Source organism: Bradyrhizobium sp. 149 (assembly GCF_023073915.1).
Classification (GTDB): Bacteria; Pseudomonadota; Alphaproteobacteria; order Rhizobiales; family Xanthobacteraceae; genus Bradyrhizobium.
Map to the genome: position 1 here is coordinate 853,511 of NZ_JADPKK010000023.1, position 56,202 is coordinate 909,712.

The 56,202-nt window shown below is 64.2% G+C and carries 57 protein-coding genes (2 of these 57 only partly in view); 13 read left to right on the forward strand and 44 right to left on the reverse strand.

What is annotated here, in order from left to right; all coding sequences use genetic code 11:
• Window positions 1-611, forward strand: partial view of a CoA ester lyase gene (locus IVA88_RS31830; protein ID WP_247501127.1) — the 3' portion only. Its footprint begins 241 nt before the window's first position; only the last 611 of its 852 coding nucleotides appear in the window; its start codon lies beyond the left edge, outside the window; the stop codon is at window positions 609-611.
• A 136-nt stretch (window positions 612-747) separates the two neighbouring features.
• On the opposite strand, the gene IVA88_RS31835 is transcribed toward IVA88_RS31830, so the two are convergent.
• Together IVA88_RS31835 and IVA88_RS31840 are read right to left on the reverse strand one after the other, a co-directional pair.
• Window positions 748-1,164: a hypothetical protein gene (locus tag IVA88_RS31835; protein WP_247501128.1), complete on the reverse strand. Its 417-nt coding sequence runs from the start codon at window positions 1,162-1,164 to the stop codon at window positions 748-750.
• Between the two features lie 163 nt (window positions 1,165-1,327).
• Window positions 1,328-2,125 (reverse strand): fumarylacetoacetate hydrolase family protein, encoded by a 798-nt coding sequence (locus IVA88_RS31840; protein WP_247501129.1) that lies wholly within the window; start codon window positions 2,123-2,125, stop codon window positions 1,328-1,330.
• A 198-nt stretch (window positions 2,126-2,323) separates the two neighbouring features.
• Here IVA88_RS31840 and IVA88_RS31845 point away from each other — a divergent pair, with 198 nt between their 5' ends.
• Entirely contained in the window at window positions 2,324-3,223 is a 900-nt protein-coding gene (locus IVA88_RS31845) for a LysR substrate-binding domain-containing protein (RefSeq protein ID WP_247501130.1), read from the forward strand.
• 10 nt (window positions 3,224-3,233) lie between these two features.
• Here the strand turns inward: IVA88_RS31845 and IVA88_RS31850 are convergent, their stop codons facing one another.
• From IVA88_RS31850 to IVA88_RS31890, 9 genes are all read right to left on the reverse strand, one after another.
• Window positions 3,234-4,697, reverse strand: coding sequence for an amidase family protein (locus IVA88_RS31850; RefSeq protein ID WP_247501131.1), 1,464 nt, complete (start codon window positions 4,695-4,697; stop codon window positions 3,234-3,236).
• A gap of 16 nt (window positions 4,698-4,713) precedes the next feature.
• Window positions 4,714-5,511, reverse strand: a complete 798-nt coding sequence (locus tag IVA88_RS31855) for a xanthine dehydrogenase family protein subunit M (RefSeq protein ID WP_247501132.1) — start codon at window positions 5,509-5,511, stop codon at window positions 4,714-4,716.
• A gap of 11 nt (window positions 5,512-5,522) precedes the next feature.
• Window positions 5,523-7,910 (reverse strand): xanthine dehydrogenase family protein molybdopterin-binding subunit, encoded by a 2,388-nt coding sequence (locus IVA88_RS31860; protein ID WP_247501133.1) that lies wholly within the window; start codon window positions 7,908-7,910, stop codon window positions 5,523-5,525.
• 2 nt (window positions 7,911-7,912) lie between these two features.
• On the reverse strand, window positions 7,913-8,404 hold the full coding sequence (locus tag IVA88_RS31865) for a (2Fe-2S)-binding protein (protein ID WP_247501134.1): 492 nt from the start codon (window positions 8,402-8,404) through the stop codon (window positions 7,913-7,915).
• Window positions 8,405-8,425: 21 nt separating this feature from the next.
• Window positions 8,426-9,532 carry an ABC transporter ATP-binding protein gene (locus IVA88_RS31870; protein ID WP_247501135.1) on the reverse strand — a complete coding sequence of 369 codons (1,107 nt, stop codon included), beginning with the start codon at window positions 9,530-9,532 and terminating at the stop codon, window positions 8,426-8,428.
• A gap of 7 nt (window positions 9,533-9,539) precedes the next feature.
• Window positions 9,540-10,430 (reverse strand): ABC transporter permease, encoded by an 891-nt coding sequence (locus IVA88_RS31875; protein ID WP_247501136.1) that lies wholly within the window; start codon window positions 10,428-10,430, stop codon window positions 9,540-9,542.
• Entirely contained in the window at window positions 10,427-11,305 is an 879-nt protein-coding gene (locus IVA88_RS31880) for an ABC transporter permease (RefSeq protein WP_247501137.1), read from the reverse strand. Before IVA88_RS31880 ends, IVA88_RS31875 begins: the two co-directional genes overlap by 4 nt.
• 81 nt (window positions 11,306-11,386) lie before the next feature.
• Window positions 11,387-12,736, reverse strand: coding sequence for an extracellular solute-binding protein (locus IVA88_RS31885; protein WP_247501138.1), 1,350 nt, complete (start codon window positions 12,734-12,736; stop codon window positions 11,387-11,389).
• 264 nt (window positions 12,737-13,000) lie between these two features.
• Window positions 13,001-14,302 carry an MFS transporter gene (locus IVA88_RS31890; protein ID WP_247501139.1) on the reverse strand — a complete coding sequence of 434 codons (1,302 nt, stop codon included), beginning with the start codon at window positions 14,300-14,302 and terminating at the stop codon, window positions 13,001-13,003.
• A 369-nt stretch (window positions 14,303-14,671) separates the two neighbouring features.
• Between IVA88_RS31890 and IVA88_RS31895 the strand changes: the two genes are divergently transcribed.
• From IVA88_RS31895 to IVA88_RS31905, 3 genes are read left to right on the forward strand one after another with little or no spacing between them, the layout of a single operon-like run.
• Complete coding sequence (locus IVA88_RS31895; RefSeq protein ID WP_247501140.1) at window positions 14,672-15,886, forward strand: ABC transporter substrate-binding protein; 1,215 nt, start codon at window positions 14,672-14,674, stop codon at window positions 15,884-15,886.
• Between the two features lie 7 nt (window positions 15,887-15,893).
• Window positions 15,894-17,627, forward strand: coding sequence for an FAD-dependent oxidoreductase (locus IVA88_RS31900; RefSeq protein ID WP_247501141.1), 1,734 nt, complete (start codon window positions 15,894-15,896; stop codon window positions 17,625-17,627).
• A 23-nt stretch (window positions 17,628-17,650) separates the two neighbouring features.
• On the forward strand, window positions 17,651-18,445 hold the full coding sequence (locus tag IVA88_RS31905) for an IclR family transcriptional regulator (RefSeq protein WP_247501142.1): 795 nt from the start codon (window positions 17,651-17,653) through the stop codon (window positions 18,443-18,445).
• 1 nt (window position 18,446) lies between these two features.
• Here IVA88_RS31905 and IVA88_RS31910 read toward each other — a convergent pair whose 3' ends face one another.
• The 12 genes from IVA88_RS31910 to IVA88_RS31965 all read right to left on the reverse strand — a co-directional run bounded on the left by IVA88_RS31910 (window position 18,447) and on the right by IVA88_RS31965 (window position 30,603).
• Window positions 18,447-19,226, reverse strand: coding sequence for an SDR family oxidoreductase (locus tag IVA88_RS31910; protein ID WP_247501143.1), 780 nt, complete (start codon window positions 19,224-19,226; stop codon window positions 18,447-18,449).
• 57 nt (window positions 19,227-19,283) lie between these two features.
• Window positions 19,284-19,874, reverse strand: a complete 591-nt coding sequence (locus IVA88_RS31915; protein WP_247501144.1) for a thiamine pyrophosphate-dependent enzyme — start codon at window positions 19,872-19,874, stop codon at window positions 19,284-19,286.
• Window positions 19,874-20,416, reverse strand: a complete 543-nt coding sequence (locus tag IVA88_RS31920; RefSeq protein ID WP_247501145.1) for a thiamine pyrophosphate-binding protein — start codon at window positions 20,414-20,416, stop codon at window positions 19,874-19,876. The genes IVA88_RS31915 and IVA88_RS31920 overlap by 1 nt, the downstream gene beginning before the upstream one ends.
• Before the next feature lie 393 nt (window positions 20,417-20,809).
• Window positions 20,810-21,553 carry an aspartate/glutamate racemase family protein gene (locus IVA88_RS31925; RefSeq protein ID WP_247501146.1) on the reverse strand — a complete coding sequence of 248 codons (744 nt, stop codon included), beginning with the start codon at window positions 21,551-21,553 and terminating at the stop codon, window positions 20,810-20,812.
• Between the two features lie 9 nt (window positions 21,554-21,562).
• Window positions 21,563-22,828, reverse strand: coding sequence for an FAD-binding oxidoreductase (locus tag IVA88_RS31930; protein WP_247501147.1), 1,266 nt, complete (start codon window positions 22,826-22,828; stop codon window positions 21,563-21,565).
• A 3-nt stretch (window positions 22,829-22,831) separates the two neighbouring features.
• Window positions 22,832-24,493 carry a thiamine pyrophosphate-binding protein gene (locus IVA88_RS31935; protein WP_247501148.1) on the reverse strand — a complete coding sequence of 554 codons (1,662 nt, stop codon included), beginning with the start codon at window positions 24,491-24,493 and terminating at the stop codon, window positions 22,832-22,834.
• A 202-nt stretch (window positions 24,494-24,695) separates the two neighbouring features.
• Window positions 24,696-25,481 carry an ABC transporter permease gene (locus IVA88_RS31940; RefSeq protein ID WP_247501149.1) on the reverse strand — a complete coding sequence of 262 codons (786 nt, stop codon included), beginning with the start codon at window positions 25,479-25,481 and terminating at the stop codon, window positions 24,696-24,698.
• A complete protein-coding gene (locus IVA88_RS31945; RefSeq protein WP_247501150.1) occupies window positions 25,478-26,344 on the reverse strand; it encodes an ABC transporter permease in 867 nt (288 codons plus the stop codon). The genes IVA88_RS31940 and IVA88_RS31945 overlap by 4 nt, the downstream gene beginning before the upstream one ends.
• A 19-nt stretch (window positions 26,345-26,363) precedes the next feature.
• Complete coding sequence (locus IVA88_RS31950) at window positions 26,364-27,425, reverse strand: ABC transporter substrate-binding protein (protein ID WP_247501151.1); 1,062 nt, start codon at window positions 27,423-27,425, stop codon at window positions 26,364-26,366.
• 20 nt (window positions 27,426-27,445) lie between these two features.
• Window positions 27,446-28,753: an FAD-binding oxidoreductase gene (locus IVA88_RS31955; RefSeq protein WP_247501152.1), complete on the reverse strand. Its 1,308-nt coding sequence runs from the start codon at window positions 28,751-28,753 to the stop codon at window positions 27,446-27,448.
• A 15-nt stretch (window positions 28,754-28,768) separates the two neighbouring features.
• Window positions 28,769-29,485 carry an HAD family hydrolase gene (locus tag IVA88_RS31960; protein WP_247501153.1) on the reverse strand — a complete coding sequence of 239 codons (717 nt, stop codon included), beginning with the start codon at window positions 29,483-29,485 and terminating at the stop codon, window positions 28,769-28,771.
• A gap of 35 nt (window positions 29,486-29,520) precedes the next feature.
• Window positions 29,521-30,603, reverse strand: coding sequence for an ABC transporter ATP-binding protein (locus tag IVA88_RS31965; RefSeq protein WP_247501154.1), 1,083 nt, complete (start codon window positions 30,601-30,603; stop codon window positions 29,521-29,523).
• Window positions 30,604-30,813: 210 nt separating this feature from the next.
• Between IVA88_RS31965 and IVA88_RS31970 the strand changes: the two genes are divergently transcribed.
• A complete protein-coding gene (locus IVA88_RS31970) occupies window positions 30,814-31,752 on the forward strand; it encodes a LysR family transcriptional regulator (RefSeq protein ID WP_247501155.1) in 939 nt (312 codons plus the stop codon).
• A 129-nt stretch (window positions 31,753-31,881) separates the two neighbouring features.
• Here IVA88_RS31970 and uxuA read toward each other — a convergent pair whose 3' ends face one another.
• The 6 genes from uxuA to IVA88_RS32000 all read right to left on the reverse strand — a co-directional run bounded on the left by uxuA (window position 31,882) and on the right by IVA88_RS32000 (window position 38,089).
• On the reverse strand, window positions 31,882-33,072 hold the full coding sequence (uxuA, locus tag IVA88_RS31975) for a mannonate dehydratase (RefSeq protein ID WP_247501156.1): 1,191 nt from the start codon (window positions 33,070-33,072) through the stop codon (window positions 31,882-31,884).
• A 13-nt stretch (window positions 33,073-33,085) separates the two neighbouring features.
• Window positions 33,086-34,135, reverse strand: a complete 1,050-nt coding sequence (locus tag IVA88_RS31980; protein WP_247501157.1) for an L-idonate 5-dehydrogenase — start codon at window positions 34,133-34,135, stop codon at window positions 33,086-33,088.
• Window positions 34,132-35,538 carry a TRAP transporter large permease gene (locus IVA88_RS31985; RefSeq protein ID WP_247501158.1) on the reverse strand — a complete coding sequence of 469 codons (1,407 nt, stop codon included), beginning with the start codon at window positions 35,536-35,538 and terminating at the stop codon, window positions 34,132-34,134. Before IVA88_RS31985 ends, IVA88_RS31980 begins: the two co-directional genes overlap by 4 nt.
• Before the next feature lie 4 nt (window positions 35,539-35,542).
• Window positions 35,543-36,121 (reverse strand): TRAP transporter small permease, encoded by a 579-nt coding sequence (locus IVA88_RS31990; RefSeq protein WP_247501159.1) that lies wholly within the window; start codon window positions 36,119-36,121, stop codon window positions 35,543-35,545.
• 110 nt (window positions 36,122-36,231) lie between these two features.
• Window positions 36,232-37,191, reverse strand: coding sequence for a sialic acid TRAP transporter substrate-binding protein SiaP (locus IVA88_RS31995; protein WP_247501241.1), 960 nt, complete (start codon window positions 37,189-37,191; stop codon window positions 36,232-36,234).
• 88 nt (window positions 37,192-37,279) lie between these two features.
• Window positions 37,280-38,089, reverse strand: a complete 810-nt coding sequence (locus IVA88_RS32000; protein WP_247501160.1) for a FadR/GntR family transcriptional regulator — start codon at window positions 38,087-38,089, stop codon at window positions 37,280-37,282.
• A 140-nt stretch (window positions 38,090-38,229) separates the two neighbouring features.
• Between IVA88_RS32000 and IVA88_RS32005 the strand changes: the two genes are divergently transcribed.
• Both IVA88_RS32005 and IVA88_RS32010 read left to right on the forward strand, forming a co-directional pair.
• Entirely contained in the window at window positions 38,230-39,714 is a 1,485-nt protein-coding gene (locus tag IVA88_RS32005; RefSeq protein ID WP_247501161.1) for a mannitol dehydrogenase family protein, read from the forward strand.
• An 88-nt stretch (window positions 39,715-39,802) separates the two neighbouring features.
• The gene (locus tag IVA88_RS32010; protein WP_247501242.1) at window positions 39,803-40,210 is read left to right on the forward strand and encodes a nuclear transport factor 2 family protein; all 408 of its coding nucleotides are present in this window, start codon (window positions 39,803-39,805) and stop codon (window positions 40,208-40,210) included.
• A 66-nt stretch (window positions 40,211-40,276) separates the two neighbouring features.
• On the opposite strand, the gene IVA88_RS32015 is transcribed toward IVA88_RS32010, so the two are convergent.
• Window positions 40,277-40,993, reverse strand: a complete 717-nt coding sequence (locus IVA88_RS32015) for an HAD family hydrolase (RefSeq protein ID WP_247501243.1) — start codon at window positions 40,991-40,993, stop codon at window positions 40,277-40,279.
• 146 nt (window positions 40,994-41,139) lie between these two features.
• On the opposite strand from IVA88_RS32015, the gene IVA88_RS32020 reads away from it, so the two are divergent.
• Both IVA88_RS32020 and IVA88_RS32025 read left to right on the forward strand, forming a co-directional pair.
• On the forward strand, window positions 41,140-41,991 hold the full coding sequence (locus IVA88_RS32020; protein WP_247501162.1) for an SDR family oxidoreductase: 852 nt from the start codon (window positions 41,140-41,142) through the stop codon (window positions 41,989-41,991).
• A gap of 119 nt (window positions 41,992-42,110) precedes the next feature.
• A complete protein-coding gene (locus IVA88_RS32025) occupies window positions 42,111-43,376 on the forward strand; it encodes a serine hydrolase domain-containing protein (RefSeq protein ID WP_247501163.1) in 1,266 nt (421 codons plus the stop codon).
• 112 nt (window positions 43,377-43,488) lie between these two features.
• Here IVA88_RS32025 and IVA88_RS32030 read toward each other — a convergent pair whose 3' ends face one another.
• Window positions 43,489-44,376: a dienelactone hydrolase family protein gene (locus tag IVA88_RS32030; RefSeq protein ID WP_247501164.1), complete on the reverse strand. Its 888-nt coding sequence runs from the start codon at window positions 44,374-44,376 to the stop codon at window positions 43,489-43,491.
• Window positions 44,377-44,475: 99 nt separating this feature from the next.
• Window positions 44,476-45,765: an MFS transporter gene (locus IVA88_RS32035; protein WP_247501244.1), complete on the reverse strand. Its 1,290-nt coding sequence runs from the start codon at window positions 45,763-45,765 to the stop codon at window positions 44,476-44,478.
• Here IVA88_RS32035 and IVA88_RS32040 point away from each other — a divergent pair.
• Both IVA88_RS32040 and IVA88_RS32045 read left to right on the forward strand, forming a co-directional pair.
• Window positions 45,646-46,029, forward strand: coding sequence for a hypothetical protein (locus IVA88_RS32040; protein ID WP_247501246.1), 384 nt, complete (start codon window positions 45,646-45,648; stop codon window positions 46,027-46,029). The genes IVA88_RS32035 and IVA88_RS32040 overlap by 120 nt on opposite strands.
• A 164-nt stretch (window positions 46,030-46,193) precedes the next feature.
• Entirely contained in the window at window positions 46,194-46,772 is a 579-nt protein-coding gene (locus IVA88_RS32045; RefSeq protein ID WP_247501165.1) for a MarR family transcriptional regulator, read from the forward strand.
• Window positions 46,773-46,786: 14 nt separating this feature from the next.
• Here IVA88_RS32045 and IVA88_RS32050 read toward each other — a convergent pair whose 3' ends face one another.
• Complete coding sequence (locus IVA88_RS32050) at window positions 46,787-47,737, reverse strand: hypothetical protein (RefSeq protein ID WP_247501166.1); 951 nt, start codon at window positions 47,735-47,737, stop codon at window positions 46,787-46,789.
• Between the two features lie 818 nt (window positions 47,738-48,555).
• Between IVA88_RS32050 and IVA88_RS32055 the strand changes: the two genes are divergently transcribed.
• Entirely contained in the window at window positions 48,556-49,326 is a 771-nt protein-coding gene (locus IVA88_RS32055; protein ID WP_247501167.1) for a response regulator transcription factor, read from the forward strand.
• Window positions 49,327-49,500: 174 nt separating this feature from the next.
• Here the strand turns inward: IVA88_RS32055 and IVA88_RS32060 are convergent, their stop codons facing one another.
• From IVA88_RS32060 to IVA88_RS32110, 11 genes are all read right to left on the reverse strand, one after another.
• Window positions 49,501-49,959: a hypothetical protein gene (locus IVA88_RS32060; RefSeq protein WP_247501168.1), complete on the reverse strand. Its 459-nt coding sequence runs from the start codon at window positions 49,957-49,959 to the stop codon at window positions 49,501-49,503.
• Window positions 49,956-50,468 (reverse strand): flagellar biosynthesis protein FlgN, encoded by a 513-nt coding sequence (locus tag IVA88_RS32065; protein WP_247501169.1) that lies wholly within the window; start codon window positions 50,466-50,468, stop codon window positions 49,956-49,958. The genes IVA88_RS32060 and IVA88_RS32065 overlap by 4 nt, the downstream gene beginning before the upstream one ends.
• A gap of 42 nt (window positions 50,469-50,510) precedes the next feature.
• On the reverse strand, window positions 50,511-50,990 hold the full coding sequence (locus tag IVA88_RS32070; RefSeq protein ID WP_247501170.1) for a rod-binding protein: 480 nt from the start codon (window positions 50,988-50,990) through the stop codon (window positions 50,511-50,513).
• The gene (locus tag IVA88_RS32075; protein WP_247501171.1) at window positions 50,987-51,406 is read right to left on the reverse strand and encodes a hypothetical protein; all 420 of its coding nucleotides are present in this window, start codon (window positions 51,404-51,406) and stop codon (window positions 50,987-50,989) included. Before IVA88_RS32075 ends, IVA88_RS32070 begins: the two co-directional genes overlap by 4 nt.
• A gap of 6 nt (window positions 51,407-51,412) precedes the next feature.
• The gene (fliR, locus tag IVA88_RS32080; protein WP_247501172.1) at window positions 51,413-52,165 is read right to left on the reverse strand and encodes a flagellar biosynthesis protein FliR; all 753 of its coding nucleotides are present in this window, start codon (window positions 52,163-52,165) and stop codon (window positions 51,413-51,415) included.
• On the reverse strand, window positions 52,162-54,243 hold the full coding sequence (gene flhA / locus IVA88_RS32085; protein ID WP_247501173.1) for a flagellar biosynthesis protein FlhA: 2,082 nt from the start codon (window positions 54,241-54,243) through the stop codon (window positions 52,162-52,164). The genes fliR and flhA overlap by 4 nt, the downstream gene beginning before the upstream one ends.
• Before the next feature lie 96 nt (window positions 54,244-54,339).
• Complete coding sequence (fliQ, locus tag IVA88_RS32090; protein WP_018453982.1) at window positions 54,340-54,606, reverse strand: flagellar biosynthesis protein FliQ; 267 nt, start codon at window positions 54,604-54,606, stop codon at window positions 54,340-54,342.
• Window positions 54,603-55,025: a flagellar hook assembly protein FlgD gene (flgD, locus tag IVA88_RS32095; RefSeq protein ID WP_247501174.1), complete on the reverse strand. Its 423-nt coding sequence runs from the start codon at window positions 55,023-55,025 to the stop codon at window positions 54,603-54,605. The genes fliQ and flgD overlap by 4 nt, the downstream gene beginning before the upstream one ends.
• Before the next feature lie 14 nt (window positions 55,026-55,039).
• Window positions 55,040-55,450, reverse strand: coding sequence for a flagellar biosynthesis repressor FlbT (gene flbT / locus IVA88_RS32100; protein WP_247501175.1), 411 nt, complete (start codon window positions 55,448-55,450; stop codon window positions 55,040-55,042).
• Entirely contained in the window at window positions 55,450-55,794 is a 345-nt protein-coding gene (gene flaF, locus IVA88_RS32105) for a flagellar biosynthesis regulator FlaF (protein WP_247501176.1), read from the reverse strand. Before flaF ends, flbT begins: the two co-directional genes overlap by 1 nt.
• 68 nt (window positions 55,795-55,862) lie before the next feature.
• Window positions 55,863-56,202, reverse strand: partial view of a flagellar hook-associated family protein gene (locus IVA88_RS32110; protein ID WP_247501177.1) — the 3' portion only. 707 nt of this gene lie beyond the right edge of the window; only the last 340 of its 1,047 coding nucleotides appear in the window; the start codon falls outside the window, past its right edge; the stop codon is at window positions 55,863-55,865.

Below are 56,202 nucleotides of genomic sequence, written 5' to 3' on the forward strand. Positions count from 1 at the left end.
GCAAGCCCGACGGCATTGTGCTGCCGAAATCGCAAGGCGGCGACGACGTGCGGCAGATCGCGAGCTGGCTCGAAGCTTTGGAAGTTGCGGCTGGTCTCGCAATCGGCTCAACGCGCATCGTCTGCGTGGCGACGGAAACCGCAGGATCGATCTTCGGGCTCGGCAGCTACAAGGGCTGCTCCCCTCGCCTCGCGGGCCTGATGTGGGGCGCGGAAGATCTTTCGGCCTCGCTCGGCGCCACTGAAAAGGCGTCAGGCGGCGTGTTCCACAGCCCTTATCGTCTGGCCCGCGATCTCTGCCTCATGGCGGCCGCTGCGGCCGAGGTCGCGCCGATCGACACCGTCTATACCGACATCGACAATCTGGCTGGGCTGGAGCAGGAAACGCGCGCCGCGCGGCGCGATGGATTCTCGGCGAAGGCGCTGATCCATCCCAAGCACGTCGACGTGGTCAATGCGGCATTCGAGCCGACCGAAGCCGAGCGCAATTGGGCGGAGAAGGTGATCGCGACGTTCGCGAACAATCCGAATTCCGGTACGCTGCGCCTCGACGGTCAGATGATCGACAAGCCGCATCTTCGCGCCGCGAGGAAAATCCTCGGCCAGCCCTAGATCAGGTTGCAAGCCTCACCACGATCGTTCGCCAAGCCGCAAACGTCCTGGAGATCATGGAAGGTGCCGGAGGTGGCCGCGCTGATCGCTCGGACTGTCGACCGATTGCGGCCGAAGGCAGCGGCCTGAGCTGACCTCAGTCAAATCCCTGAATCGGCGGCGGCGTGGTCTGCGCAGGCACCGCAGGAACAGCTTGAACGGGCTGCACCGCAGGGGCGGCTTGAACCGGCGGATTGCCGGCAGCTCTCATCTGGCCGTTCGCATCCATCGCCTCGCGTGCGCGCGGCGGAACGCCGGTCGCGGTTGCGCGGTAGGCTTCGCGGCGCGGCGGCTGCCGGTGTCTCGCCGAACGTGAACCTCTCACGCCCCAGGACCGGGCGATTGCAGGCCCGGCGGTATAACCGACCACCGCGCCGGCGACGGCGCCGATCGGGCCCAGCACGACGGCGCCTGACACGGCTCCCAATGCCGCAGCACCAGCTCGTTCCTGTGCGGCGGCGCTTGCAGGCACGCTAGCCAGCATCACGATGGCAGTGATCAGAGCCTTGTTCATCGGAGCGTCTCCCTCACGGGAGTGACTCATACTTAAATATGGCTGCACGAAGTTAGTTCGTTGCCCAACGCAGGGCCATCGCCGCTGGAACTCCGGCAATTCAAAGGCCTCTGTTTCAGAACGTCGCCGAGGCGGCGGGGCCGACGGCCACCGCCACAATCAATCAGACGATCTTGATCGACATGTCCGGCAGGCCCTCGAGCTTGCACAGCAGCACGTCGCCCTTCACGACCGGACCGACATTCTCCGGCGTGCCGGAATAGATGATGTCGCCGGCCTTGAGTTCGAACGCTTCCGAGAGCTTTGCGATCTGCTCGGCGACGCTCCAGATCATCTTGCTGAGATCGGAGTTCTGCTTCACCTTCCCGTTGATCGCCAGCGAAATCGCGCCGTTGTCGAAATGACCGGTCTTGCTGGCCGGGTGGATCGGGCCGATCACCGCGGCGTGGTCAAAGCTCTTGCCGATCTCCCAGGGCTTCTTCTCCGCGGCCATCCCGTTCTGGAGATCGCGCCGGGTCATGTCGAGGCCGAGCGCGTAGCCATAGACATGATCGAGCGCCTTCTCGGCCGGGATGTTGGAGCCGCCGGACTTCAGTGCGGCGACCAGCTCGACCTCGTGATGATAGTTCTTGGTCAGCGACGGATAGGGATGATCGGCGACCTCGCCCACAGCGACGTTCTGGATTGCATCGGTTGGCTTCTGGAAGAAGAACGGTGGCTCGCGGTTCGGGTCCGAACCGCGCTCGATCGCGTGCGCCGCATAGTTGCGCCCGATGCAGTAGATGCGGCGGACCTGGAACACGCTGGTTTCGCCGACAATCGGGATGGTGACCATCGGCACCGGGAAGAGCGGCTTCGGCCCCGCCTGCGCCGCAGCCGGCACAACTTCCGCGATCGAAGCAGCACTTGCCGCCGCAGCAATTGCGAGCAGCTCACGCCGCGTTGGTGAGGTCTCTTTCATGATTTGTGCTCCCTTTTATGTTCGTTGGGCGCGTCATGCGTGCCGGCCCGCCTGATGGTCGATATTCAGTATGCCAGCAACGCTGGACTGGCACGTCCTCTCATTGTGAGAACAGGCCGCCTGCGGCCGAGCCTTCCAAGCCAGCGCCCTTAGCCCTAGCATGGAACTTGCATAAATTCTGGGCGACAGGGACGCCGCATGAACCTCATCAGCCTCGACATCCGCATGCTCCGGTCGCTGATCTCCGTGGTCGAGACCGGCAGTATCACCGAGACTGCGCGTCGGCTGGGCCGCACCCAGCCGGCCATCACCCTGCAATTGCAGCGGCTGGAGGAGCTCACCGGCAAGCAGTTATTCGAGCATGCCGGCCGCCGGCTGACACTGAGCGAGGACGGCACCACGGTTCTCACCTACGCCAAATCCATCCTGCGGTTGCATGACGAATTGATTTCGCAGCTGGCGTCACAGGAGATCGAGGGTCAGGTCGTGCTCGGCACGCCCGATCTCTATGCCGCCTTCATGCTGCCGCAGATCCTCAGCGTGTTCCGTAAATCCTTCCCGCGCGTCCAGGTCGAGCTCAATTGCGCGCTCTCGACGCCGCTGGTCGGTCTCGTCAAGCGCGGCGATGTCGACATCGCGCTCGTCACCCGCATGAACGATTTTACCGGCGGCCAGGTGGTGCGGCGCGAGCAACTGGTCTGGATGACGGGCGAGCAGTCCGCCGCGCACCAGGAACGGCCCATTCCGCTGGCGCTGCTGCCGCCTGGCAACATCTATCGCGACTACGCGATCGACGCGCTGGAACGCGCGAATTTGCGCTGGCGCATCGCATGCGTCAGCGAAAGCGTCGGCGGCCTCCAGGCGGCGGCCTTCGCCGGCATGGCCGTGACTGTGCTCGGCCGCAGCGCGCTGGTGCCGGCGATGCGCGCGATCGGCTCGAACGAGGGCTTGCCGCCACTGCCGAAGATCGAGCTGCTGCTGTACAAGTCAAGCGGCGCGACCTCGAAGGCGGCAAACGCGTTGCACGATTATCTCGCGCATTATCTGCGCCTCGACGAAGAGCTCAGCGGCCGCGGCGGGCCGATCGAGCTATCGTAGTTTCCGCCTCCTAGCGCAATGCCATCTGCGGCCAGAATTTGGCCCAGGGTTGCGCAGCCTCGAATGCAGCGGCGATCCGGAAGATCGTGGGCTCGTCGAGCCAGGGGGCGACGATTTGAAGGCCGATCGGCATTCCATCACGATCGAAGCCGCAGGGCAGCGTCGCCGCCGGAAGGCCGGCGAGATTGATCGGCCAGGTGAAGGGCGACCAGCCCAGATGCGGATCGACCTTGCTGCCGTCGACTGTGTCGACACCGATCCGGCCGGCTCCGAACGCGGTCACCGCCACCGTCGGCGTTACCAGCGCATCGACGCGCTCGAAAAGCTTCAGGAAGCCGCTGCGAACCCGGCCGCGGCGATAACCCGCTTCGACATAGTCCGTGCCGCTGTAGCGGCGGCCGGCACGGATGACATCAAGATAGTCTGGTTCGGAGCTGGCGAGATCGACCGTGCTCTTGGTCTCGACCGCGGCCGCCTGTTCGGTAAAGGCGATCGGCTTCAGCGTGTGCTCCAGGATACCGGGATCGAGGCCAGGACCATCCATGGTGACCTGCGCGCCGCAAGCGTCGAGAATGACCAGCGCCTTTCCGAACGCCGCGCGCACCTCGGGGCTGACGGCGGCGTAGCCGAGATCGACGCTGGCGCCGATACGAATGCCGTTCAACGGCTCGGCATTCGTATTGAATCGCCGTGCCGCCACCGGCAGGCTTGCGGGATCGCGTAGATCGTAGCCGGCGATGATCTCCAGCGTCAGCGCGGCATCCGCAACCGTGCGCGTGATCGGCCCGGTATGCGCGAGCGAGCCCCAGGATGGTGGCGAGAAGCCGGGTGAGCGCGGCACGAGGCCAAAGGTCGGCTTCAGGCCGAACACACCGCAAAAGGACGAGGGCACACGGATCGAGCCGACCCCATCGGTGCCGATCGCGATCGGACCGCAGCCGGCGGCGACGCCCGCCGCCGCGCCGCCGCTCGATCCGCCGCTGGTGCGACCGGGATTCCAGGGATTGCGCGTGGTGCCCGTGACCGGGCTGTCCGCCGTCAGCTTGTAACCGGACTCGCAGGTCGTCGTCTTGCAGGTGACGATCGCACCCGCCGCCTTCAGCGCCGAGACGACCGCCGCGTCGACATCGGGCACGAATGCATGGTTCATCGGCGAGCCGCCATAGGCCGGCACGCCCGCGACAAACACAAGGTCCTTTATCGTGACGGGTACGCCGGCGAGCGGTCCCTTGGCATCGCCGGCGCGCATCTCCCTGGTGAGACGATCGGCCTCCGCCCTCGCCTGCTCGTACATCGGCGTCACCACCGCGTTGCAGGTCTCGTTCGTCGCCTCCAGCGCGGCGATGGTATCGTCGACGACATCGCGCGGGGTGAATGCCTTGCGCCGGTAGCCGGCCATGATCTCGGTTGCGGAAAGCGAGCCGAGGCCAGTCGGCGACGGCGGGAAGGCCGTTCGGCCGGAACCATCAGTCATCATCAACCCTAAAAGACTAGCTGAGCGCCGCGTCGACGGCACGCTTGGTCATGACCGTGACGAGATGCGCACGGTAGTCGGCTTCGGCATGGATGTCGGAGGTGAGACCGTCGGTGTCGATCTTGATGGCCGCGATCGCAGACGGATCGAAATTTTGCGACAGCGCCTCCTCCATCGGGGGCACGCGGAACACGCCGGAGCCTGCTCCGGTCACGGCCACGCGAACGCCCTCGGCGAATTTCGCGACGAACACGCCGACCAGCGCATAGCGCGACGCCGGCGCCTTGAATTTTGCGTAGCCGGCCTTGAGCGGCACCGGAAAGCGGATCGCGGTGATGATCTCGCCAGGTTCAAGCGCGGTCTCGAACAGGCCGCGGAAGAACCCGTCAGCCGCGATCTCTCGTGTGCTGGTGACGATGGTCGCGCCCAGGCCGAGCACACCTGCCGGATAATCGGCCGCCGGATCGTTGTTCGCGACCGAGCCGCCGATGGTGCCGCGGATGCGTACCGCGGGATCGCCAATCATCGACGCCAGTGCGGCCAGACCGGGAATCCTTGCCTGCACCAGCTTCGAGGCAGCCACCACCACATGTGGCGTCATCGCACCAATGGTGATGGTGGCGCCGTCATCGGCGATACCCTTGAGGTTCCCGAGCCTCGACAGGTCGATCAAGGCAGGCGGACTGGCCAGCCGCTGCTTCAGCGTCGGGATCAGCGTCATGCCGCCGGCGACGAGCTTGCTGTCCTCGATCGAGGTGAGCAGCTTCGCAGCATGGGGAATCTGGTCCGGCTGGTGATAGGCAAACGGTTTCATTGTTATCCTCCCTATTCCGCAGCGACGGGCAGCGACGCGTTCTGCAGCAGGCGCCAGATCCGGTTCGGCGTCGCCGGCATGTCGACATGGGTGACGCCGAGATGCGATAGCGCGTCGACCACGGCGTTGATGATGGCAGCGGGAGAGCCGATGGTGCCGACCTCGCCGCAGCCTTTCACGCCCATCGGCGTGTGCGTGCACAGCGTCGAATGGGTCGCGATCTTCATCATCGGCATGTGGTCGGCGCGCGGCATGCAATAGTCCATCAGCGAACCCGACAGCAGCTGGCCGGAGCCCTCGTCATAGACCGCGTTCTCGTACAGCGCCTGGCCGACGCCCTGCACGATGCCGCCATGCAACTGCCCCTCGACGATCATCGGGTTGATAACCGTGCCGACGTCGTCCACCGCGGTGTAATTGACCAGCGTCACCGTGCCGGTTTCCGGATCGACCTCGACCTCGGCGATGTGGCAGCCGCCGGGATAGGTGAAGTTGACGGGATCGTAATAGGCCTGCTCTTCCAGCCCCGGCTCCAGCACTTCGAGCGGATAGTCATGCGGCACGTAGGCGGCGCCCGCGATCTCCTCGAACGTCTTGGCGCGGTCGGTGCCCGCGACGGAGAATTTTCCCGCCTCGAACTGGATATCCACTTCGGCCGCTTCAAGCAGATGTGCCGCGATCTTCTTGCCTTTCGCGACCACCTTGTCCGTCGCCTTCGACAGCGCCGCGCCGCCGACCACTAGCGAACGAGAGCCATAGGTGCCCATGCCGAACTGCACGCGGTCGGTATCGCCGAACACGATGTCGACATTGTCGAACGCGACGCCGAGCTTTTCCGAGACGATCTGCGCGAACGTCGTCTCGTGGCCCTGGCCGTGATTGTGGGTGCCGATCATGACGGTCACCTGGCCGGTCGGATGCACGCGGACCGTGGCGCTTTCATAGAGCCCGCCGCGCGCTCCCAATCGTCCCGCGAAGCGCGACGGCGCAAGGCCGCAGGCCTCGACATATGTCGAGTAGCCGAGCCCGCGGAATTTGCCCCTGCGCGCCGATTCTGCCTTGCGGATGCCGAAGTTCTTGACGTCGGCCGCGACGAGCGCGCCGTCGAGACACCCCATCGGATCGCCGGAATCGTACTGCACCAGCACCGGCGTCTGATACGGATAGGCCTCCTTCGGAATCATGTTGCGTCGGCGGATCTCGACGCGGTCGATACCCATTTCGGCTGCCGCGACGTCGACGATACGCTCCAGCACGAACGTGGCCTCGGGCCGGCCCGCGCCGCGATAGGCGTCGACCGGAACGGTGTTGGTGAACACTACCTTCACGTTGCAGTAGATTGCCGGCGTGGTGTAGACGCCGCCGAGCAGCGGACCATAGAGATTGGTCGGAATGTTCGGTCCGAAGGTCGAGAGATAGCCGCCCATATTGGCGAGCGTGTTGACACGGAAAGCGAGGAATTTTCCGGTCTCGTCGAGCGCGAGCTCGGCCTCGGTGACGTGATCGCGCCCGTGGCGATCGGAGACATAGCCCTCCGACCGGCTCGCCACCCATTTGATCGGCCGCATCACGCGTTTGGCGGCCCAGGTGATCACGGCCTCCTCGCCGTAGTGGAACTGCTTGACGCCGAAGCCGCCGCCGACATCGGGCGCGACCACGCGCAGCTTGTGCTGCGGAATGTTCAGCACCAGCGCGCCCATCAGGAGGCGCACGACGTGCGGAAACTGGCTGGTGGTCCACAGTGTGAAGCGATCGGTGCCGGGCTCGTATTCGGCGATCGCCGCGCGCGGCTCCATCGGGTTGCCGATCAATCGGTTGTTGACGAGGCTGAGCTTTGCGACGTGCGCCGCTTTCCGGAAGGCGGTTTCGACCGCGGCCTTGTCGCCGAGCTCCCAATCGCAGCAGATGTTGTTCGGCACATCGTCGAACAATTGCGGCGCGCCCGGCCGCACGGCTTCGAGCACGCCGACCACCGAGGGCAGTACCTCGTAATCGACCGTCAGCAGCTCGGCCGCCGCGCTGGCCTGCGCCGGCGTCTCCGCGATGACGAAGGCCACCATGTCGCCGACGAAGCGCACCTTGCCCTGTGCCAGCATCGGGAATGGCGGCTCCTTCATCGGTACGCCTTTGGCATCCGAGATGCCCCAGCCGCAGGGCAGCGAGCCCAGCTTGTCGGCCGCGGCATCCTCGCCGGTCAGGACCGCGATGACACCGGGCGATGCGAGTGCCGCACTCTTGTCGACGCCGCGCAGCATCGCGTGTCCGTGCGGCGAGCGCACGAACACACCCGCGGTCATGCCGGGACGTTTGATGTCGGAGACGTAATTGCCGCGGCCGGTGAGGAAGCGCTGGTCCTCTTTCCGCTTCGGCGAGGCGCCGATCCCGATCACATTGCCCATGGTCACTCTCCCTTGGCGGCGTTCATGGCGACGGCGCCCGCCATCACTGAGACCACGATGTTCTGATAGCCGGTGCAGCGGCAGATATTGCCTTCGAGGCCGTGGCGGACGTCGGCTTCCGTCAGGTCCGGCTTCTCGGTCGCGAGCGCCACCGCCGTCATCAGCATGCCCGGCGTGCAAAAGCCGCATTGCAAGCCATGGTGTTCGCGAAATGCTTCCTGCATCGGATGCATCTGGTTCGAACCGGGCACGCCCTGGAGCCCCTCGATGGTGAGCAGCGTCGCGCCGTCGAGCGCGGGCGCCAGCAGCGTGCAGCTCTTCACCGGCAAGCCATTGAGATGCACGACGCAGGCGCCGCACTGGCTGGTGTCGCAGCCGATATGCGTGCCGGTGAGATTGAGCCGCTCGCGCAGCAGCTCGGCGACGAGCGTCGCCGGCTCGGCATCGACAGTGGTTGGCCGTCCGTTGAGTGTGAAGGATATCTGCACGATCATACTCCTGTGCGCGACGGGTCTTTAGGCGAGTGGAAGTGCGCTGCCGGTGGCCCAGGTGGCCAATACGACGTCGCCGACGGTGAAGGGATCCGCGAAGAAGGTCTTTTCCGGCACGTAGGCGACGAACGCGTCGTCCGGCACGGTGTCGAGCATGACCTTGACGAAATAGCCCTGGTATTCGATCGCGAGCACGCGGCTCGGCAGCGAATTGGTGCAGCCCGGCGGCAGCTCTCTGCCCGGCCGGACCAACGCGACATCGTCGCGGCGCACGGCAATATCGACCTTGTCGCCGACGCTGACCGACGGCCGTCTCTGGAGTGGAACCTCGATGCCATCAGGCGCCGCCTGTGCCAGTGTAAAACTCGAGCCGTTGACCTTCTCAACCCGGCCCGACAGCACGTTCTGCCCGCCCATGAACTCCGCGACGTAACGATCGTGCGGATGGGCATAGACGTCGCGCGCCGCGCCCGCCTGCTTGATCTTGCCCTGCTCCATCACCACGACCAGATCGGCCAGTGCGATCGCCTCGAGCTGGGTGTGGGTGACGTGGATGAAGGTAATGCCGAGCTCCTGCTGCATCCGCCTGAGCTCCTGGCGCATCTGCACGCGGAGCTGCTCGTCGAGGGCGGACAGCGGCTCGTCCAGCAAGAGTACCCTCGGTTCGGTGATCGCCGCGCGTGCCAGCGCCACGCGCTGCTGCTGGCCGCCGGAGAGCTGCGCCGGCAACCGGTCGGCGAATTGCGTCAACCGCACCTTCTCGATCATGGCATCGGCCGCACGCAAGCGATCGGCCTTCGACATGCCGCGCACGCGGAGCGCAAAGGCGATGTTCTCGCGCACCGTCAGGTGCGGGAACAGCGCGTAGGACTGAAACATCATCGCGGTGCGCCGCTGCACCGGCGCGAGCCCGACCACGTTCTGCCCGCCAATCACGATCTCGCCCGCGCTCGGGTCCTCGTGGCCGGCGATCATGCGCAAAATCGTGGTCTTGCCGCAGCCGGACGGGCCGATGAAGCAGCAATAGGCGCCGTCGGCGATCTTCAGGTTGACGCCGTCGACCACATTGGTGACGCCGTCAAAGCTCTTGCAGACGCCTGCCAGCTCGATATCGCCGCGATCGCTCTTCATTCCCCGCTCAACCCTTTGTGCTGCTGCCGCGCTTCTTCTGGATCAGCACGATGCTGCCCAGGCTCGCGCCGATGACGATGAAGGAGACGATCGTCGTCACCGTGCCGAGCGCGTAGAGCGAGGGCGAGGTGACGTTCAGCGTCATGCTCCAGATCTCCAGGGGCAGCGTGTTCAGTGAGCCCGCGGTCTGCAGGCTGCGCGCGAACTCGTCGTAGGAAAGCGTGAAGCCGAACAGCGCGACCGCGACCAGGCCGGGCGCCAGCACCGGGATCATCACCAACCGGATCGACTGCCAGCGGCTGGCGCCGAGGTCGTAGGCCGCCTCCTCCCAGACCTGGTTGAAGCGCGACATCACCGCAAACATCACGAGCACGCCGAACGGCAGCGTCCAGGACAGTTGCGCGCCGAGCGCCGAGGTGTACCAGCTCGCGTTCAGTCCGAGCGCCTGGAACAGCAGGCCGGTGCCAAGGCCGAGCACGAGACCCGGCGCGACCAGGCTGCCGATCATCATGTAGAACACGACGGTGTCGCCGCGAAAGCGCCTGCGAAAGCCGAGCCCGGCGAGGAACGAGACCACCACCGTGATGGCAGTGACGATAATTGCGAGCTTGATCGAGCGATCGAACGAGCCCTTGACGTCGCCGGTCCGCACCTGGGTGAAGAGGTCGACAAACCAGTGCAGCGAAGTGCCCTTCATCGGGAAGACGAGGCCGCCGCGGATATCCTGGAATGACAGGATGTAAATGCAGAACATCGGGCCGTAGAGCGCGAGCACGTAGAACGCGAACAGCGTCGCCAGCACGTAGAACGTCCAGGGCCGCTGCCCGCGGCTCGGCGCGATCGCCTTCGTCGTCGCCGGCGCGACCGTCTCGGGCATGTCGGCAAGAACCGCGCTCATCGCGTGATCTCCTGGCGGATGTCGACGGTGCGCAGGATCAGCGAGACGATCGCGACCAGCGCCAGCGTCAGCAGCACCGCGCTTGCCGCGGCGGTCGGATATTGCAGCACACCGACGTCCTCATAGAACGCGCTGACAACCGAAGCAGAGCCGCCGCCGGACATCACCTTGACCACGAAGAAATCACCCATCACGATGGAGACGACGAAGATGGTGCCGAGCGCGATGCCGCTCTTGGACATGGGCACCACGATCAAGCGCATGATGTCGAAGCGGCTGGCGCCGGCATCGATGGCGGCCTCGATCAGCTTCTTGTCGATCCGCGCCATGGAATTGAAGATCGGCACGATCATGAAGATGGTGAGCTGATGGACATAGGCGATGACCACCGCAAGGTCGGAGAACAGTAGCACCTCAAGCGGCTGGCGGATCATGCCGAGCGCCAGCAGCGCCTGATTGATCAGGCCCTCCTTGCCGAGCAGCGGAATCCAGGAAATCATCCGGATGATGTTCGAGGTCCAGAACGGCACCGTGCAGAGCAGGAACAGACCAATCGCCAGCAATTGATTGCGGACATGGAAAACCAGGAAGTACGCGACGAAGAAGCCGATGATCAGCGTGAAGATCCAGGTCAGCACCGTGAACTTGATCGTCGCCAGATACAGCTTCAGCGTGAGCGCCGAATGCAGCACATCGATGTAGCTCGCCAGCGTGAAGTCGGGCGTCAGCCCGCCAAAGCCGTCGGTAGCAAAGAAGCTCGCGGCCAGCACGACCAAGATCGGCGCGACGAAAAACGGCACGAGCACCAGCACAAGCGGCGACACGTAGAGCCAGCCGGCGAGATTTGCGCGTGATAGAGTTTGACTGGACTGCATATCGGCAAACGCCTCGAAGTCGGTCTTTTGGCACCGGCGCGTTGCCGCGCCGGCGCTTCGTTCACGTCAGGGAAGCAGGTTTCAGGCCACCTTGAAGTCGTTCCAGCGCTTGTTCATGTAGGCGGCTTCGTCCATCAGCGTGTTCCAGCACGAGATGTTCTTGACGCGGTCAAGGAACGAGCCGCCGTCACGCTTGGTGCCGGTCTTCTCCATCGGCACGCCATAGGGGTCGTTGACCACCTCGGGCGCGGGCTGGCCCTCGTACCAGAACGCCCATTCGGCCGGCGTAAGGAATTTCTTCGCAGTCGAGGGGACCGGGCTGTAATAGCCGTAGCGCGCGACGAAACCGCCCTGCCAACCCGACAGATACCAGTTGAGATATTCGTAGGCGGCGTCGAGCTTCTTGCCGGAGAGGTGCTTCATCAGGCCCATGCCGTTGCACCAGCCGCGATAGCCTTCCTTGCCGTTCTTGATGTTGACCGGCGCGTAGACGCAGGGGATTTCTTTCACGCGCACCGCGGCAACCGCCGGCGACCACATCGACTGGATGACCACTTCGCCCGCCGCCATCAGCTGTACCGACTGGTCGAAGGTGGTCCAGGTCGCGCGGAACTGGCCCTGCTTCTTGAGCTCGATCAGCTTGTTGCAGGTGAAGTCGATCTCCTCCTTGGTCATGTTGCCCTTGTTGCCGTACTTGATCAGCCCGGCGCTTTCGAAGCAGAGCGCAGCGTCCATGATGCCGATCGCGGGTACGTCGAGGATCGCGGCCTTGCCCTTGAATTTCGGATCGATCAGATCCTTCCATTCTGTGACTTCATGGCCGACGAGGTCGGGGCGGTAGCCGATGGAGTCGGCGTTGTAGACCTGCGGCAGGAAGGTCGCCCATTCGGTCACGCCGTCGTTCAAATCGGTCGAATCGGGCTTGGCGATATACATCGCCTCGTAGGGCGAGATGCCCTGGCGCGGAATCTTATGGCCGTCGATCTCGCCCTTGGTGAAGATCGGCAGGATGTTGTCGAACTCCTTGATCTTCTTGACCTCGATGCCCTGGATCACGCCGCGCTTGGCGGCGAGCTTGGCCTGCCAGCCCTCGATATCGGCGATGTCGACCGTATTGGGCTGGCTTATGAAGCGGTTGATGGCGGCGGAGGTATCGAGGTTCTGCATCGTCACCTTGAAGCCGAGATCCTTGGCCGCCTGGTCACCGATGGCCTTCACCACCGAATAGGACACGCCGACATGGCGCAGCTCGATGTCCTTGATCTCCTGCGCCCAGATGGTCGGGAAGCCGCGGATTGCGTCCGATCCTGCGGCCGTGCCGGCCACCGCCGCAGCGCCCTTCAACAGCGTGCGCCTGCTCAGCTTTTTCGCAGGCTTGTCGCTCGTCCCCGCCGGATCGGCAGTGGATGTCCCCTTATCCCTGTCAAGCATGGCAACCCTCGTTGGCTACAATGAACGCTGCGCTCCGGTCGCCATTGACCGGCTGCGGATGTGATCAATTGCGGGCGAGGCTATGGGCGGGATGTTGTGAAGTAAAATTGGAAGTAAAAATTCGCCGCATAAACGCGGCTAATGGTTCGCCCCGCTGCATCGGCTTTTGGCAGCGCGCATAAGAAGGCGTCAGGACGTGCATACAAAAACGATAGCTTCGAACGCGCGGGCCGGCTGGCGCGGCAGACGTGATGAAGGCGGTCCTCAGGACCTGAGCTGGGTCCGCGCCGTCTCCGGCGCGATCAGCGTTGCGATGATGGTGATGACCGACAGCGCGATGATGTAGACCGACACGGCCCAATAAGAACCGGCCCATGCCAGCAGTGCTGTCGCAATCAGCGGCGAGAAGCCGCCACTGAGCGCGGCGGCAACGTTGGCTCCCAGCGATGCGCCGCTGTAGCGCACCTGGGTGCGGAACAGCTCCGGCATGAAGGCCGCCTTCGGGCCGAACAGCAGCGCATGCGTCAGTGTCATCGTGACGACGAGCGCGAGCGTGATCAGGGCCGGCTCCCTGGTGTCGAGGAGCCAGAACAGCGGAAACGCCAGCGCCACCGAGAACACGCCGCCGGCGAGATACAGCGCCTTGCGGCCGAAGATGTCGGACAACCAACCGGCGAGCGGCAGGGTCGCGAGCTCGACGAGCGCGGCATAGACCACCGCATTCAGGATCACCTGCCGCGGCAGGCCGAGCTGCGTGGTGGCATAGACCACAGTGAAAACGGTGAGGAGATAGGCGAGCCCGACTTCGGACACCGTGATGCCGATTGCGAGCAGGAAGCTGCGCCAATCGCGGCGCAGGACTTCCAGCGCCGGCCGCGCCAGCACCTCCCTGCGCTCGACCACCTCCTTGAAGTGCGGCGTCTCCGCGAGTTTCAGCCGCACGATGAAGCCGAGGCCGACGAGCAAGATGCTGATCAGGAACGGCACGCGCCAGCCCCAGCTGAGGAAATCCGCTTCGGGCAGCTGCGTCATCAGACCAAAAATGCCGGTGGAGGCGGCGACGCCGACGGGGAAGCCGATCTGCACCAGGCTGCCGTACAAGCCGCGGCGATTGCCGGCGTGCTCGGCCACCATGACCACCGCGCCGCTCCACTCGCCACCGAGTCCGATGCCCTGGATGAAGCGCAAGATGACGAGGAAGATGGGCGCCCAGACGCCGATCTGGCTGTAGGTCGGCAGGCAGCCGATCAGGAACGTGCCGAGTCCCATCGCGATCATGGTCGCGACCAGCATCTTCTTGCGGCCGAGCCGGTCGCCGTAATGCCCGATGATGGCACCGCCAATCGGCCGCGCGACAAAGCCGACCGCATAGGTCGAGAACGCGGCCAGCGTGCCGACGAAGGGATCGAAGCTCGGGAAGAACAGCTTGTTCAGCACCAGCGCCGCTGCCGTCCCGTAGATCAGGAAATCGTACCACTCGATCGCGGTGCCGAGCGCGCTCGCCCACACCACATGCGCCGTCGTCGATTTCTCCGCCGCCGCGGAGACCCCCGATACTGCCGTCATGCCACGCCCCAAGATTCCCGGACGGCATCATGGCCAATCACGATGGCGGTTGCAACCTGCGGAGGTATCGCCTCTCGCAGAGATCACGGTGCGAGGTTTTGCGCCTCACTGCTCCGACACCCGTCATTGCGAGGAGCACTTGCGACGAAGCAATCCAGAGTGCCCGCGCGGAAGATTCTGGATTGCTTCGCTCCGCTCGCAATGACGTGTGTGGGAGCAGTTGCGCGCTCGCTTCGGCAGCACCGTCCGTGGGACAGCGGAACTCATCCCAGCCTGTTATCTGCTATTGACAAACTAATTCGCCATTATCTAATTTGCTGCCACAATAACCGGCTGCACAAACCAGCCCATAAAAGAGAGGGAACGACGATGAGAGGGTTTTTGGCCTGCGCCATGCTCGCGGCCATGACTTGGGCTGCCATAACCACCGTTGCGAACGCGCAAATTTCCGACGACGCCGTGCGGATTGGTGTGCTGACGGACCTGTCGAGCTGGGGCCGCGACAACAGCGGGCCGGGCTCCGTGGAGGCCGCGAAGATGGCGGTGGAGGAATTCGGGCCCACCGTGCTCGGCAAGCCGATCGAGATCATCAGCGCCGACCACCAGATGAAGACCGACGTCGGCGTGCAGATCGTGCGCGGCTGGTTCGACAACGGCAAGGTCGATGCCGTCGTCGACATCCCCAATTCCGGCATCGCGATCGCCGTGCACAATATGGTGCGCGAGCGCAACAAGGTTGCGCTTCTCTCCGGCCCCGGCGCAAGCTCGCTGACCGACGAGCTTTGCAGCCCGAACACCGTGCACTTCACCTACGACACCTACGCGCTGTCGAAGGTGACGGCCTCCGCCGTGATTAGGGAAGGCGGAAAATCCTGGTACTTCATCACCGCCGACTACGCCTTCGGCCAGCAGCTCGAGAAGGACGCCACGCGCTTCATCAACGAGATGGGCGGCAAGGTTCTGGGCGGCGTGAAGCATCCGACCAATACGGCAGATTTCTCCTCCTTTGCACTCCAGGCGCAGAGCTCGAAATCGGACGTCGTCGCCTTCGCCAACGCCGGCCAGGACACGGACAATGCAATCAAGCAGTCGGGCGAGTTCGGCCTGGTCCAAGGCGGCCAGAAGCTGGTCGGCCTCCTGATGTTCGACACCGACGTGCACGCGATCGGGCTCAAGGCTGCGCAAGGCACCTACATGACCACGGCCTCCTACTGGAACATGGACGAGGCGACCCGCGCATGGTCGAGGAAATTCTACGAGCGCACCAAGGTGATGCCGACCATGATCCAGACCGGCGTCTACGGCTCGGTGCTGCATTATCTCAAGGCCATCAAGGCCGCCGGCACCGATGATCCCGCCAAGGCGATGGCCAAGATGCGCGAGCTGCCAATTGAGGATACATTCGTTCATGGCGGACGCTTGCGCGAGGATGGCCGCGTCATTCGCGACATGTATCTCGCCAAGGTGAAAACGCCCGAGCAGTCCAAGGAACCCTGGGATTACCTCGAGATCATCAAGACGGTGAAGGGCGAGGACGCCTTCCGCCCGGTCTCCGAGTCCAAATGTCCTCTGCTCAAGAAGTGAGGCCTGCATGACCGGCAACGAGCGCAACGCAAGTGAGACTTACGAGTGCGATGTGCTCGTGGCCGGATCGGGCGCATCCGGGATGTCGGCCGCGATCACCGCGCGCTATCGCGGTCTCGACGTCCTGATCGTCGAGAAGGAACCGCGCTTCGGCGGCACCACCGCCCGCTCCGGCGGCTGGCTCTGGATTCCCGGCACCTCGCTGGCGCGCGCTTACGGCATCGAAGAGACGCCGGAGCAGGCCCGCGCCTATCTGCGGCACGAAGCAGGCAACAACTTTGACGCCGCCCGCGTCGATGCATTCCTGAGCGCCGGGCCCGAGGCGGTCGATTTCTTCACCAGCAAGACCGCGCTCCGTTTCGACATGCCGCTGGTGTTCCCGGACTATCACGCCGAGGCGCCCGGCGGCACCCAGGGTGGCCGTTCGATGGTCGCACGCCCCTTCGACGGCCGCGAGCTCGGCGACGAGATCAAGACGTTAGGTGCGCCGCTGCCAGAGCTGACCGTATTCGGCATGATGCTCGGATCCGGCAAGGACATCGTCCATTTCATGCGCGCGACAAAGTCGCTGACCTCGGCGGTCTATGTCGCAAAGCGCCTGTCGCGGCATCTGATGGACGTGCTGCGCTACGGCCGCGGCATGACGCTGACCAACGGCAATGCGCTCGCCGGTCGACTGGCAAAATCCGCGCAGGATCTGAAGATTCCGATGTGGCTGTCCGCGCCGGTGCGCGAGCTGACGGTCGAGAACGGCGCCGTCACCGGCGCCATCGTCGCTCGCGAGGGACGCGACGTCCGCATTCGTGCAAGGCAAGGCGTCGTGCTCGCCTGCGGCGGTTTCCCGCACGATATCGAACGGCGCAAGAAGATGTTTCCACACGCGCCGACCGGCAAGGAGCATTTTTCGCCGGGACCGAGCGGCAACACCGGCGACGGCCTTCGCCTTGCGGAAAGCGCCGGCGGACATGTCGAGGACCGCCTGCCGAACGCTGCAGCCTGGGTCCCGGTCTCGGTCACCAAGCGCAAGGACGGCTCAAACGGCGTGATGCCGCATTTCATCGACCGCGCAAAACCCGGTGTGATCGCGGTGATGCGCGACGGCAAGCGCTTTGCCAATGAAGGCAATTCCTATCACGACTTTGTTCAGGCCATGGTCAAGGCGGCGAAGCCCGGCGAGGAGATCGCGGCGTACCTGGTCTGCGATCACCAGGCCCTGCGCAAATACGGCCTCGGCTGCGTGCCGCCATTCCCGATGCCGCTGGGTCATCATCTCGAGACCGGCTATCTCATGCGCGGCGAGACGCTGGAGGCGCTCGCGGCAAAAGCGGGCATCGACGCCACGGCGTTCGTCGAGACCGTCAAGCAATTCAATGCGACCGCACCGCAGGGCCATGATGCGGCCTTCGGCAAGGGAACAAAAGCCTATAACCGCTACCAGGGCGATGCGCTGCACGGCCCGAATCCCTGCGTCGCGCCGATCGAGAACGGTCCGTTCTACGCCATCAAGATGGTGGTCGGCGATCTCGGCACCTATGCCGGCATCGTCACCGACGAGAACGCGCGGGCGCTCGATGCGGAGGGACGGGTGATTCCGGGGCTCTATGCCGCCGGCAACGACATGGCGAGCATCATGGGCGGCAATTATCCCGGTGCAGGCATCACGCTTGGGCCGGCGCTGACCTTCGGCTACATTGCCGGCCGTCATCTCGCCGACAGCGCCGCCAAGCGCAACGCAGCGTAAGCGAGCCGGACGCCAGGAGGCGCATGAAGACAGAGAGTCGCGGCATCCAGTCGATCGAGGTCGGCGGAGAATTGCTCCGCGCGCTTGCGAGATGCGGCGAGCCGATGATGCTGCGCGATCTCGCCCGCGAGGCCGGCATGACGCCGGCCAAGGCGCATCCCTATCTCGCCAGCTTCTCCCGCATCGGCTTGATCGAGCAGGACGAGACCACCGGCCGGTACGAGATCGGCGCGTTGGCGCTGGAACTCGGCCTGATCAGCCTGCGCCGCCTGTCCGGAGTCCGTATCGCCGGACCGAAGATCGCGGCGCTCGCAAGTCGCATTGGGCATGCCGTCTCGCTGGCGGTCTGGGGCACGCACGGCCCGACCGTGGTGCAGCTTGAAGAGCCTGGCCAGCCCGTGCACATTGTCATGCGTGCCGGCTCGGTGATGGCGCTGCTGGAGACGGCCACGGGCCGGGCCTTTGCGGCCTTCCTGCCGGAGAAAACGATCAACGCCGCACTCGAAAGCGGCCTCGATCGCCACGGCGTCGGCTACAATCCGAAGCGCACCGTGAAAGGCGCGAAGGTCACCGACATGCTCACCGAGGTCCGCAAGCACGGCCTCGCCCGCGCGCTCGGCGATCCCCTGCCCGGCGTCAATGCATTCTCCGCGCCGGTGTTCGACCATTCCGGCCATGTCGCGCTGGTGATCACCGCGATGGGGCCGGAAGGCACGTTCGATGCCCGCTGGGACAGCCCGATCGCGCACGCGCTGCGCGACTGCGCCGGCGGCATTTCGAAACGGCTGGGTCACGGCATGACCGTTGCGGCGGGGTGATCTATTTATCCTTGACCGGCACCGTGTAGTTCAGGATCAGCCGGCCGCCATCGGGATAAATCGTCTGCCCGGTGATGTACGATGCATCGTCGCTAGCAAGAAACGCCACGACGGAGGCCACCTCGCCCGGCTCGCCGCCGCGGCCGGCCGGCGTGCGCGACAGCACCGTCTTGCGGGCATCTTCCGACGTGTAGATCGCGGACGCCACCATGTCGGTGAGGATCGTGCCGGGTCCGACGGCCACCACACGAATGTTGTGCGGGGCGAGCGCGACGGCAGCCACTGATGTGAGCTGCTTCATGCCGCCCTTGGAGATGGCATAGGTCGCAAGGGTCGGGATCGCCAGCAGTGCATTCACCGAAGACATGTTGATGATCACCCCGCCGCCGCCTTGCGCGATCATTTGCTTCGCCGCCGCCTGCACCCCGAAGAACGCCCCCTTCAGATTGATGGCGATGACGTCGTCGAAATCCTGCTCGGAGATATCCAGAATGTCCTGGTTGCGGGCAACGCCGGCGTTGTTGACCATGATGTCGAGCCGGCCGAATTCCTTCACGGCGGTTGCGACGAGTTGGTCGACATCGGGACGCCTGGCGACATTGCCGACGACGGTACGCAATGCATCCGGCCGCGCGAATTCGGCGGCCGTCGCGGCCAAACCGTCAGCATCGACATCCGAGATGACGACTTTGACGCCATCATCCAGGAATCGTTTCGCACAAGCCTTGCCGATGCCGCGCGCCGCGCCGGTGATGGCGGCGACCTTGCCGGTTAGTTTCATGGTCTCACTCCAGGATAGCTGCTTCGCGGCAGACTGTCGCCGGGAGAGAAACCCGGCTCAGGCCGCCGCGAAACCAAGATGAGCACGGAACCGGTTCTTGATAAAGACGGCATCGCGCGAGGGCAGCGAGCGCGGCGGATTTTCGGCCAGAACCTTGATGACAAAAAGCCGCGGTCCATCGGACGGCTCCACGAGCTGCCGCGCGAGGCGCTCCACTTCCTCGAGCGTGCGCAGGGTCGCGGTCCCAACAAAGCCGCAGGCCGCCGCAATCGCCGTGAGGTCGACCCCGCGGCCGGTGTGGCTGGCCTGCATCCCGGTCTCGCCAAAATGCTGGTTGTCGATCACGACGATGTCGAGATTGCGCGGGCGCGCGACGCCGATGGTGGCCATGCCGCCGATGCCCATCAACTGCTCGCCATCACCAGTCAAAGCGAGGACGCGCTTTTCCGGCTGGGCTTGGGCGAGGCCAAGCCCGATCAGGGCGGCGCCGCCCATGGCGCCCCAGAGATAGAAATTGCCGTCATGGTCGCCGACCGAATGAAGGTCGTAGGTCGGCGAGCCGAGACCGGACACGACTAGCGTGTCCTTGCGATTCTTCAAGAGCGCGGCGACGGCGGCGCGGCGGTCGAGTTGAGCTTGCATTGGCATCACCACTTCTTCTTGCCGATCAGGCGCTGGCCGATCAGCACCGCGATCTGTTGATCGGAATCGTAGGCGAGCGCTGCGGCCGATTCCACCGTCTCGACCAGATCCTCCGCCGTCTCCGCCCGCATCACCTTCAAGCCGATAGCCTCCAGTGAGGGCTGCGTCGCCCGGCTCATCGGCACCTGCCACGGATTGAACTCGGCCCATTCGCCGCGCATCGTCACCAGCATCAGCAGTGGAAATCGTCCGATCGCCGACAGCGACAGCATGTTGATGCAATTGCCGACCCCGCTCGACTGCATCAAGAGCACGCTGCGCTGGCCGCCGAGCCAGGCGCCGGCGGCAATGGCCACGCCCTCCTCTTCCGTCGTCAGCACATTGGTGGTGACGTCGCGGTCCGCGGAGAACAGGCGGATGAGCTGGCTGTGGCCGGCATCGGGGACGTACGACATCTGCCGCACGTCGGCGGCTTTTAGGATGCGGTAGAGCTCGGATGGCCAGTCGTCGCTTGCGTGCGCTTCGGGATTGGGTTGAGGGGGGTGCACCGCGTGTCTCCGTCACATTCGAGCAGAACGCTAGCGATATTCGTCCGCGAAGGCGCTGACCGTCTGGCACGACCAGCTATCGAGAAATTGTATAGCTGCCGCAAGCCCGATGCACGTTGCAACGCCCTCTCCCCTTGTGGGAGAGGGCATCACCGCAAGGAGACACGAACTCACTGGGGTGAGGGGTATGTCTCCGCGAGCGCACCTGTTTCATGGAGAGAGACCCCTCATCCGGCGCTTCGCGCCACCTTCTCCCACAAGGGGAGAAGGGAGGACCGTCGCTTTGGCTTGCAGCTCAGTTCACCGTAGAGCTCGTCATCGCCGGCATATAGATTTGCGCGTAGCCTTCCTTCATCGCGGAGGTGATGCAGTCGATAGGCAGCTTCTCGACCTCTAACCAAACCGACGCGGTCGCAGTCCGGCATGAAACCACGTAATCATGGAATAGATATCATAGACGGGCAATCCGACCTCGGCTTGAAGCGCCGCCGCATAAGGCGGCATGTTGGTGCATTCAAGCACGATCGCGCCGACATCGGGATTCCCGGCGACCAGCTCCTTGCCGGCCTCGACCACGTCGCGCTCGGCCTGCGCGATGTCCATATCGTCCTTCTCGGCCTTGATCAGGACGCGGAAGAACTCCTTGCCGTTCTCGGTGCCGACCAGCGGGGTGTCGAGCGGCACGCCGGCGCCTTCGAGATGGGCCGGCGTCAGGGCCGAGCCCGACACCGTGACAAGGCCGACGCGCTTGCCCGGCGGCAAGGTCGCCTGCACCCACGGCACCTGCATCAGTGACGAGGTCGCGACGGGGACGCCGACCGCGGCTGCGATCTCCTTCTGAAACAGCGAGAGGAAGCCGCAATTGGTGGTGATGGCTTCGGCCCCGAGCCGCACAAGATCCTTCGCCGCGTCGATGAAATCCGGCAGCAGACCGGCCGCGCCGTTCAGCACCACTTTCTCCGGCGAGGCGCCACTCACCACGCGATAGAGCACGGGAAACGGCCAGGTGGTGCCGTTGCCCATGTCGCCGGGAATACGGGGAAAGCGCGCCTCCAGCATCAGGATGCCGAGCGGCGCCCCATAGATGGCCTTGCCGCCGCGGGCGATTCGGGATGACGAGTTGGCTGGAGCGGTCATGGTGCGATCTCAGAGGAAACGGTCGGGCGCGAACGGTGCGAGCGGAATTTCCGGTGGCTTGCCGCTGAGAAGCTGGGCGACGAGACGGCCGGTGCGGGCCGAGCCGACCAGGCCGATATGACCGTGGCCGAAGGCATAAACGATGTCGCGCGAGGCCCGCGCGTAACCGATGCAGGGACATCCGTCCGGCATGCTCGGCCGATGGCCAAACCAGGTCTTGATGCGCGAAGCCGGAATGTCCGTCGGCAGTTTCGGGAACATGCTGAAGAGGTTGTTGCGCAGAATCTCGGCGCGCATCCAGTTCGGCGCAGCCTCGAGGCCCGCGATCTCGACCGTGCCGGCGGCGCGCAAACCCTTGTCGGTCCAGTTCACCACCATCTTCGCATCCGAAGCCATCATCGAGCTGCGTGGCCCCGTTTCCGGATTCTCGATCATGACGTGATAGCCGCGCTCGGTCTCCAGCGGCAGCGGATCGCCGACCGACGCGGTGAGCCGCTTCGAACGGGCGCCGGCGGCAATCACCGCGGCATCGCAGGCAATCTCGCCGGTCTCGGTCAGGACAGCCACGAGCTTGTTGCCGGAGAGCTTGAGCCCCGTCGCCTTGGCCCGCACCAGCTTGGCGCCGCTTGCCAGCGCATGTTGCGCGAGGGCTGCGATATAGGCTCCGGGGTCGCGGCAGCGCCCGGCCTCCTCCACCACCACGCCAAACGTGTAGCGCGGATGCAAATCGGGCTCACGCTGACGCATCTCGTCGGCCGAAAGCTCCAGCCATTCGACACCGACGCGCTTGCGCACGCGCCAGCCGGGATCTTCGTCGAAATTGCCGCGCGACGGGAACACATGCATCACGCCATTGCGCTCGATCAGTTCAGGGACGCCCGCCTCCTCCGCGAGCTTCCTGTGCAACAGCGGCGCGTCCTTCAGGAGGTCGCGCAGCGCAAAAGCCGTCTTCTCGACCCGCGCCTCGGTCCAGCCCGAGAGCAGGTATTTGATCAGCCAAGGCAGCGCCTTCGGCAGATAGGACCAGCGGATCGCGAGCGGTCCGAGCGGGTCCATCAGATAGCCAGGCACCTTCTTCCAGACGCCGGGCTCAGCCGGCGGGATCACCGAATGCGAGGAGAGCCAGCCGGCATTGCCGTAGCTCGCCGCCTGTTCGCCACCGGGCTCGCCCGGATCGATCAGCGTGACATGATGTCCCTCGCGCAGCGCTTCGATGGCGCTGATCACGCCGACCGCGCCGGCACCGATGATGGCGACGTGGCGGCTTTGCGACATCGTTTAAGCCTTCACCGCAGGGGCAAAGTCCTTGCCGACCGACATCGCGCGCGGATCGATGATGCAGTGGAGGATCGACGGCTTGCCCGAGGCGAGCGCACGCTCGAAGGCCGGTGCGAACTCTTCGGTACGCTCGACGCGCTCGCCATGGCCACCGAACGCTTTTGCGTACATCGCAAAATCCGGGTTCTTGAGCTGGGTGCCGACCACGCGACCGGGATAATCGCGCTCCTGGTGCATGCGGATGGTACCATATTGCGCATTGTCGACGACGATGACGACGAGGGCTGCGTCGTATTGCACGGCGGTCGCGAACTCCTGGCCGTTCATCAGGAAGCAGCCGTCGCCGGCAAAGGCTATGACGGTGCGATCCGGAAATTGCCGTTTGGCAAGCACCGCCGCCGGCACACCGTAACCCATCGAGCCCGAGGTCGGCGCGAGCTGCGCGGCAAAGCTGTGGAAGCGGTGATGACGGTGGATCCAGCCGGCATAGTTGCCGGCGCCGTTGCAGACGATCGCGTCCTTGGGCAGGCGGGCGCGCAGCCAGGTCATGACCTGGCCGTACTGGAACGTGCCCGGCAGCTCGCGTGCCTTGTCGGTCCAGGCCAGATAATCGGCATGCGCCTTGGCCGCTTCACCCTTCCACACCAGCGCCCCGGCGGGCTTCAGCGTCTCGACTGCGGCGGCGAACGCGGCCGGCGTGGCCTGGATCGCGAGCGCCGGCTGATAGACGCGGCCAAGCTCTTCCGAACCCGGATGCACGTGGATCAGCTTCTGCTGCGGAGTCGGAATATCGAACAGCGTGTAGGACGAGGACGGCATTTCCGACATGCGGCCGCCGATGAGCAGAATGACGTCGGCGCCGTCGACGCGCGCCTTCAGGCCCGGGCTCGGGCCGATGCCGAGATCGCCGGCATAGTGGGAGTGATCGGCGTCGATCAGCGAGGCCCGGCGGAACGAGGTCGCGACCGGCAGGTCGAACCGTTCGGCAAAGCGCGCGATGCTCCTGGTCGCCTCATCCGTCCAGCGCGAGCCGCCGAGAATGACGAGCGGCGCCTTGGCGCTGGCAAGCATCGCGCCAACCCGCTCGATATCAGCAGGCGCCGGCCAGCTCACGGCTGGCTCGATCCGCATGGCGTCGGCAACGGCAGCAGTCTCGGTCAGCATGTTCTCGGGCAGGGAGATCACCACGGGACCGGGACGGCCCTGCATGGCGACGCGGAAGGCGCGCGCGACCAGCTCCGGAATGCGGTCGGGCCGATCGATCTCGACCGCCCATTTCGCCATGGTGCCGAACACCGCCTTGTAGTCGAGCTCCTGGAACGCCTCGCGCTCGCGCATGCCGGTGTCGACCTGGCCGACGAACAGGATCATCGGCGTGGAATCCTGCATCGCGATGTGGACGCCGTGGCTGGCATTGGTGGCGCCGGGACCGCGGGTGACGAAGCAGATCCCGGGGCGGCCGGTGAGCTTGCCATAGGCCTCCGCCATCATCGCAGCCCCGCCTTCGGCGCGGCAGATCATGACGTCGATCGGGCAGTCATGCAGCGCGTCGAGCGCCGCGAGGTAGCTCTCGCCCGGCACGCAGGTGACGCGCTCGACACCTTGCGCGACCAGCTGATCGATCAGGATCTGGCCCCCGGTGCGGGTGTTGCGAATGGTCATGACGGCTCCCTCAGGCTTTGGCGATGCGCTTCGCAGCTTCGCGAAAAGTTGGTTCGGGGCTGGCGTAGGACAGGCGGAAACAAGGTGCAAGGCCGAAACCGCGGCCCGGCACCACGGCCTCGTCATGCCTCTCCGGCAAATGGCGGCGGCAGCGCTGTCTGTCCCGGGCGTCAACCGCAGAGCACGGACCGTACCCTCGCCGTCATGCCCCTTTGCGCTGCCGCGCGCTCGCCAGCAGCACCAGCATGAAGGAGGCCGCCGTCATCAGCGTCGAGATCGCGGCGATGGTCGGGTCGATCTCGTCGCGGAGCGCGGTGAACATGCGCTTGGTCAGCGGCTGATACTGGCCGCCGGAGATGAACAGCGCGACGATGGTCTCGTCCATCGCCGAGATGAAGGCGAAGATGCCGCCCGCGACCACGCTGGACTTGATCTGCGGCAAGGTCACCGCGAAGAAGCTGCGCAAGCGGTTCATGCCGAGGCTGCGCGCCACCATTTCCTGCGCGGGGTCGAAGCTCTGCAACCCCGCAAGCACCGAAATGATGACGTATGGCAGCCCCAGCATCACGTTGGCGAGCACCAGGCCCGGCAGCGTCGCGACCAGGCCGACTTTGGCATAGACGAAGAAGATCCCGACGGCGGTGATGATGATCGGTACCACCAGCGGCAAGAGCAGCATCATGTGGACGACGCGCATGATCCGCAGCTTCGACTGGCTGATGGCATAGGCCGCGGAGACGCCGAGCGGCGTCGCGATCACCACGGTCAGGAGCGCGACCGTCAGCGTCACCCGCGTCGCCTGCATCCAGGCGGGGTTGGCGAAATATTGCTGATACCAGCGCAGCGAGAACGACGGCGGCGGGAACGTCAAAAAGCGCGCGCTGGAGAAGGAGATCGGCGCGATGATCAGCACCGGCAGGATCAGATAGACCAGCACCAGCGCGCTGATCACATAGAGGGCAAGCCGGGCGGGCGACAATCGCATCATTTCTGCCCCAAAATGCGATCGAGCGAGATGAAGCGGCTGACGACGGCAAAAATCAGCAGCACGCTGGCGAGCAGCACGACGGCAACCGCGCTCGCAGCGCCGAACTGATTGTAAAGCTCGACATTGCGGCTCACCAGCATCGACACCATCACCGTGCGGCCGCCGCCGAGCAGCTCCGGCGTGATGTAGAAGCCGAGGCAGAGCACGAACACCATGGTGCAGCCCGCGAGCACGCCCGGCAGCGACAGCGGCAGGAAGACGCGGACGAAGGTGAGCGACGGGCTCGCCCCCAGGCTGGCGCCGGCCTGCATGAGGTCGCTCGGGATCTTCTGCATGGTGGCGTAGAGCGGCAGCACCATGAACGGCAACAGGATGTGTACCGTCGCAACCACCGCGCCGAAAGTGTTGTGAACCAGCGCGAGCGGCTCGCTCGTCACGTCGAGATAACGCAAAAGCTGGTTGATCACGCCGGTGCGCTGGAGCAGCGCCAGCCAGGCATAGGCACGCACCAGCACACCGGTCCAGAACGGCAGCACGACCAGCGACAGGATGAGAATGCTCCATCCCTTCGGCACCGAGTTGGCGAGGTAGGCCACGGGATAGCCGAGCAGCAGCGCGATTCCCGTGACCGCGAGGCTGATCTCGAAGGTCAGCGCAAAGCTGCGCCAGTAGATGTCTTCGGTGAAGACGCGGCGATAGTTCTCCAGCGTGAAGCCGTCATGGTAGATCGACTGCCAGGCGAGCCAGCCGACCGGCAGCACGATCAGAGCCAAGATCACCAGCAGCGCCGGCGACACCAATGCCAGCATCAGGCCGTGCTCGCGGCGCTGTTGCTTTTGGGAGGGATCCGGCGTGGATGTCATCGACGCGGCCTCGCTTCGCCTACTTCTGCATGAACGACGCCCAGCGCTTCTCGGCGGCTTCGCCCGCCGGCGACGACCACCACGCGTAGGACATCAGTGCCTGCTTGGCCGCATTGACGGGCTCACTCGGCAATTGCGCGGCGCGCTCGGGCTTGATCACATTGGTCTCGAAAGCCTTTGGATTTCCGGGACCGTAGTCGATATGCAGCGGCAGATTGGCCTGGTGCACGGGATCGACGGCCTCGTTGAGGAATTTGACGGCCGTCTCGAGGTTGGGCGCGCCCTTGAGGATGCAGAGCGAGGTGCTTTGCAAAACGCCCTGGTTGTAGGTGAAGGCGACCTTGGCGCCTTCCTTGGCGACCGCGCTGACGCGGCCGTTCCAGGCCATCTCCATGTCGACCTCGCCGTCATTGAGAAGCTGCGCCGACTGTGCGCCTGATGTCCACCACACCGTGATGTGCGGCTTGATCTCTTCCAGCTTCTTGAAGGCGCGGTCGACGTCGAGCGGATAGAGTTTGTCGGGCGCGACTCCGTCGGCCATCAGTGCCGCCTCGAGCGTGGCGATCGGGTGGTTGCGCAGCGCCCGGCGGCCGGGGAATTTCTTGACGTCCCAGAAATCGACCCAGCTGTTCGGCGCGTCCTTTGGAAACGTTTTCTGGCTGTAGGCCAGCACGCTGGAATAGAACTCGTACGACACCGAATAGGGGTTGCGATACGCTTCAGGCATCGCTGCTGCGTTCGGAATCTTCGAGAAGTCGAGCTTCTCGATCAGCCCCTGCTCGCCGCCGCGCAGGCAATACCCGGTCGGGGTGTCCACGACGTCCCAGATCGGCTTGCCGCTGCCGACTTGCGTCTTGATCGCGGGCCAGGCATCGGGAATCGAGTCCTGGTTGATGGTGATGCCGAGCTTCTTGGCGGAGGGATCGAGGATCGCCACCGTCTGCGCCTGCTGGTAGGCGCCGCCCTGCGAGACGAAGGTGATTTGTTCGGCGGCGTTCGCGGCGGTGCCGCTGAGCGTGAGCGCGCCGAGTGAAGCGCCCAACAGGGCGTAGCCAAATCCAGAATTCAGTTTCGTCATCATCCTCGCCTCCTCCAAATAGATCATTGTCCGATCGCATCGAGAAACTGGTACCAGCCGGCGACCATGCGCACGGCGGGCTCGCGCAGCGGATAGAGCGGGATGGCCTTCATGCGTCGCGCGTCGAGCAGCCCGACCTCGGGCGTCTCGCCGCGCACAAAAGCGGCGAGATAGCGGCCCATCAGGCTCGACATCGCCACACCGGCGCCGTTGTAGCCCATCGAGAACAGGGTGCGGTCGTCGAGCCGGCCGATATGCGGCACCGAGTCCAGCGTCATCCCGACCAGGCCCGTCCATTTATAGGCGAGCGGAACGTCGGCGAGATCCGGGAAGATGCCGACCATCGCCTTGCGCAACGCGTCGAAGGCGGCTTCCGAGTCCTGCTTGCCGAACGCGCCGCGGCCGCCAAAAATCACGCGATTGTCGACCATCCGGAACCAGCGCATCATGCGTTTGGTCTCGGTGTAGGTGCGCCCGGTCGGCATCAGGCTTCCCGCGAGGTTGCGCGGCAGCTTGTCGGTCGCGATGATGGCGCTCCGGAACGGGATCAGCGTCCGCTGCATGTGCGCGGTCGCATGCGTCAGATCCGAATAGCTGTTGGTGGCGATGATCGCCTGCTTGGCGCGCACCACGCCGTGCGGCGTTTCGGCGATGATGCCGCTGTTCTCGCGCCGGAGCTTTACGACCGGCGACTGCTGGAAAATGGGAATGCCGCGGCGCGCCACGCCATCGGCAAGACCGCGCAGATAATTCAACGGATGGATGCCGCCGGAGCCGGGATTGAGCACGCCGCCGACGAAGATGTCGGAGCCGGTCTCGTCGCGCACTTGACCCTTGTCGAGGATGCGGACCTCCGCATCGCCCATTTCCTGCTTCATCCACGCCACTTCGTCGATCGCGGTCTTCAGCGTCGTCTCGTTGTGGGCGGCCTTGACCTGGCCGGTGCGCGTCAACGCGGCACTGGTGATGCCAAATTCGGAGACCAGCTCCTCGACGATATCAGTGGATTCATGCGCGATCCCGTACATGCGCTGCGCCATGGCGCGGCCGTGCGCGGCGTCGATCTCACGGAACGACAGCCGGAACTTTGCGGTGATCACGCCGCCATTGCGGCCACTCGCGCCCCAGCCGGGGTGGTTCGCCTCCAGCACGATCGGCGACAAACCGCTCTTGGCGATGTGGTGCGCAGCAGAGAGGCCCGTGTAGCCTGCACCGATGATCACCACATCTGCCCGCTGCTCGCCCGACAGGACCGGAAACTCGCGCGCCGGCTCCGCCGTGGCTGCCCACAGCGAGTTGGCCGATGGCAGCGCGTTCCAGTCCCCTGTCATGCCATCGCTCATGCGTTACGCCGCCGGCCCGATCGCCGCGTCGGCGAGCGCCTTCAAGGTCGGAAAATGGAAGTCCGGCTTGGTCAGCGTCTCCACGGCCGGTGTGCCGCCAAAGCCGGCCATGCCCTGGCGACGCTCGATCCAGCACACCTTGTAGCCGAGCTTCCGCGCGATTCCGATGTCGTGATACTGGCTCTGCGCGACGTGCAGGATATCGGACTGCTTGTAGCCGAAAGCAGACTGGCGGCCCTTGTTGTACGCGAAGAACTCCGGATCGGGCTTCGCAACCCCCGTCTCGTCGGCGCAAACGGTATCGTCGAAGGGATTGCCGAGCGCGTGCGCGTAACAGGAGAGAGCGACGCGGTCGGCATTGGTCATCGCCACGAGGCGAAATTTCGTGCGCAGGCGCTTGAGTGCCTCGACCGAGTCCGGGAACGGTCCCCAGCGCAGCACGGCGAGCTGGAAGACGTCGCAGGAGGCGTCATCGGCCTGCAGCCCGAGTTCCTCCGCGAGATAGCGATAGACATGAAACATGACCTCGCTCGAGCGCTCGTGGTGCTTGTCGCGGCCGCGCTTGTAGGATTCGAATATCTTGTCGTCACTGAGCTCGGCCCGCGACTTCCCCGAAATCCTGCGCACCGCGGAGAGCACGCCGGTCTCGAAATCGATCAAGGTGCCGACGACGTCGAAGGTGAGAACCTTGAAATTGCTGAACGAGGCTGCTGACGACATTTTGGCTTCTTCTCTCGGTTGGACAAGGCTTGAGTTCAGTCCCTCGCCCTGGGCACGACGATGGTGTCCTCGGGGTGAAGGGTCACGGTGAGGCTGCCGCCGAGCGGCGGAATGCGGCTGTAGGCCTGGTGATAGCTCGCCTGGCGCAGGCTGAGGACGATGCCATCGGCGAGCGCCAGAAAGATGCGCAGGCTCTCGCCCTGATAGACGATATCCGTGACGGTACCGGTCAAGCGGTTGCAGGCGGTATCCTGCGCGCCCTCGTCGATCAGCAGCTTTTCGCTGTGCACGGCGAGCATCAGCGCATCTCCGTCAGGAATCGCGCGGGCGCTGCGCAGAAGGACGCTGCCGAGCGCGACGCTGAAGGCATCGACGCGTCGCACGGGAAGCATCGTGGCCTCGCCGATAAAACTCGCGACGAAGGAATCCGCGGGATGATCGTGCAAGCGCTCGGGTGCGTCGATCTGGACCAGCCTGCCGTCCTTCATCACGGCGACGCGGTCGCTCATGGTCAGCGCTTCGCGCTGGTCATGGGTGACGTAGATGATGGTGGCGCCGATGCGCTTGTGCAGCGTGCGCAGCTCGATCTGCATGGATTCGCGCAGCTGCTTGTCGAGCGCGGACAGCGGCTCGTCCATCAGGATCAACCGCGGCTCGAAGATCATGGCGCGCGCGAGCGCCACGCGCTGGCGCTGCCCGCCGGAGAGTTGCGCAATGCCGCGCTCTTCATAGCCGGCAAGGCCGACCATCGCGAGCGCCGCGCGCACCTTGTCGGGCCAGGCCGCCTTCGGCAGGCGCCGCGCACGCAAGGGAAAGGCGACGTTCTCGCCAACGCTCATATGCGGGAACAGTGCGTAGTTCTGGAAGACGACGCCGATGTCGCGCTTGTGCGGCGGCATCCAGGTGACATCGCGGCCACCGAACAGGATCGTTCCGCTCGATGGCAGGATGAAACCGCCTAAAATGCCAAGCAGCGTAGTCTTGCCGGAGCCGGAGGGGCCAAGCAGCGAGACGAACTCGCCGGCGGCGACATTGAGGGACACGTCGTCAAGCGCGCGAACCGCGCCGTAAGTCTTGCTCGCGGACCTGATCTCGACGCTTTCCGCTCGCTTGTCCAACGATCGACCTCGCCATGTCCTGAGCTGGCGTGCCTCACTGCGCGCCATGAGCCTGCTTTATAGACAGAGATCTGGAGTCCTCACGATCGCAGCGTGCGCCGCACCAAATCTTCTCTCGCGAGCCCTGTCTTTAGGCTGTGAAGCCAATGACAGCAGACTTGGCAAAACTCGGCAATTGCCAAATTCTCACCCAGCTCATAACATGGTGTTATGCCCGAGCTGCGCCGGATGCTGCCCTCCAGTAACGCCCTGTTCGTCTTCGACGCGGCGGCGCGCAATGGCAGCTTCACCGCGGCGGCCGCCGAACTGAACGTCACCCAGCCTGCGGTGAGCCGGATGCTCGGCCAGTTCGAGGAGCACCTCGGCGTCCGCCTGTTCGACCGCAAGGCGGGACGCGCGGTGCTCACCGAGGAAGGCGAACTGTTGTATCGCCGCGTGCTCGAAGGTTTTCGCAGCATCGAGAGCGGGCTGGTCGAGATCGAGCGCCGCCGCAAGGGCACCGAGACGGTGACGCTGTCGGTCTCCTCCGCCTTCACCACGCATTGGCTGATGCCGCGCATCGACAAGCTCCAGAAGCAATTCCCGCAGGTCGATTTGCGCTTCCAGCTGATCTCCGGCGCGCTGCGCGGACCGGTGGAGAATGTCGATCTCGGCATGCGCTTCCGCGATCGCGAGGAGCCGTCATCCGGCGGCACGCTGGTGATGAAGGAAGTCATGCTGCCGATGTGCAGCCCTGGCTATCTGGGCGAAACCGATGCCACCGAGGGCAACACCATCATTCGGCTCGCCGAGACGCCGGGCGACTGGGCCGCGGATTACGCCTCGCTCCTCACGGGACGCCGCGGTGCGGCCAAGGCGCTGAGCTTCACGGACTATGCCGTCGTGATGCAGGCCGCCCTGCTCGGCCAGGGCATCGCGCTCGGTTGGCTGACGGTCGCCTCGCATTGGCTGTTGACCGGCGCGCTGGTGCCGGCCTCCGACACACTCACCACCACGCGTCGCATCTGCGAATTCCTGCCGCCGCGCAACCGGCCGATGCGCCCCATCGCCGCCGAGATCCGCGACTGGATCACCGCGCAGATGAAAAGCGAGATCGCCGCAATCGACCGGCTCTATCCGAAGCTCGGCGCGATGGCAGCATGTTATTGAGCGGCGGTGTTGGGGTACGCTCCTCTCTCCACGTCATTGCGAGCGTAGCGAAGCAATCCAGAGTCTTTCCGCGGAGGGATTCTGGATTGCTTCGCTACGCTCGCAATGACGATGTAAGTGGGGCCTCGACTACCGATGCTCGATCGCGCGGATCGCGCCGCGGAGCTCGGCGAGGCCGCGCAGGCGCCCGATCGCGGTGTAGCCGGGATTGGTGCGCTTGGTCGCTGCGAGATCGTCCAGCATGCGGTGGCCATGGTCGGGCCGGAAGACGATTTGCTTGTCGGGCGAGCGCCGTGCGTTCTCCTTCAAAAGTGCCTTCAGCACCGCGACCATGTCGACGTCGCCGTCGAGATGATCGGACTCGTAGAACGACAGACCATCCGCCTCGCGCTTGGTCGCGCGCAGATGCGCGAAGGCGATGCGCGGACCGAAGCGTTCGGCCATGGCGGGGAGATCGTTCTCGGCGCGCACGCCGAGAGAGCCCGTGCACAGGCAAATGCCGTTGGCCCTCGACGGCACGGCATCGAACAGCGCCTGATAATCATCGGCGCTGGAGGCGACGCGCGGCAGGCCGAACAGCGGGCGCGGCGGATCGTCTGGATGCAGTGTCAGCGAGACCCCGAGCTGCTCGGCGACGGGCGCGACGCGGCCCAAAAACTCGGCGAGATGTTGCCGCAGGATTTTCGGCGTGATGTCACGATATGTTTCGAGCCGGTCGCGGAATTGCGGGATGGTCATCGGCTCGGTGGTCGACCCCGGCAGCGCACTGGCGATGACCATGATGAGATAGTCGATATCGGCCTGACTCATCTGGTCGAACAGCTTTTTCGCGCGAGCCTGCTGCTCGGGTGAGTATTCCTGAAGCGCGGCCGGCCGCTTCAGGATGTGCAGCTCGAACGCGGCAAAGCGGTCCTGGTCGAAGCGCATGGCGCGGGCGCCGTTCGGCAGCTCCCATTCCAGATCGGTGCGGCACCAGTCGACCACCGGCATGAAATTGTAGCAGATGATCTTGATACCGGCGGCGGCAACCGCTTCCAGGCTCGCGATCCATGCCTCGATCGAGCGCGTCGCCTTAGCCCCGAGACGCTTGACATCGTCGGGGATCGGAATCGATTCCACCACCGACCAGGTCAATTGCGAGCGGCCGGGCTGGCCGCGCTCGATGAAATCCTTGCGCTCCTCGACCGCCTTGCGTGTCCAGGCCTCGCCGATCGGCACCTGATGCAGTGCCGAGACGATATCGGTCGCGCCGGCCTGCCTGACATCGTCCAGCGACACGGGATCGTCGGGCCCGTACCAGCGCCATCCCTCCAGCATCATGGGCGTTCTCCGATCAATTGGCGGTCAGCACGACCTTGACGCTCTGCGAACGGTCGAGCGCCAGCCGCAGCGCATCCGGCGCGGCGGACAGCGGTCGCTCGGCGGTGACCAGCGACAACACGTCGACGCTGCCGGCGCTGATCAGCTCCACCGCCGTCATGAACTCAAGCCCGAAGCGGAACGAACCGCGCAGGTCGATCTCCTTCGCCATCACCGCATTCGCGGGCACCGAAATCTGACCGCCCGGCAGATTGCCGATCTGCACCACAACGCCGCCGCGCCTGACGATACCGATCGCGCTGGCAAGGCCTGCAGCCGTGCCCGACACTTCGAAACCGACATCGTAGGGGCGCGACGCGGCCTGCGCCTTCAGGCCTTCCTCCCCGGCCGCGACGTTCTCGACGTGAGAGGCGCCGAGCCGGGTCGCAAAGGCGAGCGGCGCCGGCGCGATGTCGGCGACGGTGATGTCGGTCATGCCGGCGCGGCGCGCGGCGAGCATGGTCAGGAGCCCGATCGGGCCGGCGCCGAAGATGATGCCGCGCTTGCCTTCAATGTTGCCGGCACGCGCGACCGCGTGCAGGCAGACCGCGAGCGGCTCGGCCAGCGCCGCGGCCTGATAGGACACGTGATCGGGGATCTTCACGCATTGCGCCGGGATCGCATCGAAGTAATTGGCGAAACCGCCCTGCATGTGCGGCGTCTTCGAGGCCGAGCCCATGAAGTAGATATTTTCGCAGAGATTTTGCCGGCCTTCGCGGCAAGCGACGCAATGGCCGCACCAGCGCGACGGGTTGACGGCGATGCGGTCGCCGACCCTCAGGTTCGCTGCGGTGCCCGCGATCTCCACGACCTCGCCCGAGATCTCGTGGCCGAGCACAAGCGGCGACTTCACCACGAAATCGCCGGTCCGGGCATGACGGAAATAGTGCATGTCCGAGCCGCAGATGCCGCCGGCGCCGAAGCGGATGCGCACCATGCCTGCGGCGAGCTTGTCGAGCGGATGCTCGATCATGCGCAGATCTTCAGGTCCAAACAAGGTTGCGGCGAGAGCAGTGGAGGTCATTTGGAAAGTCCCATGTATTTTGGCAGCCAGAGAGTAAGTTCAGGGATGTAGGTGATCGCGATCAGCGCGAGCATCAGCGGCACCAGCCAGGGCAGGATTGCCACCGTCGTGCGCTCGACGGAGAGCTTCGCCACGCGCGCGAGCACGAACAGCACCATGCCGAGCGGCGGATGCAACAGGCCGATCATCAGGTTCAACGTCATGATCAGCCCGAAATGGATCGGGTCGATGCCGAGCTTGAGCACGATCGGCAACAGGATCGGCACCAGAATGGTGATCGCGGCCGTGGTGTCGATGAAGCATCCGACAAACAGGATCAGGACGTTTGCAAGCCCCAGGAACACCCATTTGTTGTGGGTGATGCTCAGCATCCAGTCCGACAGCATCTGGGCTGCCTGCGACACCGTCAGGAGCCAGGCGAAAATCGAAGCTGCCGTGACGATGAACAGCACCGAGGCCGTGGTCTCGATGGTGTCGAAGGTCGCTTTCGCGACCGTCTTCATCGTCATGGTGCGGTAGCGCACGAGGCCGAGGAACAGCGACCAGATCACGGCGGCGACCGCGGCTTCCGTCGGTGTGAACCAGCCGAGCGTCATGCCACCGATCAGGATCACCGGCGCCATCAGCGCCATCACCGCGGAGAAATCGAAATACCAGTCGATTGCGAGCAGCGTGACCAGGCCGAGACCAACAGCCCAATTGGTCGAGAGACCGGCAACGGTCAGAAGCCAGACAGCCATCGGGAAGCTCAGGACGACGAGGATCTCGAGCCCCGCCGATCCCAGTTGCGGCCAGGAGAACGGCGTATCGCTGCCCCATTTGTTCTTGTGCGCGAAATAGGTGACGGTGGCCATCATCAGCAGCGTCAGGACGACGCCGGGAATGACGCCCCCCAGAAACAGCGCGCCGATCGAGACATTGGCCATCATGCCGTAGATCACGAAAGGCAGCGACGGCGGGATGATGGGCCCGAGCGTGGCCGAAGCCGCGGTAACGCCAACGGAGAATTCCGTGGAGTAGCCGTGGTCCTTCATCGCCTTGATCTCGATGGTGCCGAGACCGGCGGCATCCGCGATCGCGGTGCCGGACATGCCGGAGAAGATCACCGAACCGATGATGTTGACGTGGCCGAGGCCGCCGCGCATCCAGCCGACCAGCGCGACCGCGAACTTGTAGATGCGGCCGGTGACGCCGGCGATGTTCATGAGATTGCCGGCCAGGATGAAGAACGGCACGGCGAGCAGCGGAAAGCTCTCGACGCCGGCGATCATGCGCTGCGCCAGCGTGACGTCGGGCGTCACGCCGCTGACCAGGATGTAGAGCAGCGACGACGCGGCCATGGCAATGGCCACGGGGACGCCGAGCAGCATCAGGATGAGAAAGCCTCCAAGCAACAGCAGCATGAAATTACCCTTCAAAACCGTCGTAGGCGCCGGGACGTTCGAGGATCGAATAGCCCTGTCGCAAATGTTGCACCGCCACCTGTATGGAGCGCACGAACATCAGCACGAAGCCGAGCAGCACCGCGTAGTAGACGTAGTCCTTGGGAAGATTGATCGTGGTCATGGACTCGTCGCCGATGATGTGGATGTAGACCCAGACCAGCTTGATGGCGTAGCCGAAGAAGACGATCCGGATCAGGTCGATCAACGTCGACAGCACACGCGCCATGAGGTGCGGCAGATAGCGGTAGAGGAGATCCACCTGGATGTGCCGCGACAGCCGCACGCACATGGAGGAGCCGATGAAGACCACGCCGATCAGGCAGTAAGTCGCAATCTCCTCGGTCCATGCGTAGCTGTCGTTGAGCACGTAGCGGGTGAAGAACTGGAGGAAGACGGCGAGCGCCATCACCCAGAAGATCGCCAGCGCCACCCAGTCCTCGAAAGCGTAGACGCCGAGATCGACCTTGGGTGTCGCCTCCTCCTCGAACGTGTGGGCGATCTCGTCCGCGGTGATCTGCCGGTGCGTTTCGGCGGTGGACATCGGGCTACTCCTTCAGCAATCACGTCGTTCCGGGGCTCGCGAAGCGAGAACCCGGAACCTCGAGATTCCGGGTTCGGTCCTGCAGACCGCCCCGGAATGACGACCTGTCGCTATTTCACGTCCTGGATCCGTTCCCAGTCGGCCTTGCGGTAGCCGAAGGTCTCGAACGCCACGTTCTTCAGCACGGTGTCGCGGAACTCGTTCTTATCGACCTCGGTCACCGTCAGGCCCTTCTCCTTGAAGAAGGCGACCAGCTTGGCCTCGTTCTGCTTGATTTCCTCGGTCGCCTTGGCGGCGGCTTCCTGCGCCACGTCCGTGAAGATCTTCTTGTCCTCATCGCTGAGTTTCTTCCACAGCGCGCCCGCCACCACCGTGTTGAGGTGGTCGACGATGTGGCCGGTCAGCACGATGTGCTTCTGCACCTCGTAGAACTTCTTGGCCTCGATCGTGGTCAGCGGGTTCTCCTGCGCCTCGACGGTGCCGTTCTGGAGCGCGAGATAGACTTCGGCGAACGCGATCGGCGCGGTGTTGGCGCCACAGGCGCGCGGCATTGCCAGATAGGCGGGAACGTCGGGCACGCGCATCTTCAGGCCCTTCATATCGGCGCAGGTCTTGATCGGCTTGTTGGATGAGGTCTGGCGCACGCCGTAATAAGTCACCGCGAGGATGTGGTGGCCGCTCTTGTCCTCGTAGCCCTTGGTGAGCTCCTTGAAGATGTCGCTCTTGGTGTAGGCGAGCAGATGATCGGCGTTGCGGAAGGTGTAGGGATAGTAGGTCACGCCGATCGGCGGAAAGCTCTTGGCCGCGAAGCTCGAGCCCGAGATGATGATGTCGACCGAGCCGAGCGAAAGGCCCTGGTTGATGTCGGCTTCCTTGCCGAGCTGCGACGCCGGATAGACATCGATCGCATAGCGTCCGTTGGTGCGCTTGCCGATCTCCTGCGCGGCCCAGACCGACGCGGTGTGGAACGGCTCCGACGTCTCGTAGACATGCGCCCATTTCAGCTTGGTCTGCGCCATGCCGGAACCGGTTGCTGCGAGCATTGCCGCGGCCGAGACCGCCAGCACCATTGTCATCTTTTTCAACACTGATTTTTCCTCCATTTATTAACTCTGCTTCTTGTCCGCCTGCCCCAACGCGGGTGCGGGCCGCCCAATCTCATCGCCGCCGCGCGCTGCTGCTCGCAGCTCGCTTCTTCTTCGGCGCATGTTCCGGCCTTGACGGCTTTGCGGTCGATCGCGCCGCGCGCCCGGAAGATGGTCCTGAGGCGTTCTCCGCACCGAAGTTCTGCGCAAAGCGCTCTTGGGAGCGCGCGAGATGATCGCGCATAGCATCGCGCGCGGCTCCGGGATCATGCGCCGCGATCGCGTCGCGCACCGCACGATGCTCGTCGAGCGCAGTGCGCCACGTGCCCGGGCTCTCGAAATAATGCGCAAGCTGCGCGAAATAAGGATTGAGGCGCTGGTCGAACAACTCGCCGACCACGCGCACCAGGACGGCATTGCCGAGGCTTCCGGCGATGGCGACGTGGAAGGCGCGGTCGTGGACCATCGAGGCTTCGCCGGGGTGTTCTACATTTTCCATCGCAACAAGGGACGCATCGATGCGGGCAACGTCGTCCTTCGTCGCCACGCGCGCGGCTTCTTCAGCAATGGCGCTTTCCAGGAATTCACGGGCGCGCAGCAGCTCGAACGGGCCCTCGATGACGGAAGCAGCCGCGGGCGCCGCAATCGCGGCGGGCTCGATCACATAAATGCCGGAACCGACGCGGATGCGGAGGCGGCCCTCGACCTCGAGCGCGATCAGGGCTTCGCGCACGGTCGGCCTCGAAATCTTGAGCTGCTCGGCAAGCTCGCGCTCGGTCGGCAAGCGGCTGCCGACCGCGTACTCGCCGCTGTCGATCAGGCTTCGCAATTGATCGGCGACCTGGCGATAAAGCCGTCTCGCCTCCACAGCTTCCAGCGGCACGCCGGTCCTCCCGATAGGGTCGCGCCGGCGCTCTTGCGCCCGCGGTCCGCCAATTTTTGAAAATTGGTCTTACCAATTGACCGCAGCATTGACCGACGACGGGCGCCATGTCAAGCAGCGGCAAAGCAAGGGAGACGTCCATGCGCCTTAGTTCAACGCGCCTTGGCCGCGCCAATCTCGACCGGCTGCCATCTGGCATCCGCCGCCCGGCCTATGACCGTTCGCGCGTCACGCCAGGCATCGTGCATCTCGGCCTCGGCGCATTTCATCGCGCCCACCAAGCCGTCGTCATCGACGATTGCCTTGCCGCCGGCGCTACATCGTGGGGCATCGTCGGCGCCAGCCTGCGCAGCCCTGACACGCGCGACGCCCTCGCCCCGCAGGACCATCTTTATACGGTTGCCGTCCGTGCCGCCGAAGGCACCGAACACCGCATCATCGGCGCGCTGCTCGACAGCGTGGTCGCGCGCGAGAGCCCGGCACGACTGGTCGAGGCAATGGCCGATCCCGCCATTCGCATCGTCTCCCTCACCGTCACCGAGAAGGGCTATTGCCACACGCCGCAGACCGGCGATCTCGACGAGCGGCATCCCGATGTCGTGCACGATCTCAACAATTTCGAGGCGCCGCGCTCGGCGCCCGGCTTTATCGTTGCAGCGCTGGCGCGACGGCGGGCGTTGGGCGCCCCGCCCTTCACCGTGTTGAGCTGCGACAATCTCGCCGCCAACGGCCACACCGTGCGGCGGATCGTGACGCAGTTCGCCGCGCTGCGGTCGAAGGACCTCGGCAAGTGGATCGCGGATAATGCGGCCTTCCCCTCGACCATGGTCGACCGCATCGTGCCGGAGACGACGGATAGCGACCGCGATGCGGTTTCATCCGCGCTCGGCTTGCGCGACGCATGGCCGGTCCTGACCGAGCCGTTCACGCAATGGGTGGTCGAGGATCGCTTTACGGCAGGCCGGCCTGACCTTGCCGCCGCCGGCGTCGAGCTGGTGAACGACGTCAAGCCGTACGAGCTGATGAAGCTGCGGCTGCTCAACGCCAGCCATTCGGCGCTGGCCTATCTCGGCTATCTCGCCGGCTACGAGACCATCGCCGACACCATGCTGGATCCGCATTTCGCGCGTCTCGCCGCGCAAATGATGGAAGAGGCCGCGGTGACGCTGACCATGCCTGCCGGCGCAGATCTGGCCGCCTATCGCGCCTCGCTGCTCAAGCGCTTCGCCAATCCGGCACTGCATCACCGCACCTGGCAGATCGCGATGGACGGTTCGCAAAAGCTGCCGCAGCGGCTGCTCGGCGCGATGCAGGATCGCCTGCGCAAGAATTTGCCGATCGCGACCCATGCGCTCGCGGTAGCCGGCTGGATGCGCTACGTCACCGCGATCGACGAGCAGGGCCGCGCCATCGACGTGCGCGACCCGCTCGCCGCCGAGTTCGCTGGCCTGGCGCGCGAAGCAGGTCCCGTCGCCGAGCGGCTCGCGCCCGCACTGCTCGGGGTCGGAAAAGTGTTCGGGCCGCTGGGTGCGGAGCCGCGCCTGCGCGAAGCCGTGACCGCGGCGCTCGGCCGACTCTATAAGGATGGCGCGCGGCGTGCGGTGGAGACGCTGGTCTCGGCGTGACCACAAACTGGGCAGCAATGCTGCACTGCGGCCAAAGTCGACGGAAGTCGCGCTTGATTTTTGCCTGTCGTTGCCCCACCCGAGAGGCATGGCAAAGGACAACAAGGTCATCGCCGCCAACGCGGCCTTCTACGCCGCCTTTTCGACCGGCGATTTCGACGAAATGGAGCGGATGTGGGCCGAAGATGACGCCATTTCTTGCATTCATCCCGGCTGGCCGGCCATCATCGGCCGGACCACGGTGATCGGAAGCTGGCGCGACATCCTCCAAAATCCGGAGCGGCCGCAGATCGTCTGCGCGGAACCGCAGGCCATCGTCGATGGCGACAGCGCGCGCGTGCTCTGCATCGAGATCGTCGACGGCACCGCATTGGCCGCAGCCAACCATTTTCGGCGCGTCGGCGACGGCTGGCGCCTGGTGCACCACCAGTCGAGCCCAATTGCGCAGATTGTCGAGCAGTCTGAAGATGATAGAGCGAGCCACCGCGTCCACTGAACGCGGCCGGCTCGCGGCCACTTTCTACTGTGCATGGGGTTGTTTTTCAGTTTTTGTTTTGCGGCCTCATACAAGCCCCGACAGATCGTCCAGCACGACCCGCGCCTCGCTGAAATTATCGTCCCGGAAGAACATGCTTCTGGTGATGATCACCGGAATGTTCGCCCGTGAGGCTGCGACCAGGCCGTTGGCGGAATCCTCGATCGCGAGGCAGACGGACGGGTTGAGCTTCAGCCGCGCCAGGATCTCGATATAGACATCCGGCGCAGGCTTTTTATGCGGCACGTCATCTCCGGCAACGATCGCATCAAAATCCGCGGCCCAGCGCTTTCCCAGCGCCCGCGACAGCAGCGCATCGATATTGCCGTGCGACGTGGTCGTCGCGATCGCAAGCCGCTGGCCACGCGTCTTGGCAGCGGTCAGAAGATCCGTCACGCCGGGCCGTAAGGGGCAGCAGCCGGTCTCGACCAGTTCGGCGTAATGCGCAGTCTTGATGCGATGGAGCGCGGCGATGTCCTCGTCCGGCAATGGCGCTGTGATCCGCAGCCTTTCATGGTGGGCGCGGATCCGTTCCTTGCCGCCCGTGACCCGCAGCAGGTCCTTGTAGACGGCCCGGTCCCACTGCCAGTCGAGACCATGGCGGACGAAGGCATGGTTGAAGGCCTGCCGATGCAGCTCCTCGGTCTCGGCCAGGGTGCCGTCGACATCGAAGATCAGCGCGGCGGCGCGGCGGACCAGATCAGCGACGTCACTTGGCACTATGGCGGGCGCTTCTGCCTGCATGATCGATGCGTCCCTCCCGACGAGCGACCATCGCCTGCACAGGCGGGCGAGACAAATTGCAATATCTTTTGCCGGACCCAAAAATCTCTTATGAGCGGACGACGCGCTGCGGCGCAAACGGGAACTCCGACCTGCAAGGAAGACGTATGCGGCTCTTTATCCTTGGCCTCGGCTACAGTGCCCGGCATTTCGTCCGCCTGTTCGGTGGCGGCTTCTCGCATATCGCCGGCACGGTGCGCGATCCCGCGCAGCGGGGCGATCTCGCCGGCATCGAAGTTTATCCGTTTTCCGGGGGCAGTCGGGATCGCAGGACAGTGCAACGGATCAGCGACGCCGACGTCCTTCTCATATCGATCCCGCCTGGCAACGCCGGCGATCCCGCAATCGCGGCCTTCCCGGACGTGCTGGCAGCGGACCGTCGCCGCAGGATCATCTATCTCTCCACCATCGGCGTGTATGGTGACCACGCCGGCGGATGGGTCGACGAGAGCACGCCGCCGCAGGCCAGCCTCGACCGCACGCGCATGCGGGTCGCGGCGGAACAGGCCTGGACGGACACGAGTGGTGGCAACGCCGCGATCCTGCGGCTTGCGGGTATCTATGGCCCCGGTCGTAACGCGCTGGTCACGCTGCGGGCGGGAACGGCCCGGAGCATCATCAAGCCGGGACAAGTGTTCAACCGCGTCCACGTCGACGACATCGCGAGCGCGATCATGGCCGCGGTTCGTCACCCGAACGGCGGCCTCTGGAACGTCTGCGATGACGAGCCGGCACCGCCGCAGGACGTAATCGCTTACGCGGCGAAGCTGATGAATGTAGCGCCGCCGCCCGAAGAGGCGTTCGAGATCGCCGAGATGTCGCCGATGGCCCGGAGCTTCTACGCCAGCAGCGCCCGTGTCTCCAACACGAAATTGAAGCGCGAGCTTGGCGTCACGCTTGCATATGCGACCTACCGTCACGCCCTCGATACGTTGTGGCGCGCGGGAGAGGGGCGATAGGGTTCCGGCATCCCGACGTCCCAGACATGCCCTGCCCGCGCTTGACTTCGCGCCGGTGCAGTCGTGATCTAACCACTGAGCGGGCCACTGCATATCGAGCTCGCGCTTGGGAGGATACAATGAAGACGATCGCCATGATCGCGACGGCGGCCGCCGTCATCACATTCGGCGCAGCGCGCGCCGCGCCGCTGCCCGAAACCAATCCCGACGATGTGGGCTTCTCCAAACAAGGCCTTGTCCGGCTCGACGATTTCTTCGCCCGCGAGATCGCAGCCAAGCGCGTGCCCGGCGCCGTCGTGGCGGTGGCGCGGGACGGCAAGCTCGTGCACTACAAGGCCTATGGCATGCTCGATCCGGACAAGGGCACGCTGATGCCCATTGACGCGATCTTCGCGCTGGCATCGATGACCAAGCCGATGGCGGCGGTCGCGGGCCTGACGTTGATGGAGCAAGGCAAGCTGCCGCTCCAGGCCAAGCTGTCCGACTATTATCCCGGCTTTGCCGACATGAAGGTCGGCATTCAGCAGGGCGACGGTTCATTGAAGCTCGAACCGCAGGCGTCACCGGTCTTCATTCACGACCTGTACCGACACACGTCCGGCCTGATGTATGGCGGACGCCCTGACAGCGCGAACCCTGTGGCACGGCGATATCCGGAAGGCACTGCGCCGGCGATGGAAGGCGACACCCAGGCGTTCATCGACCGCATCACAAAGCTGCCGCTGGCGCATCAGCCGTCGACCGAATTCGAATACGGTTTCTCGACCGACGTGCTCGGCGCCGTCATCGAGAAGGTCAGCGAGCAGAAGCTCGGCGACTATCTCGCCGCCAATGTCTGGCTGCCGCTCGGCATGAAGGATACGACCTTTCATCCGACCGACGCGCAGCGCCCTCGCCTCGCCCGCCCGTTCGCCAACGATCCCCTGACCGGCAGGCCGCAAGCCATCAAGCTTTTGGACACGCCGACAAAATTCGACTGCGGCGGCGCCTGCTCGTTCGCGACCGTCGGCGACTACATCCGCTTTGGACAGATGCTGCTCAACGGCGGCGTGCTCGATGGCCAGCGCATCCTCGGTCCCAAGACCGTGCATCACATGACGACCAATCATCTCGGCCCCGAGATCAAGAACAACGTGGCGAATATCGAGCCGCATCGCGCCGGCTTCGGCTTTGGCCTCGCAGTCGCTGTCCGCACCAGCGAAGGATTGTCGTCGGTCCCCGGCAATCCCGGCGAGTTCACCTGGAACGGCGCGTACGGGACGCAATTCTTCTGCGATCCCAAGGAGCGTCTGGTGGTGGTGGTGGGAACGGCCGCGCCGGGCGAGCTGCGGAAATATTATCGTGAGCAGGTGCAGGACATCGTCTATGGCGCGATGGTGAAATGAAATCGGCACGCCGCAAGACAAAGAGGGCGGCCGATTGGGCCGCCTTCTTGACTTGTTTGAGCATGATCTTGTCGGAAAACCGCTGCACACTTTTCCGGATCATGCTCCAAGGTCAGCTCAGGACGCCGTATTTCTTGAACCAGACCTCGGCCTGCTTCCAGGCATCTTCTGCGGCGTCCTTGCGGTAGCTGCCGCGGTAGTCGGCATGGAAGCCGTGCGGCGCTTCCGGATAGATCTTGAATTCGGCCGTCTTCTTGTTCTGCTCGAGCGCGGCCTTCATCTGCTCGACCTGAGCGACGGGAATGCCGGTATCGGCGCCGCCATAGAGGCCGAGCACCGGCGCCTTCATCTCGGGCGCGAGCTGCATCGGGCTCTTCGGCCACAACGGATTGGCGGGATCAACCACTGTGCCGTAGAACGCAACACCAGCCTTGAGGCTGCCGCTGTGAGCGGCATATTCCCAGACGGTGCGTCCGCCGCGGCAGAATCCAATAATGCCGAGCTTGCTGGTATCGCCGCCTTGCGACCCGGCCCACGCCACTGTCGCATCGAGATCGGACAGCAGCTCCGCGTCCGGCTTGGCATTGACGATCGGCAGCAGGTCCTTGATTTCGATGATCTTCGTGAGGTCGGTGCCCTTACGGAAGTAATAGTCGGGCGCGATTGCGAACGCGCCGAGCTTGCCGAGCCGCCGCGTCACGTCCTTGATGTATTCGTGCAGGCCGAAGATCTCCATCGCCACGATGATCACCGGCGCCCTGGTGTTGCCGGCGGGACGGGCGAAATACGCAGGCATCTCCTCGGAGCCGACCTTGATCTTGGCGTCGCCGGTCTGGAGACATTTGGCGTCAGTCGTGATCGCCTCGGCGCGCACGGGCCCGGCCGCAAGCGTGTAGCCGGCGGTAGCGGCCGCGGTGGCGCTCATGAATCCGCGGCGCGAGACCGGGGCTATCCTGGTCAGCCCGACGACGTCGGATGTCATGGTGGTTTCGACACTCATCGGTTCATCCTCCTGATGCCTGGCCCTGATCGTTCTGGCGACGCATTCGCCAATAGTTGCCGGCGAAACGCAAATCACCAGCTTGCGAGGGCGCAGCTTTCACGCCTTGTTTTGACGCTGTCTCACCGGCGCCGTCTCGGGCATCAGACTCATCGCGGCAAGTCCGACGATCGCCGCAAGCAGCAGGTACCAGGCCGGCGCCAGCGGATTGCCGGTGGCGTGGAGGAGCCAGGTAACCACGAGCTGCGCCGTACCGCCGAAGCTCGCGATCGCGACCGCATAGACGGTCGCGAACACACCGCCGCGGATGTTCTGGGGCAGCGCCTCGGTGAAGGTCGCGTAGAACGCAGTGAACGGCAGCGAGCCGATGACGGACAGGACACCGAAACCGACCAGGAGCGACAACGCGCCGGGCGCATGGACGATCCACAGGAAGGTCGGGTAGGTCAGCAGCAGCGTTGCGAGCTGAGGCCAGATCATCACCGGCTTGCGACCGAGACGATCTGCCAACCAGCCCCCGACCAGTGCGCCGACAAACTGAATGCCGTTGCTGACCAGCGACACGGTGAAAGCCAGTGTCGACGACACATGCAGCGTGTTCTGCGCATAGGTCGTCATGTATTGGGTGACGTAGGTCGAGATCGTGCCGCTTGCCAGGATCATCAGCGCAAGTCCGATGATGCCAAGGTGCCGTCTCGCCTGCGAAAGATGACTGGTGTGCTCGACGGTGCGAGCACCGGCTTCGGCCTGCGGGATCGTCTCGGGCAGCGTGCGGCGCATCCAGAACCCGAACGGCAGGCAGACCGCCCCGATCAGAAACGCCACCCGCCAGCCATAGGCATCGAGCATCTCCGGCGCCATCGTCCTGCTCAGGATGACGCCGACGAGCGCACCCGCAGTCGCGGCGATCTCCTGGCTCGCCGGCTGCCATGCCACCACCAAGGCCCGATGCTCGGGCGGGGCGATCTCGATCAGATAGGCAGTGGTCGGCCCAACCTCGCCGCCGAGGGCAAAGCCTTGCGCCATACGCGCCGCGATCACGATGACGGGCGCTGCAAGGCCAATCGATTGATAGGACGGCGTGAGCGCGATGGTCAGGATCGATAGCCCCATGAGCGCAAAGCTCAGCAGCATGGCGGGCCGCCGGCCGATCCGGTCGGAATAGATCCCGAGCACGATTCCGCCGATCGGCCGCGTTACGAAGCCGGCGCCGAAGGTCGCCAGCGACAGCATCAGGCTGCCGTACTCGCTTCCTGTCGGGAAGAAGGCATGGCCGATCTGGATGGCGAAGAAGCTGTAGGTGATGAAGTCGTAGAACTCGAGCATGTTGCCGACGGTGGCAGCCAACGCTGCCCGTTTGACGCTGAACGGCTTCGCTTGCTCGATCACAGACGACACTCTGCCATTCCCGCGCTCGATCTCATTTCCGATTTAACCGCCTGGCTGCATTGCGACGCAACATCCATTAACCCAAAAGGGCGGTTCTCTCGCGCCCACTTCCGCCGCCATGAGTTGCAGCCGATCCGCCTGCTCACGCAATTCGAAGCGCATCGCCGCAACAAATGGGCTTTGCGCTGGTCGCAACGACACATCATGTTGCTGGCACATCCCACGCCATCGGAATTTGCACGCAGACCGCGTTCATTTGAGTGAAATTTTCAGAAGAGTTGAGCCGGGTGATTTACTCGAACTTTCTTCGTGACGCTCTAGTTCCACGGCCGGAGGGTTCCGCCTCTCTCGGGATCTTCATTATCAGCCACCCGGATTGCGCTACCAAAAGCTCAATTGAATAAAGCTTTATCCGACCTGGAATTGAAATGAACTTGGCTCGCGAATCGATTGAACTATTGGAGCAGGTCGCCCGGATCCTGTGGTTCGAAGGCACCAAGCATGGCCTGCGCGACCGCGAGTGGATGGCGCTGCGCTTCCTTTCCCGCGCCAACCGGTTTTCCCGGACGCCGTCGGCGCTCGCGAGCTACGTCGGCACCACGCGCGGCACCGCATCGTTCATCATCGGCGAGCTGGAGCGGCTCGGCTATATCGAGCGAAAGCGCTCGGCCCAGGACAAGCGGTCGGTGATGCTGAGTGTGACACAGCAGGGCAAGAAGTTCCTGGTGCGCGACCCCGTCAGCGTCCTCGTCGAGGCCATCGCCGTCCTCGAGGACGAGGCCAAGGTCAGCTTCCGCGACGCGCTCCGCCACGTGCTGGATCAGTCGGACGCAGCCGAACAGCGGCACCATACCGACGTCTGCAAGCGATGCATCTTCCTCCGCGAAGATCGCACCACCACCGACAGCAAGACGACGGCCGAGTTCAGCTGCCGCCTGTTTCGAGCGCCGATCGCGGAGGCGGAGGTCGACCTCCTATGCACCAGCTTCGAGCATCACCGCAAATAGAAGGCGGCCTTCGATCAGGGCGCTGCCTTGCGTGACGAATAGATGACGCCACCGCTGGACTCGACCACCAGACGTCCGTTCTCGTTTTTAATCTCCTCAATGCGGCCAAGGCCCGGCACCTGCTGTCCCAGCACCGCCTCGATGACGCCGTTCGGGCCTTGCAGGATCGCAATCCCCTCATAGGCCTGGCGGACCGACCAGCCCTTGACGGTCTTGCGCGGCGCCGACGTGCGCTCGGACGGCGACACCGATCCCGTGACCTCGGGCGACGCGGCCGAAGCCATCATCGGCATTGGCTGTGAGGCGACGGGCGTCGGAGCCTGGGCCTGCGCCTGGGCAAGCTTGTCGAGCTTCACCGTCGACGACGAACTCACCCGCTCGATGCGATCCAGATTCTCGCCAAAGCGGCCAAAACGGTCATTGGTCGCTTTGCTCGATTGATCGACCGCAGTGCGCAGGCCGTCGAGATTGTCGGAGACGCCCGACACCTGCTTGCGCAGTTGCGCCACCGTCTCGCGCAGATTCCTGATCTCAATATTGGCCGCGGCGTTGCCCTGGGCGGGCTGCGTGGTGAGATAGGCGATCACGCCGGTGCAGGCGCAGACGACCAGGATCGCAGCGACCGCCAATGTCGCAAGCGGCGCGATCCATGCCGGACGCGGCGGCGGTGGCTTGGCCACGATCACGGCCGGCTTGATTACGGTCGGCGTAGGCGTGGATATTGCCATCTTGTCGAGGCGCGCCTTGGCGCGAATACGCTTCAGACCCTCGAGGGCCTCCTTCGCCAGAGTTTCATCGCTCGCTGCTGCCGACGTACGCTTGGTGTTCGCAGCAGGCTTGATATTCGCAGCAGCCTTGGGGGCTGGCGCCGCATTGTCCCTGGCATTGCGTGCCTCCGCAGCCGGCTTCGCCGCCGCGGAAACATCGGCGGTTGCGTTGGGACGAGCCTGTCCATCGGACAACATCTGAGAATGCTCCGTTCGGTTCGATCTGTCGAACGATGACATTATTTGCCGAAGCTTGCCCGAAACGTGCGCATCGAAAAATTTTCATCGCGCTCGATGCGACGCCACATGAGTCAAACGCGTCATGCACGTGGCGAGAGTGCGACTCGAAAGACACACACTCGCCAAGATTTCGCCAAGCTGGAGTCCCCTCGCCATACATGAGTCGAATTGTCGCATGTGGAAACGCGATGATGAGAGTCAATCCCGGGTTGAAAACCCCTCAATGTGCATGAACTGCAGCACCATCCAAAATAGCTGTAATCATACGGGGATGCGGAACTTTAGAACCACCATGGTGCAACATAGTTTAAATTCCAAATCAACTGATGCGATTGCATATACAAAGAGACAACTCGAAACAAACCAACAGCATCAAGCACGTGTAGCAACCGCTTCGTTGGGCATGCTTGATCGGAAATTGGCAATTGTTACGGTCCTACTCAAGTGATTCTCGCCAGTTGGCGAGGGGATCGACAAAGTACAGTGGCGTTAGGACGCGATGAGCAACTTGGCGCAACTGTTCTAGGTCGCTGTCTCAATCCGCTCCGCGAGGTGATCCGTAAGACACCCGCCGGGCCTCACGCAGTAAGCGTTCAGTATCGAGTCGAAGTAGCAGGCCTGCGAGACGCAGGCACTGAATGCGTAGGGCTGCCCGCGAATATCGAAGCCATAATAACGGTTCGCGGGAAGGAATGTCGTCAAACAGCACCGTTGCCGAGCCGGGCATCACAACAACGAACCGGCCGCAACAAGTGCGAAACAGGGGCGAAAGACTGATGTATATTATCGTTGATGATCGCGAGAGCGTCACGAACAGCTATGTCGGAGGGCTCGTTCGCGAAGGTGTATCGTCGATCGGCTTCTCCTCCGGAGAATTCTGGGATTGGCTGCAATCTGCGAGTGAATCGGATCTGGCCGCGGTGGACGCCTTTCTCCTCGGGGATTGCGACACGCGCGGAAGCCTGCCGAGGGCGATGCGCAAGCGTTCCTCGGCTCCCATCATCGCCATGAGCGGTCAGAGGATGCTCAAGAACACGCTGGAGCTGTTCGAATCGGGTGTCGATGACGTCGTCCACGTGCCGATTCATCTCCGTGAGATCCTTGCCCGAACGGCCGCGATTGCGCGCCGCCGGGTCGGGGAACTGCCGAGGCCTTGCGAGACCAGGATTCAGGTCTTCTTCAACGGACGTGACCCCGAGATCGCGGGCCACGCCCTCACCCTGCCCCGCCGCGAACTGCGCATTCTCGAATATATGGTCAGCAACCACGGCAAGTGGGTCACCAAGACGCAGATCTTCAACGCGGTCTACGGCATCTTCGAGGCGACCTTCGACGAGAGCGTGATCGAGAGCCACGTCAGCAAGCTGCGCAAGAAGCTACGCGACCGCCTCGGATTCGATGCGATCGTGGCCCGGCGCTACGTCGGATACCGCCTCGACATCCCGGCCGGCGAGACCATCGACGTACCGATGCAGGAGTTCGATGAGGTCGGCATCCTGCTGAACAGGGCGCATGCCGCCCAGGCGGCGTATCCGGCCGGAAACTGATCGGCAGGGCGTTACCACGAAGCCGACGACGGCCTCTGCGAACAACCTCCGCAGAGGCCGTTGTACTTTCAGCAGCCTAAACGGCGACCATAGGCGCGGCAGTACCGACGCTGCGGCACGCGTCCAAACAAGATTCTAGAGCTTCGCTTCTGATTCAATCAGAGCCGATATGCTCTAGGGCTTCTGCTGGAATTCTTCCTTCGACACGTAATTGAAGTCCTCGACCAGGACGTCCTGGACGACTTCGGCCTGCATTCGCTCGTTGACACGCTGCTTGATGGCCGCCGTGAGGATGGAGAGGTCGTAACGGGCGAGTTTTCTGAAATCGAGGCGGTCGTCGGCATAGATCCTGCGGAAGGCTTCATCGACGACGAACGGCTCGGGCGGAACGTTGAGCTGGTGCATGGTCCGCGCCTCCACGGTGTAGACGAAGCGCGCGACGATGTAGCCCTGCACGCTGCCACCCTCGACCATAGGCACGCTGAGCGCCCGCGTCTTCTGGTACTGCAGCCCGTCGAGATATTCGTCCTTCGCCGGCAGCAGGCTGCCGTTTTCCTTCCAATAGGCCACGGCATAGCTCGTGCCCGCGGTGAGGATGCATACCCAGAGCCCGGCCAGCACCAGTCTGATCATTTTCCGTCCTGTGCTGCGCGACCGGTATAGGTGCCGTCCGACTCGGCGTCCTTGATGGCCTTGACGATGATGGTCGCGACCTCGCGCACCGCATCGTAATGCATTTCGAGGATGGAACGGTTTCGCTCGAGCTTCTCGCGCAGCCGCTGGATCTCCTCGGTGATCTCGACCTCGCCGCCGAGATGCATTCGTGCCCGCATCAGGCGGACGAATTCCAGCATGCTCCGGCTCTTCCGAGCGCTGAACTCGTCGAAGTCGATCTTCTTGCCCGTCGCGAGCGCGGCCGTCTCCTCCTCGACGATGCTTTCGAGCCGGCGGATCGCAGCCAGCAGGCCGCGCACCTCGTCCGATCTCGCCGCGTCCGCACCATCGCTCGCCAGCTCGCCGCCGACATTCGGCAGCAGCACCGGCAACAGCGCAGCGCCTGGTGCGGCTGCCGTCGTCATCGCCTCGGTGTCCACGATCGGCTGTTCCATCACCAGGGCCGCCGCGCCTTCTTGTGCCTGCATAGGAAATTCACCCTTCAACTTCTGTCACCCAGTCCCGGATCGTCATCCGGCCTTGCCCGTAGCGTCCGGCCCGGCCGGATGCGCGGCGGCGAGCTGCTTGGCAATGCCAATGCCCTTGCCCTTCGCCAGCTGAGCACCAAGTTGCTCCGCCAGCATCGACTTCCAGACGCCGCCGGCCGTACCCTTGCCAAAGACCTCCTCCGATTCCTTCGGTAACATCGTCTCGACGAAGGTCTGGAGGATGAAGGCTTCGAACTTCCGGTACACCTCGCCAGATACCGGCGCCTTGATCACCTGCACCGGCGCTCCGTTCACCGCATCCGACTGCGCTTCCGAAACCACCGTAGCGGATTGATCGGCAGCCGCCGCCTTGGCCTTGCCGACCTCCGCATCCATCGTGGCGGCGAAATCCGTGTCCGATGATTTCAGCGCGTCGAGCTTCGCGGTGGCCGCGCGCTGCGTCACGGGATCGGCGGCGTCGAGGACGTCGAGGACGAGGTCGGGTGTCGCTGTTACGATCATGTCTTGTTCCGGTTGGCTGGCCGTGGCGTCCACTCGCGCACGGTGAGGCTTGTTCCCGTCATTTCCTCGAGCGATCGCTTCTCGGCGTCGCGAAGCTTGTCCGCGAGCGCCGCCTTCGCGACCTGCTCGAACTGCTTCACACGGCGGCTCTCCGCGCGAACCTGATCGAGCTGCTGCGAGGCCTGCGCCTGAACCGCGCGCTCGCCGACGCTGGTTCTGGTCAGGCGCCGCGCGATCGATTCGCTCGATGATCCCGCCGGCGGCTTCCCCTCGTTGAGAGTTCCGACCAGCCATTCCTGCTCGTCCTGCAAGCTGCGCTCCTGCTGCCGCAGATGCGCGAGCTGCCACTCGGACAGCCGGAGCTGAAGCTTTACGAGCGAGACCATCCGGCCGAGCTTGTCCGCGCGCGACGTCATGACCGATCACTCCGCCAGCCACGAAGAGACGCCGAGCATGAATTGCGTCAAGAGCTCGTCGCTGGTGAGGTAGAGCAGCAGGAAGCCACCGAACAGCACGAAGGGCACCGAGATGAAATAGACCGGAATTGCGGGCGTCAGCTTGTTGATCAGGCCGACCGCCAGGTTGACGACCACCGAATAGACGATGAAAGGGCTGGTGATCCGCAGCGTCAGCACGAATGCCTCCGACAGCCGGCCGACAAGTTGGTCGAGCGCCATGCTGCCGCCGAGCCTGTCGCCGGGATGCCAGACGTCGTAGGAGTTCATCAGCCCGCGCAGGACTTGCCAGTGCTGGTCGGTCATGAAGAACAGCGTGGTGACGGCCGCCATGATCAGCGGCACCAGGGCCGGCGCCGGATCCGTGTCGCCGACCGGCGTCCCCGGGATGTTGCTCAGCCCGATGGCACTTGCCATCACCGTGGCCATGGTCTGCAGTGCGAGGAAAAACACGCGACCACCGAGCCCGATGACGCTGCCGACCACGAGCTCGGAGCAAATCAGGAGCGCGAGCGTCAGCGGCGCCGCGTTGTCCGTGAGAGGCTTCAGGACGGCGACGAGGATCGGCGTCAGCGCAAACGTCGTGACGAGCGCGACGAACAAGCGGACCTGGGCCGGAACATTGACGCTGGAATAGCCGGGCACCAGCATCAGGCAGGCACCGATGCGGCAGAACACGATGAACGTCACCAGCACGCTGTCGGCGAGGCCGCTGATCACGATATGGCTCCGAGGGCTCTGATCTCGGTGCTGCGCGCGACTTCGACATGCGACAGGATCGGCAGTATCGGAAATACCCGTTCCAGAATCATCCGGACGTAGGGACGGGCTTCGGGGGTCACCGCCAGCACCACGCTGGTGCCGTTCTCGGTGAACTTGCGGATCGCGGCGCTGGCTTCCGTCGCAAACTGCTCGATCAGGCGCGGATCGGCGTCGAATTCGACGACGTCTCCCTTGGCGTCGCGCTTCAGGCTCTGGTGGAACGCCAGGTCCCAACGGTTGCCGAGACGCACTACGTTGAGCACGCCGTTGTCGGAGAGATCGCCGCAGATCTGCTGGGCGAGGCGCGTACGCACATGCTCTGCCACCTGCTCGGAGCGCCGCACATGGGGCGCGATCTCGGCGATGGCCTCCAGGATCAAATGGAGGTTGCGGATCGACACGCGCTCGGCCAGCAGGATCTTCAGGATGGTCAGTAATCCTGAGTACGATATCTGCGACGGGCAGAGATCCTCGACTAGGCGCTTGTATTCGGGATCGAGCCGATCGAGCAGGCCGCGCATGTCCTTGTAGGACAGCAGCTGCGAGAGGTTGGCCCTGATCACTTCGCTCAGATGCGTGAGCAGCACCGAAAGATTGTCGACCGGCTTGCAGCCCTGACGCTTGACCTCGTCGGTGAACGCCTCGGTCACCCACAGCGCCTTCATGCCGAAGGCCGGCTCGATCACCTCTTCGCCGGGCACGTCGGGCTTGCCGTCCTTGTCGACGAGCACCAGCACCTCGCCGAGCCTGAGCTCGCCCTGGGCGACGCGGGTGTCGTGGATCCGGATCTGGTATCCCTTGGGATCGATCGACAGATTGTCGGTGAGCTTGATCTCGGGAATCACGAAGCCGTACTGCTTGGCGAACTTCTTGCGGATCTTGGCCACGCGGTGCGCCAGCTCGGTGCGCGAGCCCAGCAGATGGACCGAAAGGTGGCCGCCGAGCGCCAGCTCGATCTCCGCGGTCTTGAGCGATTCCTTGACGGATTCCTTGGCATCGACCTGGGCGCGTTCGTCGGCCTTGAGCGCATCATCCTTCTGCTTCAAGGCTGCCTGCCGCCTCGGCAGCGAGTATCCGACGAAGGCCATGACGCCGCCAAGCAGCAGGAAGGGCGCCGTCGGCAGCCCCGGCATCAAGGCGAGCACGAACATCATCAGCGCCGCAGCCGACACCGCGCGTGGATAGCCGCCGAGCTGCCGCAACACCGCCTGCTCGGCCGACCCCCTGGTACCGCCCTTCGAGACGAGCAGGCCCGCCGACAGCGACACGATCAGCGCCGGCATCTGCGTGACCAGACCGTCGCCTACGGAGAGCTTGGTGTAGACGTCGGCGGCGCGTGCCAGCGTCAACCCGTGATGCGTCACGCCAATGATGATACCGCCGAAAATGTTGATCGCGGTGATGATCAGGCCGGCGACGGCGTCGCCGCGGACGAACTTCGAGGCACCGTCCATGGCGCCGAAGAACGCGCTCTCCTCTTCCAGCTCGCGCCGCCGGCGCTGGGCTTCCTTGTCGTCGATCAGGCCTGCGGACAAATCCGCGTCGATCGCCATCTGCTTGCCGGGGATGGCATCCAGGGTGAAGCGGGCGCCGACTTCGGCGATACGCGTTGCGCCCTTGGTGATCACGACGAAGTTCACGGTGACCAGAATCGCGAAGATGATCAGGCCGATGACGAAGTCACCGCCCATGACGAACTTCGAGAAGCCGGCAACGACATGGCCCGCGGCAGTCTCCCCCTCCCCGCCGCGCGACAGGATAAGACGAGTCGTCGCGACGTTCAGCGCAAGCCGCAGGATCGTCGCGATCAGGAGCACGGTCGGGAAGGCCGAGAAATCGAGCGGCCGCTGGATCCACAGCGCGACCATCAGAATCAGCGCCGACAGCGCGATCGAGAATGCGAGGCCGAGATCGATCAGGATCGGCGGTATGGGCAGGAACAGGATCGTGAGCATGGCCACGATGCCGCCTGCGAAAAAGGCGTCGGCGCCCAATCGTCGCGGGGTTGGCAGGCTAGCAGCTAACGTATCGGCCATGGGTCACCGGCAGAGGATCCGGCCCGTAATCTGCCGTGCAAAGCTTACGCGGGGGTGGTGGCAGGAGGTCGCCGGGCACGGCCGGGGCCGCCCGGATCAGAAGCCGCGCTCGATGTGCGAATAGACCATTTCGGTGAAGGTGGAGAGATGGGCCCCGATGAAGGAGCCGGAGACGGCAACGACCACGAGAATGACGATGATCTTCGGAACGAAGGTCAACGTCACCTCCTGGATCTGGGTCAGAGCCTGGATCAGCGCGATGATGGTGCCGACCAGCATCGCGGCGCCGACGGCAGGCCCGGAGGCGACGATGATGGTCCAGATCGCCGCCTGGACGATGTCGAGAGCATCCCGTTCGTTCATGACTGGCTGATCGTGAGACCGGGGCCGATCGCGACTTTCGTGCCGTTCTCGAGCGTCGCGACGGAGCCGTCGCTGTTGATGGAAATCGAAGCAACCTTGCCGCTGAAGCTCGCTCCGGTCGAGTCCGTGAAGCTGACGGTCTTTCCGATCAGCCCGTCGGCCTGCGACAGCGCCTGCGAAGACAGCAGAGCGTCGAGCTTCGTATTGGTCTGCATCGCCTGCTCGACCGACGAGAGCTGCGCAAATTGGCTCATATATTGCGAGGTATCCATCGGATTGGTCGGATCCTGATTCTTCATCTCCGCGATGAGGAGCTGAAGAAACGTGTTGTAGTCGACGCCGGTGCTCGACGTCGATGTCATTGAGCTGGTCGAACTGGAAGACTTGCTGGTGCTATCGGTCGCGCTGGTGACGTTCATGTGCTTCTCCGCTGTCAGGCAGCCTCGAATGGGGAATCGATCGTGGCCCCGGCCAGAATGGCCTGCTCCACCGGAAACAGCGCCCGGATCCGCTTGAGCGCCTCGAAGTAACGGGTCGCGCCGACCAGGTCGTCGACCGCCCCAAGTCCGACCAGCATCTCGTGGCTCTCGCACACCGCGATCAGGGCCGCGTGATGCTGCCCGTAGAGAGCCGAAGCATCCCGAACGTCGGTCGGGTTCATCAGCATGAGCTGGACGATGAAGTAGAGCTGCCGCAGCGCCGTGGTGGCGTCAGACGCCTGCATGATCTGCCCTTCGAGCAGGAACATCACGTCGTTGACGAGCTCGACGGAGACCTTGCGGTCCACGCGCAGCACCGCGCCGTTGATGTAGACCCGTTCGCCCGCACGCAAGGATATCTTCATCAAAGAGCGTCTCGGATCAGGCGGTTGATTTCGATGAGCTGCACCACGTCGTTCGACCTTTCTTCGCGAAGGCGATCGGCTTCCTTGACGACCCACAGCCCGATCGAGATGATGTCGGCACGCAGCTTGTCCGGAAGTCCGTTTTCCGGATGCGCAAGATCCTCGATGAAGATCGTCCACAGCCGCCGCACATAGAGCAGGCTCTCGACCAAATCCTCGAAGGTGAAGCGGCCCTTCTGGAGCCGCTCGAGCCTGTCGATGCCGAGGCTAAGCGCCTGCCGCTCGCGGCCCCGCGCCTCATAGCCGCTCTCGTCGGCGAACGCTTCATAGGCTTCAAACGTCATCAGGACAACTCTGCGCAGGAGACCGGAGAACAAGACAAAGGTTACGAGCCTTACGAAGTAGTCTAAACTCAGAGATAGTTGATGAGGCTGATCTTCTGGAGCTGCGAGGTGAGCGCAAGAGCCGTCTGGATCTGCGTCTGCAAGGTGTTGACCCTGACCGACGCTTCCGCCGGATCGACCTGCTCGATACCGACGATCTGATTGTTCAGAATGTCCTGCTGTTTCTTGAGCTTGTCGGTTGCGGAGGTGATCCGCTGCTGGACCGTGCCGACATTGCCGCCGAGGGTAGCGAGGTCAGTGATGGCGTTTCCGACAAGGCCGATGGCCTTGTCCACGACGACCTGGAACGTCGCTTGGTCCATGTTCGCGTTCCCGAGATCCGCCATCATCGTGTAGGCCTCGGCGAGC

Coding starts and splice junctions, on each gene's coding strand:
- IVA88_RS31835 (WP_247501128.1), bottom strand. CDS start 1,164: ATGAACAAGGCTCTGATCACTGCCATCGTGATGCTGGCTAGCGTGCCT.
- IVA88_RS31840 (WP_247501129.1), bottom strand. CDS start 2,125: ATGAAAGAGACCTCACCAACGCGGCGTGAGCTGCTCGCAATTGCTGCG.
- IVA88_RS31845 (WP_247501130.1), top strand. CDS start 2,324: ATGAACCTCATCAGCCTCGACATCCGCATGCTCCGGTCGCTGATCTCC.
- IVA88_RS31850 (WP_247501131.1), bottom strand. CDS start 4,697: ATGACTGATGGTTCCGGCCGAACGGCCTTCCCGCCGTCGCCGACTGGC.
- IVA88_RS31855 (WP_247501132.1), bottom strand. CDS start 5,511: ATGAAACCGTTTGCCTATCACCAGCCGGACCAGATTCCCCATGCTGCG.
- IVA88_RS31860 (WP_247501133.1), bottom strand. CDS start 7,910: ATGGGCAATGTGATCGGGATCGGCGCCTCGCCGAAGCGGAAAGAGGAC.
- IVA88_RS31865 (WP_247501134.1), bottom strand. CDS start 8,404: ATGATCGTGCAGATATCCTTCACACTCAACGGACGGCCAACCACTGTC.
- IVA88_RS31870 (WP_247501135.1), bottom strand. CDS start 9,532: ATGAAGAGCGATCGCGGCGATATCGAGCTGGCAGGCGTCTGCAAGAGC.
- IVA88_RS31875 (WP_247501136.1), bottom strand. CDS start 10,430: ATGAGCGCGGTTCTTGCCGACATGCCCGAGACGGTCGCGCCGGCGACG.
- IVA88_RS31880 (WP_247501137.1), bottom strand. CDS start 11,305: ATGCAGTCCAGTCAAACTCTATCACGCGCAAATCTCGCCGGCTGGCTC.
- IVA88_RS31885 (WP_247501138.1), bottom strand. CDS start 12,736: ATGCTTGACAGGGATAAGGGGACATCCACTGCCGATCCGGCGGGGACG.
- IVA88_RS31890 (WP_247501139.1), bottom strand. CDS start 14,302: ATGACGGCAGTATCGGGGGTCTCCGCGGCGGCGGAGAAATCGACGACG.
- IVA88_RS31895 (WP_247501140.1), top strand. CDS start 14,672: ATGAGAGGGTTTTTGGCCTGCGCCATGCTCGCGGCCATGACTTGGGCT.
- IVA88_RS31900 (WP_247501141.1), top strand. CDS start 15,894: ATGACCGGCAACGAGCGCAACGCAAGTGAGACTTACGAGTGCGATGTG.
- IVA88_RS31905 (WP_247501142.1), top strand. CDS start 17,651: ATGAAGACAGAGAGTCGCGGCATCCAGTCGATCGAGGTCGGCGGAGAA.
- IVA88_RS31910 (WP_247501143.1), bottom strand. CDS start 19,226: ATGAAACTAACCGGCAAGGTCGCCGCCATCACCGGCGCGGCGCGCGGC.
- IVA88_RS31915 (WP_247501144.1), bottom strand. CDS start 19,874: ATGCCAATGCAAGCTCAACTCGACCGCCGCGCCGCCGTCGCCGCGCTC.
- IVA88_RS31925 (WP_247501146.1), bottom strand. CDS start 21,553: ATGACCGCTCCAGCCAACTCGTCATCCCGAATCGCCCGCGGCGGCAAG.
- IVA88_RS31930 (WP_247501147.1), bottom strand. CDS start 22,828: ATGTCGCAAAGCCGCCACGTCGCCATCATCGGTGCCGGCGCGGTCGGC.
- IVA88_RS31935 (WP_247501148.1), bottom strand. CDS start 24,493: ATGACCATTCGCAACACCCGCACCGGGGGCCAGATCCTGATCGATCAG.
- IVA88_RS31940 (WP_247501149.1), bottom strand. CDS start 25,481: ATGATGCGATTGTCGCCCGCCCGGCTTGCCCTCTATGTGATCAGCGCG.
- IVA88_RS31945 (WP_247501150.1), bottom strand. CDS start 26,344: ATGACATCCACGCCGGATCCCTCCCAAAAGCAACAGCGCCGCGAGCAC.
- IVA88_RS31950 (WP_247501151.1), bottom strand. CDS start 27,425: ATGATGACGAAACTGAATTCTGGATTTGGCTACGCCCTGTTGGGCGCT.
- IVA88_RS31955 (WP_247501152.1), bottom strand. CDS start 28,753: ATGACAGGGGACTGGAACGCGCTGCCATCGGCCAACTCGCTGTGGGCA.
- IVA88_RS31960 (WP_247501153.1), bottom strand. CDS start 29,485: ATGTCGTCAGCAGCCTCGTTCAGCAATTTCAAGGTTCTCACCTTCGAC.
- IVA88_RS31970 (WP_247501155.1), top strand. CDS start 30,814: ATGCCCGAGCTGCGCCGGATGCTGCCCTCCAGTAACGCCCTGTTCGTC.
- uxuA (WP_247501156.1), bottom strand. CDS start 33,072: ATGATGCTGGAGGGATGGCGCTGGTACGGGCCCGACGATCCCGTGTCG.
- IVA88_RS31980 (WP_247501157.1), bottom strand. CDS start 34,135: ATGACCTCCACTGCTCTCGCCGCAACCTTGTTTGGACCTGAAGATCTG.
- IVA88_RS31985 (WP_247501158.1), bottom strand. CDS start 35,538: ATGCTGCTGTTGCTTGGAGGCTTTCTCATCCTGATGCTGCTCGGCGTC.
- IVA88_RS31990 (WP_247501159.1), bottom strand. CDS start 36,121: ATGTCCACCGCCGAAACGCACCGGCAGATCACCGCGGACGAGATCGCC.
- IVA88_RS31995 (WP_247501241.1), bottom strand. CDS start 37,191: ATGGTGCTGGCGGTCTCGGCCGCGGCAATGCTCGCAGCAACCGGTTCC.
- IVA88_RS32005 (WP_247501161.1), top strand. CDS start 38,230: ATGCGCCTTAGTTCAACGCGCCTTGGCCGCGCCAATCTCGACCGGCTG.
- IVA88_RS32010 (WP_247501242.1), top strand. CDS start 39,803: ATGGCAAAGGACAACAAGGTCATCGCCGCCAACGCGGCCTTCTACGCC.
- IVA88_RS32015 (WP_247501243.1), bottom strand. CDS start 40,993: ATGCAGGCAGAAGCGCCCGCCATAGTGCCAAGTGACGTCGCTGATCTG.
- IVA88_RS32020 (WP_247501162.1), top strand. CDS start 41,140: ATGCGGCTCTTTATCCTTGGCCTCGGCTACAGTGCCCGGCATTTCGTC.
- IVA88_RS32025 (WP_247501163.1), top strand. CDS start 42,111: ATGAAGACGATCGCCATGATCGCGACGGCGGCCGCCGTCATCACATTC.
- IVA88_RS32030 (WP_247501164.1), bottom strand. CDS start 44,376: ATGAGTGTCGAAACCACCATGACATCCGACGTCGTCGGGCTGACCAGG.
- IVA88_RS32040 (WP_247501246.1), top strand. CDS start 45,646: ATGGCCGATCTGGATGGCGAAGAAGCTGTAGGTGATGAAGTCGTAGAA.
- IVA88_RS32045 (WP_247501165.1), top strand. CDS start 46,194: ATGAACTTGGCTCGCGAATCGATTGAACTATTGGAGCAGGTCGCCCGG.
- IVA88_RS32050 (WP_247501166.1), bottom strand. CDS start 47,737: ATGTTGTCCGATGGACAGGCTCGTCCCAACGCAACCGCCGATGTTTCC.
- IVA88_RS32055 (WP_247501167.1), top strand. CDS start 48,556: ATGTATATTATCGTTGATGATCGCGAGAGCGTCACGAACAGCTATGTC.
- IVA88_RS32060 (WP_247501168.1), bottom strand. CDS start 49,959: ATGATCAGACTGGTGCTGGCCGGGCTCTGGGTATGCATCCTCACCGCG.
- IVA88_RS32065 (WP_247501169.1), bottom strand. CDS start 50,468: ATGCAGGCACAAGAAGGCGCGGCGGCCCTGGTGATGGAACAGCCGATC.
- IVA88_RS32070 (WP_247501170.1), bottom strand. CDS start 50,990: ATGATCGTAACAGCGACACCCGACCTCGTCCTCGACGTCCTCGACGCC.
- IVA88_RS32075 (WP_247501171.1), bottom strand. CDS start 51,406: ATGACGTCGCGCGCGGACAAGCTCGGCCGGATGGTCTCGCTCGTAAAG.
- flhA (WP_247501173.1), bottom strand. CDS start 54,243: ATGGCCGATACGTTAGCTGCTAGCCTGCCAACCCCGCGACGATTGGGC.
- fliQ (WP_018453982.1), bottom strand. CDS start 54,606: ATGAACGAACGGGATGCTCTCGACATCGTCCAGGCGGCGATCTGGACC.
- flgD (WP_247501174.1), bottom strand. CDS start 55,025: ATGAACGTCACCAGCGCGACCGATAGCACCAGCAAGTCTTCCAGTTCG.
- flbT (WP_247501175.1), bottom strand. CDS start 55,450: ATGAAGATATCCTTGCGTGCGGGCGAACGGGTCTACATCAACGGCGCG.
- flaF (WP_247501176.1), bottom strand. CDS start 55,794: ATGACGTTTGAAGCCTATGAAGCGTTCGCCGACGAGAGCGGCTATGAG.